This is a genomic window from Acinetobacter sp. UBA1496 (genome assembly GCF_002324975.1).
In the GTDB taxonomy this organism is placed as follows: Bacteria; Pseudomonadota; Gammaproteobacteria; order Pseudomonadales; family Moraxellaceae; genus Acinetobacter; species Acinetobacter variabilis.
This window is the reverse complement of sequence record NZ_DCRI01000014.1, coordinates 1-54,055: the sequence shown is the minus strand read 5'-3', so window position 1 is coordinate 54,055 and position 54,055 is coordinate 1. Positions and strand designations below refer to the sequence as shown.

At 44.0% G+C, this 54,055-nt stretch carries 52 protein-coding genes; 22 read left to right on the top strand and 30 right to left on the bottom strand.

What is annotated here, in order from left to right:
- Positions 1-47: 47 nt before the first annotated feature.
- Positions 48-845, bottom strand: coding sequence for an AraC family transcriptional regulator (locus tag B3143_RS01400; protein WP_286739286.1), 798 nt, complete (start codon positions 843-845; stop codon positions 48-50).
- Between the two features lie 109 nt (positions 846-954).
- On the opposite strand from B3143_RS01400, the gene B3143_RS01395 reads away from it, so the two are divergent.
- On the top strand, positions 955-2,124 hold the full coding sequence (locus B3143_RS01395; protein ID WP_286739284.1) for a CynX/NimT family MFS transporter: 1,170 nt from the start codon (positions 955-957) through the stop codon (positions 2,122-2,124).
- Between the two features lie 373 nt (positions 2,125-2,497).
- On the opposite strand, the gene dsbD is transcribed toward B3143_RS01395, so the two are convergent.
- From dsbD to B3143_RS01375, 4 genes are all read right to left on the bottom strand, one after another.
- Complete coding sequence (gene dsbD / locus B3143_RS01390) at positions 2,498-4,342, bottom strand: protein-disulfide reductase DsbD (RefSeq protein ID WP_286739282.1); 1,845 nt, start codon at positions 4,340-4,342, stop codon at positions 2,498-2,500.
- A 17-nt stretch (positions 4,343-4,359) separates the two neighbouring features.
- Positions 4,360-5,127, bottom strand: coding sequence for a transporter (locus tag B3143_RS01385; protein WP_286739280.1), 768 nt, complete (start codon positions 5,125-5,127; stop codon positions 4,360-4,362).
- Positions 5,128-5,151: 24 nt separating this feature from the next.
- Entirely contained in the window at positions 5,152-5,694 is a 543-nt protein-coding gene (locus B3143_RS01380; RefSeq protein WP_286739278.1) for an ankyrin repeat domain-containing protein, read from the bottom strand.
- A gap of 130 nt (positions 5,695-5,824) precedes the next feature.
- Complete coding sequence (locus tag B3143_RS01375) at positions 5,825-6,193, bottom strand: HPF/RaiA family ribosome-associated protein (RefSeq protein WP_005232722.1); 369 nt, start codon at positions 6,191-6,193, stop codon at positions 5,825-5,827.
- A gap of 576 nt (positions 6,194-6,769) precedes the next feature.
- Between B3143_RS01375 and B3143_RS01370 the strand changes: the two genes are divergently transcribed.
- The 3 genes from B3143_RS01370 to B3143_RS01360 all read left to right on the top strand — a co-directional run bounded on the left by B3143_RS01370 (position 6,770) and on the right by B3143_RS01360 (position 8,954).
- Positions 6,770-7,504, top strand: a complete 735-nt coding sequence (locus B3143_RS01370) for an outer membrane protein OmpK (protein WP_004781448.1) — start codon at positions 6,770-6,772, stop codon at positions 7,502-7,504.
- 97 nt (positions 7,505-7,601) lie between these two features.
- Positions 7,602-8,105 carry a GNAT family N-acetyltransferase gene (locus B3143_RS01365; RefSeq protein ID WP_286739276.1) on the top strand — a complete coding sequence of 168 codons (504 nt, stop codon included), beginning with the start codon at positions 7,602-7,604 and terminating at the stop codon, positions 8,103-8,105.
- A 120-nt stretch (positions 8,106-8,225) separates the two neighbouring features.
- Positions 8,226-8,954, top strand: coding sequence for a hypothetical protein (locus B3143_RS01360; protein ID WP_286739274.1), 729 nt, complete (start codon positions 8,226-8,228; stop codon positions 8,952-8,954).
- A 62-nt stretch (positions 8,955-9,016) separates the two neighbouring features.
- On the opposite strand, the gene parE is transcribed toward B3143_RS01360, so the two are convergent.
- Together parE and B3143_RS01350 are read right to left on the bottom strand one after the other, a co-directional pair.
- On the bottom strand, positions 9,017-10,897 hold the full coding sequence (parE, locus tag B3143_RS01355) for a DNA topoisomerase IV subunit B (protein ID WP_166137506.1): 1,881 nt from the start codon (positions 10,895-10,897) through the stop codon (positions 9,017-9,019).
- Position 10,898: 1 nt separating this feature from the next.
- A complete protein-coding gene (locus B3143_RS01350; RefSeq protein WP_286739272.1) occupies positions 10,899-11,492 on the bottom strand; it encodes a YqiA/YcfP family alpha/beta fold hydrolase in 594 nt (197 codons plus the stop codon).
- Positions 11,493-11,734: 242 nt separating this feature from the next.
- Between B3143_RS01350 and B3143_RS01345 the strand changes: the two genes are divergently transcribed.
- A complete protein-coding gene (locus B3143_RS01345; protein WP_286739271.1) occupies positions 11,735-13,066 on the top strand; it encodes an alpha/beta hydrolase in 1,332 nt (443 codons plus the stop codon).
- Positions 13,067-13,154: 88 nt separating this feature from the next.
- On the opposite strand, the gene B3143_RS01340 is transcribed toward B3143_RS01345, so the two are convergent.
- Together B3143_RS01340 and gshA are read right to left on the bottom strand one after the other, a co-directional pair.
- On the bottom strand, positions 13,155-13,682 hold the full coding sequence (locus B3143_RS01340; protein WP_286739270.1) for a disulfide bond formation protein B: 528 nt from the start codon (positions 13,680-13,682) through the stop codon (positions 13,155-13,157).
- 18 nt (positions 13,683-13,700) lie between these two features.
- Positions 13,701-15,278 carry a glutamate--cysteine ligase gene (gshA, locus tag B3143_RS01335; RefSeq protein ID WP_286739268.1) on the bottom strand — a complete coding sequence of 526 codons (1,578 nt, stop codon included), beginning with the start codon at positions 15,276-15,278 and terminating at the stop codon, positions 13,701-13,703.
- A 211-nt stretch (positions 15,279-15,489) separates the two neighbouring features.
- Here gshA and B3143_RS01330 point away from each other — a divergent pair, with 211 nt between their 5' ends.
- The 3 genes from B3143_RS01330 to B3143_RS01320 are packed head-to-tail and all read left to right on the top strand — an operon-like array spanning position 15,490 to position 17,953.
- Complete coding sequence (locus B3143_RS01330; protein ID WP_286739267.1) at positions 15,490-16,029, top strand: DUF924 family protein; 540 nt, start codon at positions 15,490-15,492, stop codon at positions 16,027-16,029.
- A gap of 41 nt (positions 16,030-16,070) precedes the next feature.
- On the top strand, positions 16,071-16,640 hold the full coding sequence (locus tag B3143_RS01325) for a CC0125/CC1285 family lipoprotein (RefSeq protein WP_286739265.1): 570 nt from the start codon (positions 16,071-16,073) through the stop codon (positions 16,638-16,640).
- A gap of 11 nt (positions 16,641-16,651) precedes the next feature.
- Positions 16,652-17,953, top strand: a complete 1,302-nt coding sequence (locus B3143_RS01320) for a DUF445 domain-containing protein (RefSeq protein ID WP_286739263.1) — start codon at positions 16,652-16,654, stop codon at positions 17,951-17,953.
- 86 nt (positions 17,954-18,039) lie between these two features.
- Here the strand turns inward: B3143_RS01320 and B3143_RS01315 are convergent, their stop codons facing one another.
- Positions 18,040-18,327 (bottom strand): DUF2798 domain-containing protein, encoded by a 288-nt coding sequence (locus tag B3143_RS01315; RefSeq protein WP_286739261.1) that lies wholly within the window; start codon positions 18,325-18,327, stop codon positions 18,040-18,042.
- 253 nt (positions 18,328-18,580) lie between these two features.
- Here B3143_RS01315 and argS point away from each other — a divergent pair, with 253 nt between their 5' ends.
- Together argS and B3143_RS01305 are read left to right on the top strand one after the other, a co-directional pair.
- The gene (gene argS, locus B3143_RS01310; RefSeq protein ID WP_166137525.1) at positions 18,581-20,371 is read left to right on the top strand and encodes an arginine--tRNA ligase; all 1,791 of its coding nucleotides are present in this window, start codon (positions 18,581-18,583) and stop codon (positions 20,369-20,371) included.
- 313 nt (positions 20,372-20,684) lie between these two features.
- Positions 20,685-21,299, top strand: coding sequence for an SPOR domain-containing protein (locus B3143_RS01305; RefSeq protein WP_286739259.1), 615 nt, complete (start codon positions 20,685-20,687; stop codon positions 21,297-21,299).
- A 300-nt stretch (positions 21,300-21,599) separates the two neighbouring features.
- On the opposite strand, the gene asd is transcribed toward B3143_RS01305, so the two are convergent.
- The 5 genes from asd to B3143_RS01280 all read right to left on the bottom strand — a co-directional run bounded on the left by asd (position 21,600) and on the right by B3143_RS01280 (position 27,036).
- The gene (asd, locus tag B3143_RS01300) at positions 21,600-22,451 is read right to left on the bottom strand and encodes an archaetidylserine decarboxylase (protein ID WP_180031968.1); all 852 of its coding nucleotides are present in this window, start codon (positions 22,449-22,451) and stop codon (positions 21,600-21,602) included.
- A complete protein-coding gene (locus B3143_RS01295) occupies positions 22,448-23,296 on the bottom strand; it encodes a sulfurtransferase (protein WP_286739289.1) in 849 nt (282 codons plus the stop codon). Before B3143_RS01295 ends, asd begins: the two co-directional genes overlap by 4 nt.
- Before the next feature lie 178 nt (positions 23,297-23,474).
- Positions 23,475-24,680 (bottom strand): nicotinate phosphoribosyltransferase, encoded by a 1,206-nt coding sequence (pncB, locus tag B3143_RS01290; RefSeq protein ID WP_262735790.1) that lies wholly within the window; start codon positions 24,678-24,680, stop codon positions 23,475-23,477.
- 128 nt (positions 24,681-24,808) lie between these two features.
- On the bottom strand, positions 24,809-25,336 hold the full coding sequence (locus tag B3143_RS01285) for an ankyrin repeat domain-containing protein (protein WP_286739255.1): 528 nt from the start codon (positions 25,334-25,336) through the stop codon (positions 24,809-24,811).
- Between the two features lie 185 nt (positions 25,337-25,521).
- Entirely contained in the window at positions 25,522-27,036 is a 1,515-nt protein-coding gene (locus tag B3143_RS01280) for a catalase (protein ID WP_286739254.1), read from the bottom strand.
- Between the two features lie 227 nt (positions 27,037-27,263).
- On the opposite strand from B3143_RS01280, the gene dtd reads away from it, so the two are divergent.
- On the top strand, positions 27,264-27,704 hold the full coding sequence (gene dtd, locus B3143_RS01275) for a D-aminoacyl-tRNA deacylase (RefSeq protein ID WP_286739252.1): 441 nt from the start codon (positions 27,264-27,266) through the stop codon (positions 27,702-27,704).
- A gap of 58 nt (positions 27,705-27,762) precedes the next feature.
- On the opposite strand, the gene B3143_RS01270 is transcribed toward dtd, so the two are convergent.
- The 4 genes from B3143_RS01270 to serB form a co-directional block, all read right to left on the bottom strand.
- Positions 27,763-28,269, bottom strand: coding sequence for a hypothetical protein (locus B3143_RS01270; protein WP_180178858.1), 507 nt, complete (start codon positions 28,267-28,269; stop codon positions 27,763-27,765).
- A gap of 68 nt (positions 28,270-28,337) precedes the next feature.
- On the bottom strand, positions 28,338-28,817 hold the full coding sequence (locus B3143_RS01265; protein ID WP_004281258.1) for an SCP2 sterol-binding domain-containing protein: 480 nt from the start codon (positions 28,815-28,817) through the stop codon (positions 28,338-28,340).
- Positions 28,818-28,957: 140 nt separating this feature from the next.
- Positions 28,958-29,293, bottom strand: a complete 336-nt coding sequence (aciT, locus tag B3143_RS01260) for a ciprofloxacin tolerance protein AciT (protein WP_034703185.1) — start codon at positions 29,291-29,293, stop codon at positions 28,958-28,960.
- Between the two features lie 417 nt (positions 29,294-29,710).
- The gene (gene serB, locus B3143_RS01255; protein WP_004781413.1) at positions 29,711-30,931 is read right to left on the bottom strand and encodes a phosphoserine phosphatase SerB; all 1,221 of its coding nucleotides are present in this window, start codon (positions 30,929-30,931) and stop codon (positions 29,711-29,713) included.
- A gap of 77 nt (positions 30,932-31,008) precedes the next feature.
- Between serB and B3143_RS01250 the strand changes: the two genes are divergently transcribed.
- On the top strand, positions 31,009-32,262 hold the full coding sequence (locus tag B3143_RS01250; RefSeq protein ID WP_286739249.1) for a hypothetical protein: 1,254 nt from the start codon (positions 31,009-31,011) through the stop codon (positions 32,260-32,262).
- 96 nt (positions 32,263-32,358) lie between these two features.
- On the opposite strand, the gene ppk1 is transcribed toward B3143_RS01250, so the two are convergent.
- The 4 genes from ppk1 to mhpT form a co-directional block, all read right to left on the bottom strand.
- Entirely contained in the window at positions 32,359-34,422 is a 2,064-nt protein-coding gene (gene ppk1 / locus B3143_RS01245; protein WP_286739248.1) for a polyphosphate kinase 1, read from the bottom strand.
- A 177-nt stretch (positions 34,423-34,599) separates the two neighbouring features.
- Positions 34,600-35,547: a bile acid:sodium symporter family protein gene (locus B3143_RS01240; protein WP_286739247.1), complete on the bottom strand. Its 948-nt coding sequence runs from the start codon at positions 35,545-35,547 to the stop codon at positions 34,600-34,602.
- Positions 35,548-35,654: 107 nt separating this feature from the next.
- A complete protein-coding gene (gene pncA, locus B3143_RS01235) occupies positions 35,655-36,284 on the bottom strand; it encodes a bifunctional nicotinamidase/pyrazinamidase (protein ID WP_286739246.1) in 630 nt (209 codons plus the stop codon).
- A gap of 233 nt (positions 36,285-36,517) precedes the next feature.
- Entirely contained in the window at positions 36,518-37,723 is a 1,206-nt protein-coding gene (gene mhpT / locus B3143_RS01230) for a 3-(3-hydroxy-phenyl)propionate transporter MhpT (protein ID WP_286739244.1), read from the bottom strand.
- A gap of 729 nt (positions 37,724-38,452) precedes the next feature.
- On the opposite strand from mhpT, the gene dapA reads away from it, so the two are divergent.
- Genes dapA through purC form a run of 3 tightly spaced genes read left to right on the top strand, consistent with a single transcriptional unit; the run spans position 38,453 to position 40,728 of the window.
- Positions 38,453-39,352 (top strand): 4-hydroxy-tetrahydrodipicolinate synthase, encoded by a 900-nt coding sequence (dapA, locus tag B3143_RS01225; RefSeq protein WP_286739242.1) that lies wholly within the window; start codon positions 38,453-38,455, stop codon positions 39,350-39,352.
- Between the two features lie 12 nt (positions 39,353-39,364).
- Positions 39,365-39,970 carry a hypothetical protein gene (locus B3143_RS01220; RefSeq protein WP_004781397.1) on the top strand — a complete coding sequence of 202 codons (606 nt, stop codon included), beginning with the start codon at positions 39,365-39,367 and terminating at the stop codon, positions 39,968-39,970.
- Positions 39,971-40,008: 38 nt separating this feature from the next.
- Positions 40,009-40,728, top strand: coding sequence for a phosphoribosylaminoimidazolesuccinocarboxamide synthase (gene purC, locus B3143_RS01215; protein WP_004781395.1), 720 nt, complete (start codon positions 40,009-40,011; stop codon positions 40,726-40,728).
- 268 nt (positions 40,729-40,996) lie between these two features.
- On the opposite strand, the gene B3143_RS01210 is transcribed toward purC, so the two are convergent.
- On the bottom strand, positions 40,997-42,271 hold the full coding sequence (locus tag B3143_RS01210; RefSeq protein ID WP_286739240.1) for a replication-associated recombination protein A: 1,275 nt from the start codon (positions 42,269-42,271) through the stop codon (positions 40,997-40,999).
- 267 nt (positions 42,272-42,538) lie between these two features.
- Here B3143_RS01210 and B3143_RS01205 point away from each other — a divergent pair, with 267 nt between their 5' ends.
- Positions 42,539-44,671 carry a putative bifunctional diguanylate cyclase/phosphodiesterase gene (locus tag B3143_RS01205; RefSeq protein ID WP_286739239.1) on the top strand — a complete coding sequence of 711 codons (2,133 nt, stop codon included), beginning with the start codon at positions 42,539-42,541 and terminating at the stop codon, positions 44,669-44,671.
- 43 nt (positions 44,672-44,714) lie between these two features.
- Here the strand turns inward: B3143_RS01205 and B3143_RS01200 are convergent, their stop codons facing one another.
- Positions 44,715-45,167 carry a YcgN family cysteine cluster protein gene (locus tag B3143_RS01200; protein WP_004781392.1) on the bottom strand — a complete coding sequence of 151 codons (453 nt, stop codon included), beginning with the start codon at positions 45,165-45,167 and terminating at the stop codon, positions 44,715-44,717.
- 192 nt (positions 45,168-45,359) lie between these two features.
- Here B3143_RS01200 and B3143_RS01195 point away from each other — a divergent pair, with 192 nt between their 5' ends.
- Positions 45,360-45,518 carry a DUF1328 domain-containing protein gene (locus B3143_RS01195; protein ID WP_004647174.1) on the top strand — a complete coding sequence of 53 codons (159 nt, stop codon included), beginning with the start codon at positions 45,360-45,362 and terminating at the stop codon, positions 45,516-45,518.
- 84 nt (positions 45,519-45,602) lie between these two features.
- Here the strand turns inward: B3143_RS01195 and murJ are convergent, their stop codons facing one another.
- Positions 45,603-47,153 (bottom strand): murein biosynthesis integral membrane protein MurJ, encoded by a 1,551-nt coding sequence (gene murJ, locus B3143_RS01190; RefSeq protein WP_286739237.1) that lies wholly within the window; start codon positions 47,151-47,153, stop codon positions 45,603-45,605.
- Positions 47,154-47,230: 77 nt separating this feature from the next.
- Positions 47,231-47,803: a 1,6-anhydro-N-acetylmuramyl-L-alanine amidase AmpD gene (ampD, locus tag B3143_RS01185; RefSeq protein ID WP_286739235.1), complete on the bottom strand. Its 573-nt coding sequence runs from the start codon at positions 47,801-47,803 to the stop codon at positions 47,231-47,233.
- 181 nt (positions 47,804-47,984) lie between these two features.
- Here ampD and nadC point away from each other — a divergent pair, with 181 nt between their 5' ends.
- Complete coding sequence (nadC, locus tag B3143_RS01180; protein WP_286739234.1) at positions 47,985-48,830, top strand: carboxylating nicotinate-nucleotide diphosphorylase; 846 nt, start codon at positions 47,985-47,987, stop codon at positions 48,828-48,830.
- Between the two features lie 87 nt (positions 48,831-48,917).
- Here nadC and B3143_RS01175 read toward each other — a convergent pair whose 3' ends face one another.
- Positions 48,918-49,040, bottom strand: a complete 123-nt coding sequence (locus B3143_RS01175) for a hypothetical protein (protein WP_005232802.1) — start codon at positions 49,038-49,040, stop codon at positions 48,918-48,920.
- A 151-nt stretch (positions 49,041-49,191) separates the two neighbouring features.
- Complete coding sequence (gene rph / locus B3143_RS01170) at positions 49,192-49,908, bottom strand: ribonuclease PH (RefSeq protein WP_004781384.1); 717 nt, start codon at positions 49,906-49,908, stop codon at positions 49,192-49,194.
- 194 nt (positions 49,909-50,102) lie between these two features.
- On the opposite strand from rph, the gene B3143_RS01165 reads away from it, so the two are divergent.
- Positions 50,103-50,732 carry a TetR family transcriptional regulator gene (locus tag B3143_RS01165; protein ID WP_286739232.1) on the top strand — a complete coding sequence of 210 codons (630 nt, stop codon included), beginning with the start codon at positions 50,103-50,105 and terminating at the stop codon, positions 50,730-50,732.
- A gap of 98 nt (positions 50,733-50,830) precedes the next feature.
- On the opposite strand, the gene B3143_RS01160 is transcribed toward B3143_RS01165, so the two are convergent.
- Positions 50,831-51,448, bottom strand: a complete 618-nt coding sequence (locus tag B3143_RS01160; protein ID WP_004781380.1) for a thiol:disulfide interchange protein DsbA/DsbL — start codon at positions 51,446-51,448, stop codon at positions 50,831-50,833.
- Positions 51,449-51,674: 226 nt separating this feature from the next.
- Between B3143_RS01160 and ubiG the strand changes: the two genes are divergently transcribed.
- The 3 genes from ubiG to B3143_RS01145 are packed head-to-tail and all read left to right on the top strand — an operon-like array spanning position 51,675 to position 53,885.
- The gene (gene ubiG / locus B3143_RS01155; protein WP_286739228.1) at positions 51,675-52,403 is read left to right on the top strand and encodes a bifunctional 2-polyprenyl-6-hydroxyphenol methylase/3-demethylubiquinol 3-O-methyltransferase UbiG; all 729 of its coding nucleotides are present in this window, start codon (positions 51,675-51,677) and stop codon (positions 52,401-52,403) included.
- Positions 52,400-53,089: an HAD family hydrolase gene (locus B3143_RS01150; RefSeq protein WP_286739226.1), complete on the top strand. Its 690-nt coding sequence runs from the start codon at positions 52,400-52,402 to the stop codon at positions 53,087-53,089. Before ubiG ends, B3143_RS01150 begins: the two co-directional genes overlap by 4 nt.
- Positions 53,090-53,138: 49 nt before the next feature.
- Positions 53,139-53,885 (top strand): YciK family oxidoreductase, encoded by a 747-nt coding sequence (locus B3143_RS01145; protein ID WP_004781375.1) that lies wholly within the window; start codon positions 53,139-53,141, stop codon positions 53,883-53,885.
- Positions 53,886-54,055: the final 170 nt, after the last annotated feature.

Sequence of the window (54,055 nt, the reverse complement as noted above, 5' to 3'; positions counted from 1 at the left end):
ATTTCGTATAAGGTGTATTATGTTAATTTGAGTTTTTATACATAATTTTATTCAGTTTTTATAAATTGATTAGGTGTGGTATTAAATAAAGATTTGAAGGCATGAATAAAAGCTGAAGGCGAGGAATATCCTAAGTCAAATGCGATCTCAGTTACCGACTTGCCCAATACTAATAATTCTAGAGAATATAATAAGCGTGCTTTTAGACACCATTTAGTATATGGAATTCCTGTATATTTTAGAAATAAACGTGAAAACGTTCGTTCTGAAAGTAGCAAATAATCAGCTGCTTGCTTTAGGGGGATCATTACACAGGGATTTTTTTGGATTTGTAGACATAATTTAAAAAATGCAGGGTTATGAGGAAAGGGAAGATTAAATTGAGCATCTGGCAGAGTGATTAAATCTTCAATTAATACCTTTATCTTACGCCCATCAGTTCCATTCTCATCATAATCAACAGGAATAGTAGTACAGGCATGATGGATAAATTCACGAACAAAATTATTAACAATAACAACTTTAGTTGTATTTTCTAAATTATTGATATAACTACTATCTATATACAAACTTTCAAGATTTATTTTTTCTTTAGCCCATACTTTATGTGGACACTTTGGTGGTATCCACACACCATATTGAGAAGGTAGGCTTATGTAAGTATCGTTAACTTGAATATGTATCAAACCCTGACGTGAAAATAAAAATTGCCACCAAACATGCTGATGTTCCTCAATATAAGTACTTTCCTCAATACTATAGGCACGAAAATATACGGGTCTCGGTAAGCACTCAATTGTACTGGTGTAAGCCGTTTTCCATTCCTGAACAATATTATGCATCATGATTAAAATTCTTTAAATTTGGCAATTTATCGACATATATTGGCATAATATCGAAAGAATACATAAAAAATAAGCCATAAAATTTACAATTTAGAAGAGCAGTTTTTCAATGAGCTTTCAAAAATGTTTACCTTGGATCATGCTTTTTAGCATAGGCCTATGTCTACGCACAGGTATTTCCTCAATATCCCCAATATTAGATCAAATTCAGCAGGATCTATCAGTCAGTAATCAATCCTTGGGGGTACTTACCGCCATTCCTGTAATTTTTATGGGAATATTGTCCCCTTTAGGCTATAGATTAGAAAATATATTAGGCCTAAAAAGATCCATTTTATTAGCTTTGACTATTCTTTTTATAGGTATATTTTTGCGGTTAGAGTCATCTTTGGGATACGCTTTGCTTTTATTTACTGCCGCTCTGGTGGGCATTGGAGATGCGATCATCAGGCCTTTAGTTTCAGGATTTGTAAAAGAAGTATTTAATGATAAAACTTATGCAGCTATGGGGTTATATGCCGCAAGTATAGGTATTGGAGCTGCTTTAGCTGCTTATCTAACACCTATCATTTCTATAAATACGGAAAGGTGGGAATATGGACTTGCATTTTGGTCAATTCCTATTTTAATGACAGCTCTTTTTTGGGGAGTATGGAAAAGCACTTTCATAAAAAGACCAAATAGTATGATATTCCTTAAGTACAAATTAAAGCGTATAGAAGTTTTAAACTTAACATTGTTTTTTGGGTTACAAGCAGGCATAAATTATACGATGGTGGCTTGGATTCCTAAGTTTTATCTTGATGCTGGATATAGCCAATATGAGGCCAGTTACGCTATTGGAATATTCTTAATATTACAGACATTTACTAGCCTCTTTTTCCCTTTAAGTCTACGAGTACTTAAAATCAAGATTCGAGGTGCATTATTCTTTTTTACCGGTTTGACAATTATCAGTGCTTTATTCTTATTATTCATATCACAGATTCAATGGTGGGCTGTAATTAGCTTAGGCATTGCTACAGGAGGATTATTTCCTATAGCCCTTATTTTACCTATTGAGTTCGCATCTAGTACTCAATTAGCAACACGGCTAAGTGGAATAACCCAGTCCTTTGGATACTTATTGGCTGGGATCATGCCATGGGTTGGTGGAATTATAATAGATAAATTTGGTTCTATGGTGGGTCTAACTTCTCTAACCATGCTCATGGCTTTAGGTTTAGGAATTACTTCATATCATATGAAATATATGTTCAGTCAATATTCTAATGTATGAATAAAAAACATCTTATATCCGACTTTAAAACTACTGAAACTAATTCCATTTAACATAATGGCGGTTATACGAAATTAGTAGTGTAACTCCAAAATAGAAATGTCCGGTTTCTCCAAAGTAAAAATGACACAGGTTGAGTCGTCTTATACTCATGATGACATCGTTTGAGTCGCAGCATGATGTCATTATGGTTAGTTAGAAGAATTAAGATACTGATTTGATTATCATGCTAATGACAAACCTTGTGTCGCATGACGAGCCAATGGACGGAATCAGGTGAAATCTTATCTGGAACCTCTAAAAGTTCAACCGGCCTGATATTTTCGGCTTTATTCACTTTAAAGCATGTACCAGAAAAGTTTTAAAGTGAATGTTAGAGCTGTTCTAAACGCTGTAGCTGTGCCAATAACTCTGCTCCACTAAATGCACCTGTCAAACGTAAGCTGCGAATCTCCTGCTGCTTAGTATCGAGAAATAAATAGGTCGGTGGTCCCAGAATCTCCCATCGGTTAAGTAAAGTCTGATGCGTAGCATCATACTGACTAAGATCGAGCTTGATCAGAAAATAAGGGGCTAAGGCCTGCTGGACAGCAGCTGCCTTTAATACTTTATGTTCAATCGGCTGACAGGCCACACACCAATCAGCATAGACATCAATAATGACCTTCTGCCCTTTCGGTACTGTAGCCAGTAATTGTTCAAATTCAGTGGCTGTTTTTGCTATATGCCAACTCGCCTGTTGTTGGGCAGTTTCAACAAAAAAGCGCTGACTATGCTGATACTGACTATATGTAATATAAGGTACGGCGATAGCCAAACAGATGAAATAGAGCCAGCGCAGTCCGGTATTTTTCCAGAATAATCGTGCCAGAACATAGGCAACAAAGCTTAAGCCCAACCCTAGCGACAGCCACTGCAATGCAGCTTCTGAAATCAGCGGACGAATAAAATACAAGGCCAAAGCCAGCATGATGAAAGCAAAGAGTACTTTTACCTGATTCATCCAGTGCCCGGCTCGGGGCAGGATGCGTGCCCCCATAATACTGGCCAGCAGCAACGGAGTGCCCATACCGAAACCTAAAGTAAACAGCAGCACTGCGCCTTGCCACTGGTTCTGAGTCTGGGAAATAAATAATAATGCACCGGCTAATGGTGCCGTCATACAAGGCCCGACCAGCAAGGCAGAAACAGATCCCATGACCGCAGCGCTGACCAGAGTTCCCCCTTGCTGCATCGCCTGAACCCGGTCCAGACGCTGTGTCAGACGCTGTGGCATTTTAATTTCAAACAGGCCAAACAGGTTGAGGGCAAATACCACAAATAGTGCACTAAATGCCATCAAGGTGGCAGGTTGCTGTAACCAGCGCTGAAAGTTGAGTCCGGCTGAAGACGCGATCAAGCCCAGTACCGCATAGACTGTGGCCATACTGCTTACAAAGCTTAGGGCAATCATCCAAGCCTTGATGCCTTTGCTATCACGAACAATCAGTGAAGTCAGAATTGGCAGCATCGGCAAAGAGCATGGCGTAAATGCCAGCAAAATGCCCAAGCCAAAAAACAATAGTAATCCATAAGCTAGCGAACTTTCAGCGAGACGTGCAGACCATTGCTGATCTTGTGCCGAGTCGCTGCTGGATCGTGTAGAAATGACTTCGACGATTTTGCTGTCTGTATTTCCTGATTCTAGATCATCAGCAGAATTTGCCATAATCCGGTTGTGTTGCGAGGAAGAGCTGCTTAGATCCAGTAACTTTTTATTACCCGAGCTAGTAGATTCAGATTGCACCAGACCGGATAAGTCAGTCTTGAATTCAATGGTTTGAGGAGGATAACAAAGCCTGTCTTTGGCACAGCCTTGCCAGCTGACCTGATAAGTTTGACCCGCCTGTGTCGGAATCTGAACTTTTAATTGCTGATAATAAACCTGGGTATGACCATAGTTTTCATCATATAGATCTTCAGCGGGTGGTAATTGCAAGGTCATCGGCTGACTTCCCTGCTTTACCTCTACCTTATGCTGATAAAGATAATAGTTTTTCGGAATTTCCCAGCTAAGTTCAGCCTGTTGCTGAGTGACTGAACTGATACTCAGAGGAAAAGCCTGCTCAGGCGAAAGCAAAGGTGCTTCTGCCTGAGCAATATTGCTAAGCAACACTGTGCCCAATAAGACTGGAGAAAATACTTTTCTCCCGATCTTAAACTGTAGTGCTTTGGTCATATCGAAATAAGAGCAGCTTAGAATAGGAACGATACGCCCAAGCCTGAGAAGTAACCTTTATTCTGACCTTCCAGATTTACTCCGATACTGGCATCAAGTTGTACCTGATCATTCAATGCATACATGACACCAGTGCCTAGCGCATATTCATTATCCTGACTTTCGGCTTTGCGATAAATCAGTTCCGAATAACCTGACCAGCGATCAGCAATCTGATAGCCTAAAGCTGGAATCGCGGTAATCGCCCAGTTGCTATCCTGCCATTCATAACGCATGGTCAGTGCAGTGTTCACCAAATCATTATATTGATAGGCAACTGCTGAGCTCAAACTGTAAATATCTTCTTCATTGCTAAAATTAGCATTACCTGTGGCAATAATGGCTTCAGCCATCAGCGCCATACTGAGTTTTTCATCATCCAGATCAATGGCTTTTTTCAGGCCGATACTAATATCGCCTAGACCATCATCCTCTTCAGTCTGGCCATTGAACTTGGTTTGTGACCAGGCCGGACCGGCCCAGCCTAAACGTAATTCAAGATCATCAGTCAAACCGGTACGCAACAAGACGTCGGCATTTAAAGTAGTTTGTTTCAGCTTGCTTCCATCCACAGTCGCTTCGCTATAAGAGAAACTCGGTAAACCCTGTTCCCAAGCTAACTGACCCACTGGCACGGTACTGGTACCCAGACCTTCACCTGGTCGGTCAAATTCAACTGCAGCATAAAGCTGTGCACTTACACCCGTCAGTGCCATTAAACCCAATATTCTTAAAGTTGTCTTCATCTTGCTGGAGCTCTTTCTTAAAATTTAATGTAATTCCTTGGTCATTTTTGCGCCGTGACTACGCAATAATTCTAGGGTCTGTTTTTCTTCTTCCAGTGCTTCTGCCCAATTAATTTCATCAAAATCACAATCAAAGAATAAATCACTAATCGATGACAGAATGGTTAATCCTTCTTCATCCTTACTGTTCGGATTGACTTTTTCTTCTAATAGGCGCTGCACTGCAGGTACACAGGCTGCACTGGCCGCATCCCAAAGCGGGCCATAAACTTCTTCAGCATCCCAGAGATGCAAATTGGCTTTAGCCTGGATCAGCGCTTCCAGAATCTGTAAATGTACGTCCAGACGTTGCTGTTTTTCTTCGGCAGTTAATGGACTACCCGCTTCATAAGCTTCGCACACTTCTTCCCACCATTTGAACAGGCCATCTGACCAGATGGAAATAACTGGGCCTTTTTCCAGATCAATAAAATTCGGGTTAAGTCCATCTGCCAAGAGCTGTTTGACCTGACCCAGATTAAGTTCTTCGAGTGCTTGCACAAAAAGCTGTTGTTGCGCAGTTAACATGATGGAGCTCACTTCAAATTCGTTTTTTACTATTATGCCGAATAAAACGGGATTTGTTTTGTTCTCATTCGTTTATTTTATCTAAAATTGAAAAAAGCCCCGTAGGGGGCCTTTTTCATCTGCGAATTATTTATTGTTCTAGATCTGTACCTGTATCTTCTTCCGCAAGTTTTAGCGGAGTGCTACGTACGTTATCTTTTTTCTCAATCACATGTTCCAGACTGCGTTTTAAACGGTCAATAGCACCATGAATAGCAGTATCAACATTATGACCATGATGGTTTACGACAATTGGCTTCAAGCCGGCAGGACGTGCTTCGATCATGCAGCGAATATCGTCATCGCCTCCTTTGGCGGCGTTTTCATCGCTAAGATGCACTGAGAAATGGGTAATACGCTCACTGTGGCGCTGGAATTCCTGATTTAATTCGGTACGAACGTAAGTAATTAGACGATCACTATTGCGAATGTTTTTATCGGTACGGAGTTCAATGTTCATAAAATACCATCCTCAAATCATTTTAACTTTTTAGTGCAGAATTTTTATCTTGGCACGTGTATAGCTTGCTGTTTTATATTGCATTTCACATCTTCAAATCGCTTTGGATAAAACCCTCCAGATTGAATGATGAACACATTTTTGAGTCTGCAGAACCGTGTTCCTATACTTCGAATATCGGTCCTCTGTTGAAAATATGCAAGTGATATTTTGATTTTTTTAGCAAAAGGACAACCGATCGTGACAACTGCTTACCGGATCATGATTGACCTTCCAGATTTGGGACAATCGAAATACTATTCACATGACTTTCCCAAAATTAAAGCAGTCTTTGCCCTGTTCATAGAGGATCTATGTCTTTACTTTAACCAGCTTCAAAATTGAGTCTCTATTCTTAAAATTAATTTAAATATAAAGACTTAACTTCATTTAAATATCCTATAAACCTTCTTCTCCCAATATCTCAAATTATCATCAGCTCAAGACGATGAAATATTTCTGTCAGCGATCAATTTTGACTTTATTTTTACTTATTAATCTGTATCCTTAAGCTGCTTTCTCGGGGGAGATATTTAAATGAAATTTACACAAATCGCGGCACTTTGTGCATTGGCTTCAACAGCAGCTTTCACTCAGGCAGCAGTTTGGCAAGATTTTAGTTTGTCAGCTTTATATGGTGAAAACTATAAAGCACCATTTGCAGCGGGTAATGAAAAAATTGATCAATCAACCATTACTGCTGAATATGCAGCTGGTTTAAAATATGGTGATATCTTCGCCTTTGCTGACCGTACCAATAATGACTTCGGTAATGAAACTTACTTCGAAGTTGCACCGCGTTTAAGTTTAGGTGCAGTCACTGGTCAAAAGCTTGAACTTGGCCCAATTAAAGACGTACTTATTGCCACTACTTGGGAGGGCAATAGCGGTGCGAGTGACTTTAATAACTACCTATACGGGATCGGTTTTGCACTTAATATTCCATATACTAGTTATGCAAATATTAATTTCTACAAAGCTGACAATGACTTGCAAAAAGATGATTATCAAATGACAATCACTTATGCAGTTCCATTTAAAATTGGTGGCGAAGAATTCCTGGCAGATGCTTTCCTGGACTGGTCAACCGCTGAAGGTCCTGATCACAAAAGCGAATTGAACTGGACTTCACAATACAAATGGAACGTTGGTAAGCATATCTCTCCTGAGACTAAACTTTACCTCGGTATTGAACATTCTATTTGGAATAACAAATTCGGTACTGACGTTGATCAACACGATGTCAGTGCATTGGTTAAATACCACTTCTAAGTTTTTAGAATGAATAAAGCAGGACTTCGGTTCTGCTTTTTTATTGCCTAAATTCAGGTTATGGTTAGATATTCTCTTTCTTTTTTGGCATCTGCTTATGAGCTTTATTATTCGTCCTGCTCAAATTCAAGATCTGGAACATCTACTCCCGATCTACAATGCTGAAATCTTATACGGAACCTCAACCTGGAATAGCACGCCAAAGACAATTCAGGATTTTCAGAACATGCTAAGTGAATTAAGTGCTCAGCAATTTCCTTTATTGGTGGCTGAACATTCAGCATCCAAGCAAATTGCAGGTTATGCGGATTATTCTACTTTTCGGCCCATTCAGGGCTTTAAACACACTGTTGAACATTCTGTCTTTCTTCATGCAGATTTTATCGGGCAAGGTCTGGGCAAAGCCCTGATGCTCAAGCTGATTGAACATGCGCGGCAAAATGCTATCCATGTTATGGTCGGTGCCATTGACCATGAAAATCAGGCATCGATTGCCTTACATGAGAAATTAGGCTTTAAACAAACCGGTTATATGCCGGAAGTGGGACAGAAATTTGGACAATGGCGCGATCTGGTATTGATGCAACTCAACCTGAATTAAACTAAAATATTTTATTTTTTATGTAAAACTTAATCTAATTAGATCAAGAATCTGTTAGAAAAATTGCGGATAGATAAAATTTTCTATTAAAACCAGAATAACGTCAGTTGAGTAAAAATTATGAATAAATGGCTTATCTTTATCAGTATTCTCCCTCTGAGTAGTTTTAGTTTCGCCAATTCAGACTTTGAAACTGAACTCCGATCCGAATGTGCCAAGGTGAAAAGCTATGCCAACTCGGGAAGAAAATTTTATGATCAGAAACAGTATCAAAATGCGCTAGGACAATTTCAACAGCAAGCTTCCTGGTCTGCCTTTTGTGCAATGCATAGTGAAAATAGCGGTGTATCTTTTTCCGAGAGTGCCATTGCCACTGCTTTTAATAATGTCGGCTTAAGCTATTTTAAATCAGGAAAGCCACAATGGGCACGTGCCTGGTTTTCAGTCTTTCCTCAAGCCAAAAGCAGTCAATTTAATTTAAAACAGCTTCCTCCCCCGCAAAAAACTCAAAACTTGGCAGGTATTTATATACAGCATGCTGGCTTCGGTCACTGGAATACCATTCAAGTCAAACAGATTAAAAATTCTTATCAGATTTATTTTAATGGCCTCTATATGGGACTAAATAGCATGATTTATGGTCCAAATATAGGTGAATTTGAAACCACAATACCCCTTAATAAAACCCAAACGACCTATCGATCAGATGACTGCAAAATTAACCTCAATTTTGCTTTTGATCCTAAACAGGGGCAGCAGGTGATTTTAAAACAGGACAGTGGCAGTTCAGGTTGTGGCTTTGGACATAATGTCTATGCAGATGGGCATTATTTAAAAGTTGAGTCCTAAATTGAGTTGTTAAAAAAGCCCGCGATTGCGGGCTTTTTAATAGATATTAGCAGCAAGTCATTTTAAACAACGATATCTGCCAGATTACCTTTCTGTTCCAGCCAGTCTTTACGGTCACTAGCACGTTTTTTGGCCAACAGTTTATCCAGTAAACCTGAAGTCAGGTGCACATCATCCAGATCCAGTTGCACCAGACGGCGAGTATTTGGATCCAAAGTGGTCTCACGGAGCTGGCTGGCATTCATCTCGCCTAAACCTTTGAATCGGGTGATCTGCGGATTCTTGGTTTTACATTTTTTCAGGATGCCTTCCAGTTCATCTTCATCCAGTGCATAGTGCACATCTTTAGCATCATCAATACGGAATAGTGGTGGCATCGCTACAAACAGATGCCCTTCTTCGACCAGAATCGGGAAGTGTTTTACAAACAGCGCACATAACAAAGTCGCGATATGTAGACCATCCGAGTCGGCATCGGCAAGAATACAGATCTTGCCATAGCGTAGTTCAGACAGGTCATCTGAACCTGGATCGACGCCAATCGCGATTGCAATGTTATGAACTTCCTGAGAGGCCAGCACTTCATCCGAAGAGACTTCCCAGGTATTTAAAATTTTTCCGCGAATTGGCATGATCGCCTGGAAATTCTTATCCCGTGCCTGCTTGGCTGAACCACCCGCAGAGTCCCCTTCCACAATAAACAGTTCAGACTGATCCAGATCATGTCCCACACAATCTGAAAGTTTCCCAGGTAAAGTCGGACCAGCGACAATTTTCTTACGTTCAACTTTCTTGGCCGCTTTTAGACGGCGACCCGCTTTGGAAATGGCCATTTCTGCCAGTTGCATAGCGATGTCTGAATTCTGGTTTAACCATAGCGCAAACGCATCTTTGGCAATATTCTGTACAATACCTGAAGCTTCACGGCTGGATAAACGTTCCTTGGTCTGACCAGAGAATTGTGGCTCCTGGAATTTCAGTGACAGGATGTAGTTCACCCCGTCCCAGACATCTTCTGCAGACAGTTTCATATTACGCGGCAACAGGTTACGCAGTTCACAGAACTCACGCATGGCATCGGTCACGCCTGAACGTAAGCCATTCACGTGAGTACCACCTTGTGCGGTTGGAATCAGGTTGACGTATGATTCCTGAATACTTTCTCCACCTTCCACATTCCAGCAGATAGCAAATTCTGCACTGGCACGCTCAGCATCACCTGTCGCCACAAACGCAGGGGCTGGAATGATTTCACGGTCTTCCAGCTCATCCATCAAATAGTCAACCAGACCATTTTCAAACTGCCAGGTGATCTTTTCATCATTGATCTGGTCGATATAGTTAATTTGCAGACCAGCAGCCAATACCGCTTTGGCTTTTAAGTTATGTTTTAGGGCTTTAAGCGCAAATTTTGGAGAATCGAAATATTTGGTTTCTGGCCAGAAATGAACAGTTGTCCCTGTGGCACGTTTCGGTGCCTTACCTTCTAGCACTTCTAACGGTGCAGTCGGTTCACCATTTTCAAAGGCCATTTTATACAGGTTACCATGACGCTGAACTTCAACTTCTACGCGGCTAGAAAGCGCGTTGACGACCGAGATCCCTACGCCATGCAGACCGCCAGAAAATTGATAGTTATCAGTACTGAACTTACCACCGGCATGCAGTTTGGTCAGGATAATTTCAATCCCGCTCTGACCATATTCCGGATGAATATCAACCGGCATACCACGGCCATTATCTTCAACTGATAATGAACCATCCTTATACACCGTGACCGTGACTTTATTGGCATGTCCCGCCAGTGCCTCATCGACCGCATTATCAATCACTTCCTGCGCCAAGTGGTTTGGACGAGAGGTATCGGTATACATGCCCGGACGACGACGCACCGGATCTAGACCAGATAAAACTTCAAGAGATTGAGCCGTATATTGAGACACGTTATTCGGTTTCCTTTTTTATGCAGTCGGATAAAAACTGTAAGAGCAGCGGAATTTTCTCCGCAAAATCATCCATGCCATGGCTGCCATTGGCCTCGGTCATCAGCAGTGCAGGTGGACGAACTGAACTATAATAGCGATGTGCTTCACGATAATCCAAAACTTCATCGCCTTGTTGTAACAGCACTAATATTTTGTCTGCATCTTGTGCAGTTGGTAGGGCCATGGCTTCGAGCTGGTCAAGATCTGCTTCATTCAGGCACCAGTTCGGATGAACCTGCAGGGGCAATTCATCATCAAACAGTTCACGAAATAGCTGCCATGGTCGCATTGCCGGATTGATCAGTACAGCCGGCACATGCGCTTGAGCGACCAAATATGTCGCATAGAATCCCCCAAGGCTACTGCCAACCAATGCCACCTGATCCAGCGACTGTATCAATTTAGCAATCTTCTGAATTGCAGCCATCGGCGGCATATTTAAATCGGGTAAATGCACCTGAATATCCGGGTACTTGGCACAGTATTGTTCCAATAACTGGCCTTTAATCGAGTTGCTACTACTCTTGAACCCATGCAGGTAAATGATATTCATCGGCAATCAATAAAAAACAAACAAAATGTCAAAATTTAATTTAAAAGTGTGAAATACACTTCATTTTATAACCACTTAATTGCTTAAATTGTCTGACAAAAAAGCCTTTAATGTTATGCAATTCTCGCTATTTTAAGAGTATTCCGAATAAATTGAGAATCAAGAATACTGAAAAAAGAATTTATACCGCGAAGTGCTCAAAAAAGAAAGATGTCTACGGCTCATATAAAGGATAGGATCAAATGCCAAGTTTAACGCCATTGCATGAAACCTATTGTCGATGGGACCGAACTCCGCTTAGCCAGGCAGATGTCCTGGAAGGCCTGGCACAATTGGTCACCATGCGCTTTAGTGATGTAGTACAGGAGCTGATTAAATCGATTCAGCGCGAAATTTTAATGAGCGTATTCGGGCTGAGTGAAAAAAATTCCAAAACTTTCCAGAATATTCCTTATATCGTACGTCTGTATCAAATGTCTTATGACATGATCTTTCATTATGGCAATACCCTGATCGCGCCTGGACTGCGCCGCATTATTGAAAGATTTCCCAAATTACATAATAAACCCCTGACCCCGACCATGCATTTTATGGTCAGTGCCCTGAACGGGATTATTGGCGATTATCTGCTGAAATATCAGAATCCTCTCGCCTTGCCGATGCTTATTTACGATCATTATGGTTCTCTGCAACAAGGTGAGCTAACCGGACGCATTACCCTATTTGTGCATGGTCTGTGCATGAACCATCTGGACTGGTCAACTCGTAAATACCCGGGTATTGGGGAAAAATTGCTGGCTCAGCGCGACCATAACACCATGCTGTACCTGAACTATAATACCGGACGCCGCATTTCAGCCAATGGCCGCAGTCTGGCCAATACCTTGCAAGATCTGGTCAAACGTAATCCGGGAATTACCAGTATTGATCTGATCGGACACAGTATGGGCGGTCTGGTGTCACGCAGTGCCCTATTCTATGGCAAACAGAATGTCTATGACTGGATTCCGATGGTGGAAAATCTGGTCTGTCTAGGTTCACCGCATCATGGTGCGGTATTGGAACGTTTTGGTTTTAGCTTGCAGGAAAAAATTGGACATTTTCCTTTAGTGAAAATTGTGGGAAATGTGGTGAATATTCGCAGTAACGGGATTCTGGACTTACGTCATGGCAGTGTCCGGGATGATGACTGGGAATATAATCCGGTACGGATTGGCTTTATGGACGATAACCGTAAACCTGCACCGATTCCTGCGCATATCGATGCCTATCTGGTGGCAGGTACGATCGAGTTTGAACACCATACCAACAAAACGCTTAATGTGATCGGCGATTATCTGGTCAGTGTCAAAAGTGCCTTGGGCGAACATCCCCATCCGCGTTTTGACCTGAAAGTACCTGATGCGCATAAGGCGATTTTCTATGGCCTAAATCATTTTGAAATTCAGTATCATCCACTGGTAGCTGAACAGATTGTGCGCTGGTTCTATCCAAGTGTGGAAGATGAAGCCTATACGCAAATTCATGAATATGTGACCGATCTGGACAGTATTGAAGGCATTGCCCTGACCTGATCGAAGGTAAAAAATTTGGTTCGCCTCTAAGAGAGTAATAAAAAAAGCCAGTCTGTAGACTGGCTTTTTTTGATTCAGATTTTGAAAATCAGTATTTATCTCTTAGACGTTTGACGGGCGCAGTCTGATATTTGCGAAATAACTGCCACAGGCTGATCAGCGATAAGATACTGAAGAACACCAATGACCAGACCGGTAAAGATTGCCCCAGGAACGTCCAATCAATGGCGGCACATTCACCTGAACCGTTTAATACCTGCTGTAATACCGATTTCATCGGCAAAGTTTCCAGCCAGTAATCCAGACCTGGGCCACAGCTCGGCACTCGATCTGGGGGCAGATTCTGTAACCAGACATGCCGTGCAGCGACACCGACTGACCATAAGATACTGAGCGAGCCTAAGAAAGCATAACCACGCTTCATGGCATTGGATTTCGGATTATGCAGCAAAGCAATCAGGGAAATAATCCCCAATCCGATTAATCCGATTCGTTGAAACACACACAATGGGCAAGGGTTCAGGCCCTGTCCATGCTCAAGATATAAAGCAAATGCCATCCCGGCAACAGATGCCAAAAACAATACACCACTCACGAAGCGATAACCCCATTGCATGGTTAATCCTCTTATTTATTATCGATATTGGGCTAAATATTCAGTAAAACTGATCGTGTTATCTTGCTCGAGCTGCTGTTGTTGCTGCAATGACTTTTGTGACAATTCATTGAAATATTTAAGTGTTTCTTTGCTTAATCGATGTGATTCATAGAGATTGCTATGCTGATGGGCCAAATGCTGGCCAAACTGCCACATGCTGCTGTGGCTACGAATATCTCCGACAATCAGGGCTGACAAGGTCGCATCAACTTCATCGACACGGATCTGCATGGCTTGCATAGCATTGCTATATAGATCAGTTTCATAAGCCTGATCGAGCAATTGAGCCAGTGGCTGCATACGTTGCAAATGTAAATTACACCAGTCTTCAATCATATAGCGCTGGTCATTTTCCATAATCGCAGCGTTATAGGCACGGCCACGATTGACCACTTCTGCCTGATTCTGGTCAATGATTTCCTGTTCCGCATCCAGTAGCGCCGGGCTGTCTTGCAATAAGCAGTACAGCGCCACTACTTCCAGGAAGCCGGCAGTATCTTCATTGATCCCGATCGCGCTATACGGATTGACATCGACAGCACGCAGCTCGACATAGCCAATCCCGCGATTTTGCAAGGCTTGCGATGGAGTTTCACCCTCTTGAGGTACCTGCTTTGGACGCACCAGACTGTAGTATTCATTTTCAATCTGTAGCACATGGTCATTGATCTGAATTGGCTGACCATTGGCATCATCCAGACCCAGACGGGTAAACTGTTTATATGGTGTTTTAACCGCTTTTTGCAAACCTTCCAGATAATCCTGCAGATTATTGTAGTGAATACCCAGCTGTTTCTGCGCTGAATTCTGGTAGCCAAAGCGTCCCATCCGTAATGCAGTCGAATAAGGCGTATATAAAGTACCGCGTACCAGCGGGAATAAGTGGTGATCGCGTCCGGTCATAAAACACTGGCAAACGGCTGGACTGGCACCAACCAAAAAAATTACCAGTGGCGTCAAACGAATAAAGTTACGGATCAGCCCCATATAACGATGGCTGCGATAATCCTGCAGACTTAAAGCGCGCAGCTCTTCATCAGTTTCCTGTTCCTGGAGTGCTATAAAGAAATGATCCGGGAAAGACAGATTATAGTGAACCCCGGAAATGGTCTGCATACGACGGCCATAACGCACGCCTAAACCATGACGATACAGCGTTTTAAATAAACCAATATTGGAGCTGCCATATTGCGCTAGCGGGATATTTTCATCCTTGCTGTCGAGCATACATGGCATGGACATCGGCCAGAGCTTTTCATCATTTTTCAGATGACGATGTACAAAGGCATGAATGTCGGTCAAATAGTTTAATGCCTCAGTAATACTCTCTTTCGGTGGAGTAATAAACTCCATCAAGGCTTCAGAATAATCGGTCGTAATATGCGGATGTGTCAGAGCTGAACCTAAGGCATGAGGATGCGGTTCCTGCGACAGGAAACCATTGCTTTGCATACGCAAGCTCTCACGCTCGATACCGCGCAGCATTCCTTGGATGAGCGACGAATCTACCCATTCCGGTAATACATCATGGGCAGTCGATTCAGGTTGACTCATTACAATCTCGCTTAATGGGGGTAACTATTAAAATAGAATCATCGGTTTAGCTTAGTATACCGCGATTTCCAGACAGCACATGCTGCCCTGCCTAGTTTTCAAGCAAACCATTGATTTTTAGTTGGGCAAATTTTTAACACAAAGTTTCTCTATAAGACATGTGAAATTTGTGATTTTATTGAAAAATAAATGCTAATAAATTGTAAACAATATGAATTATCAAGATATTTTAGACTTTTGGTTTAGTCCTGAGACTCAACCCAACTGGTTTGCCAAAAGTGACCGGTTCGACCAAAGTTTGAAGGAAAAATTTGGCGGTATTCTGGAACAGGCGAGTAAAGCTGAACTGTGGTCATGGCGCAAGAATGCTGACGGCCGTCTGGCAGAAATCCTTGTTCTGGACCAGTTTTCACGCAATATTTTTCGGGATACGCCGCGTGCTTTTACCCAGGACAGTCTGGCTTTGGCACTGGCTCAGGAAGCCATCAGCCAGGGTCTGGACAAGCAGCTGAGCCCGGAGCAACGTTCCTTCCTTTATATGCCTTTCATGCATAGCGAATCTAAATTAATCCATGAATTTGCGCTAAAATTATTTCAGCGCCTCGGCAATCCAGAAAATCTCGAATATGAAATCAAGCATAAAATCATTATTGATCGTTTCGGACGCTACCCACATCGCAACCAGATTCTGGGCCGTGAATCCACCGAGGAAGAATTGAGTTTCCTGACCCAGCCAGATAGCAGCTTCTAGAGGTCTGTAACTTGCTGGATCATCCTATCAGGAGAACGAAGATGAAAAAAACCGTCATTGCCCTGACCCTTGCGACGACTGCCCTGCTTTCTGGCTGTGCAACGACACCGTCCAAGCCGCTGACCTTTGACCAGCTCGGCCAGTACAGCACCACTCCGCTGAACGCCAACACCTACCGCATCAGTTTTCAGGCGCGACCTAATATGAGTTTCGGTACGGCCGAAGAAATCACCCTGCTGAAAGCTGCTCAAACTACGGTACAAAATGGCTTCCAGTTTTTCCGGGTACTGAACGATCCTAGTAACCGTACCCAGCAACCACCGCGTCAGGCAATTGTTTATCCGGCGCCTAGCGTCTATCCATACGGCTATTATCGTCCTTATGGTTATTACCGCCGTTATCCGGGATTCTGGCCCGATCCATTCTATGATCAGCCCTATACTGTCACTTTAGATCCTGCTCAAGTGGCTTATACCATTGAGTGCTTTAAAGCCGGTCAGGAACCGAAAGATGCCTTTGATGCCCGCTTGATTTTACAATCACTTGGCGCTAAATATGGAGTAAGTCCATCCGGCCAAGTACTCCAACCACAGCCAGCCACGCCTCAATAACAGGATGATTTATGCAGAAAGAGCAGCCGTCACCGAGCTTACAACGCAGTAAACGTTTTGCGACCATTGCACTGGTCGTCGCAGTACTGGCTTGGCTGGCGCTGATGATTACTGCCAAACTGCTGCCTGAATATGTCTGGCTGATTCATATCCTGATGCTCTCCGCCGAAGCGGGTGTAGTCGGTGGTCTGGCAGACTGGTATGCGATTACCGTGCTGTTCCGTAATCCTTTTGGCCGGTTGCCGATTCCAAAATTTTTACGTGATCATACTGAAATTATTCCCCGCAACAAGGCTCGGATTGCCGAATCCATGGGCCGTTTTGTGCAGGAAAATTTCCTTTCTCCGCAAATTGTGCAGCGCAGTCTGGCTAGTACGGACTTAAGTCTGGCTGCCGGCCGCTGGCTGGCCAATCCGCAGAATAATGCTCAAGTCACACAAGTGATTCAGCAGACCGTACCTAAAGTATTTGAATTTGTCGGGCAGGAACAGATCGCCGGATTTATTCAGAGCAACAGTGTGCAATGGGTCAAAAATACCCAAATCAATACCTTGGCCAGCGAAATGTTACGCGCTGTTTTAGAAAATGATTTTCATCAGGATGTGCTGCAACGTGGCCTGGATGTGGTGCATGCCTGGATGACTTCACATCCGGAACAGACCCGTGAGCTGACCCGCACTTTATTCAAGGAAATGGGCGTCTGGCGTCTGGCCAAAGGCGCGAGCTGGATCGGCATTGATGTGCAGCAACGCAGTATCGATTTAGTAATTCAGCGGGTGGAAGCCATGCTGGCAGATCCCGACCATCCTTGGCGGCTTAAAATTGAAGAAACTGCTCAAGAACTGATGCAGCAATTGGCAGACTCTGAAAGTATGGCCAGCCAGCGACTGAATGAAACTAAAGATGCCCTGCTCGACAGTCCGCAAGTGTTAAATTTTATCAGTGGTGCAGTGGTCATTTTATGCGATGCCATCAAAGCGGATTTGCAAAAGTCGGATTCAGGGATTGCAGAGAATCTGCGAGTTGCCATTCAGCAAGTCGGTGAGAATATTATTTCAAATACCTCAGTGCGTGAGTTACTGAATAAACGTCTCAGTGGTATCGCTGTAGACTTAAGTGACCAGTACAGTGAGAAAGTGATTCGTTTTATCAGTGAACGTATTCATGAATGGGATTCGACCGAGATGATCGACAAGATTGAAAATGAAGTCGGTGGTGACCTGCATATGATCCGGGTTAATGGTGTCGTGGTCGGGGCCTGCATTGGTCTGATCCTTGGAATCATCCGTGCTGCAGTCGAACATCTGATTTAATTGGGTTTTAGCTAGAGAGCTTATCTGTTAGCGAATGCTTTTTACCTTCTAAAACTTCTTTCTTAATTCTCATTGATAGAAAACAATTATTTGGGTGGCTGATTTCCTGACATATCGACCAGCAATCCGGCAAATTTGCGTACAAAAGGCAAAAGCGTTACCACAATTGGAAAAGCAATTGTCCAGGAAATCATCCAGTTATGAAACCAGAGTGCCATAAAGCCCTCAATCCAGCCCAGATTACGCAGCATGTTAATCATGGAAATAATTCCACTCATCAGGCAGGACAGGATAAAAGGCACAATGACCAAGGCCCATTTGGCTGGAAGTTTGGGAATATTGCCGATAATGGTCGGGCGCTGTTTTGAATCCATGCTGACTCTTTTTATAGTTTCAATCAGGCTAATATAGGCCATTTTGATTGCTGGATGATTCATTTTTTATAGCAAAATTTGCAACTTATTTATTCTCCTCTTTCTCATGTGATCCTTCATTGATGACCGACCGAGGGATAAAAACCATAGGCTGCTAATCGTATATTTTTCATTCCCCATAAATGGTTTTACCTAAAGAGTCGGAAATTTGCTATATTTGCTGTTTTTCTGCGATATCTATTTTCGACTGATTATGAATACGGCAATCCAAGCAGCTCTCGATCATGCAGTGCAAACTTTACAGGCACAAAACGTACTCCCATCTGACTGGAACAATACAAGTAATTTGACGCGTACCAAAGACCGCAGCCACGGTGACTTTGCATCAAATATTGCCATGATCGCGTCTAAAGCTGCGGGTATGAAACCGCGTGATTTAGCAGAAAAAATCCTTGCTGCCCTGCCTGAAGTGGCGGATATCAGCAAGGCAGAAATTGCAGGCCCAGGCTTTATTAACTTCTTTTTAAATGCAGACCAGCGTTTTGCTGTACTGGATCAGATTCAGGCTCAACAGGCAACATATGGCCGCACCCAGGCTAATGCGGAAAAACGCGTTCAGGTTGAATTTGTGTCTGCGAACCCGACTTCTAGCCTGCACGTAGGTCATGGTCGTGGCGCTGCTTATGGTATGACTGTTGCAAATCTGCTTGAAGCGACAGGTGCCAAAGTTGACCGTGAATATTATGTTAACGATGCTGGCCGTCAGATGGATATTCTGGCGACTTCAACTTATCTGCGTTATTTAGAATTGACGGGTCAGGAACTGGTGTTCCCGAAAAATGCCTATCAAGGTGATTACGTTAAAGAAATCGCACAAAGCATTATTGATCAAGACGGCGATATCTATGTTCGCCCTGTTGCAGACGTTTATAAAGATGTCCCTGAGGATGTACAGTACGCTGCCGAACCGGATGCTGAAGGCAATAAAGTGGTTGTTTCAGGCGATAAAGAAAAACACATTGATGGCCTGATCTTCAACTCACAAACCTTATTAAATGAAGGTTACCGCGTCTTCCATCAGGCTGCATTAAAAGCCATTCTTGATGATATTAAAGATGACCTCGGTGAATTCGGAGTGACTTTCAATCAATGGTTTAGCGAAGCAACTTTGACTGAAAAAATTGGTGAAGCGCTACAAACTCTAGATCAGCGTGGCTTCCTGTATGAAAAAGATGGCAACATCTGGTTCAAGTCGACTGAATTTGGCGATGAAAAAGACCGCGTAGTGAAACGCCGTAATGGTCAAACCACTTATTTCGCGTCTGATATTGCGTATCACCTGAACAAATTACAACGTGGCTATACTGATATCATTGATATCTGGGGTTCAGACCACCACGGTTATATCGCACGTGTAAAAGCAGCGATTGATGCTCTGGGCTATGACTCGAAAAAACTGACTGTACTTCTGGTTCAGTTTGTCAGCCTGTGGCGTGGTGGCGAGATGGTACAGATGTCCTCTCGTTCAGGCCAGTTCGTGACTTTACGTGACCTGCGTAAAGAAGTCGGTAATGATGCAGCGCGTTTCTACTATGTCATGCGTAAATCTGAACAGCACATTGACTTCGACCTTGACCTTGCCGTATCTCAAAGCAAGGACAATGCCGTGTATTACATCCAGTATGCGCATGCGCGGATCTGCCGTATGTTAGAAAAGGCAGCCTCTACAGGCGTGAACTTTGATGCAGCCACTGCACGTGGTCTGGCAGCCAAACTTGAGCTGGAAGCGGAAACCGAAATTCTGGCAAAGCTGGCAGCTTATCCAGAGATTGTCGTTCGTGCTGCAAACAGCTATGAACCGCATCAGATTGGTAACTACCTGAAAGAGCTGGCTGCGCTGTTCCATGGCTGGTACAACGACAACAAGGTTCTGGGCGATGATGCAGAATTAACTCAGGCACGTTTATTGTTATCTGTAAATGTTCGCCAGGTGCTGCGTAACGGTCTGGAACTGCTTGGTGTATCTGCGCCTGAGTCAATGTAAAGCACTGCTTTTACATTGATGCAAGACGGAGAGCTCTGCTCGAAGTGAGCATGTAAGCAAAACACTGTTTTGCATGCTCGCAAGGCGAGAGCTGTGCTTGAAGTAAGCATGCTAGTCATTGCCGTTTATCTGCTGAATAAACATTTTATAACGTTAGCTATGTGCTTGAAGATGTAGATAAATTAAAATTCTGTGTGATTTGTGATCTAGATAATGACTTTTCTATCATGATCACATAGGATGAAGTTATAGTAGGGGCATAACTGCTGTTATGCCTTTTCTATTTGCCCCGATAAATAAGAGGAAATCCCAAGTGTTTGGAAAAACGCAGCGCGGTGTATCTGAAAGACCGAATAAGCCCCAAAAGCCACTTATTCCTACCTGGCTCGGCACACTCGTGATCATTTTAATCGTGTTAAGTTTTTTAATGGCACTCATGCTGTGGAAGCCATGGGAACCTGTTAAACCTAAAAACCAGGCTACGGCTGAGCATTCTCAAGAAGAAGATACCAATAAAGACTACCGTTTTTATGATCTGTTGCCACAGCAGCAAGTGACACCGATTCCTAAAGAGGCGGTTCCTGAAGCAAAAAATCAGGAAGCAGTGGTGATTGTAGAGGCACCAAGACCTGAAGTTGATGAATCAGAAACAGCAACTGAGCCAGGTCTGGATGCAACCGAAGCCCCAACTCCTGCTTCTGCAAGCTATATTTTACAAGTTCGTAGTTTTGATGACCCGGATCAGGCAGATGCCCGCCGTGCAGAAATTATTCTCAACGGTTTATCTGCAGATGTAGTCCGCAGCGTGGAAAATGGCAAGGTTTGGTATCGTGTCGTGTCTGGACCTTATGATTCAGCAGAATCTGCCATTATTGCACAGCAAACCTTACAGCACAGCGGTATCGATTCGATCGTGGTCAAACGATAAAGTTTAGAAAATAAAAAAGCGCCAGATGGCGCTTTTTTTTGGATCTTTTATCTCCTCCCTTTTTTAAAGGGAGGTTGGGAGGGATTTTAATTTTTTAACTCCCTCTTGCGAAGCAAGGTTTCTCACCTTTTTCAAAGGGAAAGAATCTAAGGGATATTTGTTATCATGAGATTCCCTCCTGAGCAAGCTTTGAAGCACTGCTTTGAATTGAAGCGCAAGAGGAGGAAATTAGAATATTTAATCCCCCTCAATCCCCCTTTTTCAAAGGGGGAAACAACACAACAGGAGATTAAAAGCTTTTTATAGGGTATGCCCCAACGCCTCACCCATCAATACGGTTGAATTAGCTTTAAACTTCTCATCCCATTGCATCTTGTTTTCTTCAAACAGAATAACAGCGGTTGAACCTAGGTAAAAACGGCCTAGCTCGGCACCTTTTTCTAAGAAAAGATTATGCTGGTTTAGCTCAATACGGCCAGAGGGTTTTACTTTGCCAGTCGCTACAGTTTCAATGCCAGCCACAATCATCGCGCCAACTAGAACCACTGCCATACGACCAAGTTCGGTATCAAACAGACATACCATACGTTCATTACGGGCAAACAGACCTGGAATATTTTCGGCTGTGGTCTGGTTGACCGAGAACAGTTCACCCGGTACATATAAAGTTTCAGTCAGAGTCCCGGCAAATGGCATATGAACACGGTGATAGTCACGTGGTGACAGATACACTGTCGCAAACTCACCATTCTTGAATGGTTCTGCCAGTTGCGGATCAGCAATCAGATTTTCAACAGTAAACTTCTGGCCTTTGGCCTGAAACACATCGCCATTTTCAATTTTACCCAGTTGGGAAATCGCGCCATCTGCCGGAGATACGATCGCAGTTGAATCAGCATCGACCGCACGCACCCCAGTTCTTAACCCACGAGTAAAGAAATCATTGAATGACTTGAACTTCAAGGCATTGGTCTGCTCAGCAATCGACATATCAATCCCGTATTTGGTCTTGAACGCTGCGATCACGGCTGTTTTTACCAGTGGATTTTCACTGGCTGCAATTTTTCCCACCACACGGGACAGGCGATGCTGTGGCACCACTTTTTGGGCCTGGATAAACAGTTGTTGTTTTAGACGCGATGTGATGCTCAAGATGGCACCTCTCCTGTAGCGATTGGACTATCGAGGCGGTTGCCCCATTCACTCCACGCACCATCATAGGCTCGAATATTCCAGCCGAATAAGCGCCCCAGAATATAAGCCAGACCTGAACGGTGATGGGACTGACAATACACCACAACCGGCTGATCCAGATCAAATCCCAGTTGTTCCAGACGCTGCTGAGTACGTGGTAAAGGATGTAATTTTAAATGATTTTGCCGGTTAAGGGCAGTACTCCACTCAAAATGACGTGCGCCCGGGATGTGACCGCCGCGTCGCGCAGCTAGACGCAAGCCAGTATATTCATCTTCTGTACGACAATCCCATACCTGAATTTTTTCATTTTCAATGAGCTGTTTTAATTCATCATAATCAATCTGAAACTCAGCCTTTCTTTCAAGATTGACTGGAACCAGATGATCGACAGGTGTAAATGTTTCCTGATCCGATGAAGTCGGTAGTCCCGCACCCAGCCAGGCATGGATGCCGCCATTGAGTAAACTGGTATTTTCAAAGCCCAAACAATGCAGGTTCCAGAGCAGACGCCCTGCCCACGCACCGCCTTCATCATCATAAGCCACGACATGATGGTCAGGAGAAATGTTCAGGTAACGAATTAAAGCTTCCAGCCCTTCTGCATCCGGTAACAGGCCCATGGCTGTTTCTTCCTGACGAACCAGCAGCTTGGGTTGCAGATGTAAGGCATGTGGAATATGCAATTGTTCATAAACCGACGCCCGGCTTAAATCAACAATTCGAAGTTTTTCATTTCCCAAATGTGGAACCAAATCTTCTGCTTCAATCAGCAGACCAAAGTCAAAGGCGGAAGCTGTCATCTTAGTAGTTGTCATTGCGGTCAAATCCTTTTGATCTTAGCACAGCTCATTTTTTCAATTATGTTGTTTTTATCTAGATCCTTAGCATAATTTTAGCTAAAGCTGATTTAAGAAAGACCATCATCCAAGAAAAAACCGCCTCATGATTGAAGCGGTTTTTTGAATAAAGCAGATATTTTTAGGCAGGTTCTGAGATATTGAACACCTGACGCAAATATGCCAGGAAAGTATCATTATCCGTCATGGTTTTTCCTGGGCTATCGGAAATTTTCGCGACTGACTGACGGTTACATTCCACCAGTTTCAGCACAATATTGAGTGGGGTTTGTCCCATGTCATTGGTCAAATTCGTTCCGATCCCAAAACTGACCTGGAAGCGATCTTTAAAGTATTGATGCAATTTCCAGGCTTTTTCCAGATTCAGGCCATCACTAAAAGTTAGCATTTTGGTTTTGCTGTCAATTTTCAGCTTTTTATAATGCGCATAAGCTTTGTCACCCCATTCATAGGGATCACCACTGTCATGACGCAAGCCATCAAACAGTTTCGCAAAGTACAGGTCAAAGTCACGCAGGAAAGCATCCATACCGACTACATCGGTTAAGGCAATTCCAAGGTCACCACGGTATTCTTGCACCCAGGTTTCCAGGGCGGCTTTCTGGAAATTACGCAGACGCACATCTAACGCCTGAAAGGCTTGCAGAAATTCATGCGCCATGGTGCCAATCGGGGTAATACCCAACTCTTTGGCTAAATACACATTACTGGTCCCACGGAACACGTGTGGTGCAGCTTTATTGAATTCTTCGACGACATGCTTTTGCCAATCAAAACTATAACGACGGCGGGTACCAAAGTCCGAGACCAGGAATGGCGGATCATTCGGATCCTGTGATGCATCGTATTGTTTCAGCAATTCGATTTTGGCCTTAAGACGGCGCTCACCTTCAGCCCGCACTTCGGGTGTACGGATGCGGCTGAAATACAGTTCATTCACAATGGCCAGTACAAAGATTTCAAACATCATTGCCTGAACCATGGGGCCTTCAATAGTAATATCCAGGCGGCCTTCATTGTCGATGGTGGCCTTAATAAAACGGCGTTTAAGCTGGAATAGTTCCAGATAATCCACAAAATCGCTTTTGATAAAACGCAGGCTGCGTAAATATTGTAATTCGTCTTCTTTAAATTTGAGCTGACACAGCAAATCCAGTTGGTGATTCAAATCATCCAGAATATCTGTCAGCGGATATTCTGTATCTTCCAGGTTGCGACAACGGAAATGATAGACACTATGCGTTTGCGGAAACTTATGTAATACCACTTGTAGCATGGTGAATTTATACAAGTCAGTATCTAACAAAGAGTGGATAATTGGAGCCATAACTAAGGAAAATATCGCTGTGCTTATCCCGCATTAAAGCATAAAAGTTTAAGCAATATTGCAGGATTTACGTACAGCTAGCTGAATTATCGACAAAAGTTCAAGAAAATAAACCGCTTCCCACACAGTTATTTGACTGCTTTCAGTCCGTTTTCCTGTTCCTTGATAATTTTCTGTAGCTGCTTTTCCTGACCGATCACCTTGGCAAATTCAGCTGTGGTTTTTTGCCCGGTTTTCTTGGCTTGGGCATCACAGTCAACCTGACGCAGCTGTTTGGCAATGGTAAATTCCATTTTAAATAAGGCACCCATCAAGGCCGTATTGCCACGGTTGTCCCGGGCGCAGCGGTCTGCCCCTTTGGCCAGTAAGGTGGTCACAATATCCTGATGGCCATAATAGGTCGCCATCATCAACGGGGTATAACCATCTTTATTGCGTACATCGACTGGAAAGCCGTGTTTTAAAAATTCATTGATCACTTCGCTATTGCCGATTTTAGCGGCAGCAAAAAACAGATCGATCAATTCCTGTTGTGAGGTCATCTGAACGCTTGCCACAGTTTTTGCAGGGGAGACATTCTTCACTTCAGCAGCAGTTGCGAATGCGGAGCTAAAGGCAAGAATACTGGCTAAAAATGCGTGTGGTAAAACTTTCATGATGAACTCCAACAGAAATCGAAAAGAAATTTAAGTCTTGAAAGACTTAATTAACCTGAGATGGAATGAAAAACGGAGTGCCTGTAAAACTCCCCCTAGGGTGCAGGAAAGGTTTGGAGTATTACAGGACTTTTTGGAGGTGATGCGCTATGCCCTAGTCACCAGTTCCTCAAGACCAATCGGGATTAGTCTTTTAATTTTGTAGCTTTGGCTTTAACGATAGCGATGTCACCATTGACAGCTTTAGTCATGCGCATACCGTAGTCCGCATCTGCCTTATAGAAGTAAGACAACATGATGTGCTTGGTTTCTGAATCTTTGACATTGCCCAGATCAGCCGCTAGGTTCATGATCAGGTCATCTTTCTCTTTGGCAGTATATGAACGGTACAAATCACCGGCTTGCTTGAAGTTTTGCTCTTTAGTACCGATCTGTTGCACATGACCAGTCAATGGCGTTTCAACTGCACGCGCTTTTTCAGTTGCCGGTTTTGGCTCTTTACGGCTTGGCTCGTAGTTCACATCAGAATCACGTTCAGACACATTCATGTGACCTTCCTGGTTATTGTTGTTCACATTCACCACAGGACGATTTACCGGAATTTGCTGATGGTTCGCACCTAGACGGTACATTTGTGTATCTGAATAAGAGAAGATACGGCCCTGTAACAGACGGTCTTCAGATGGTTCGATACCAGGAACCAAGTTACCTGGTGCAAATGCAGCCTGTTCAGTTTCATTGAAGAAATTCTTCGGCATACGGTTCAGCGTCAATGTACCGACTTTTACTTCTGGAACCAGGTTGGTTGGCCAGATTTTGGTTGGATCTAGCGGATCGAAATCAAAGCTGTTCAGATCTTTAGGATCAAGTACCTGAATATACAAATCCCATTTCGGGAAATTACCTGCATAGATGTTGTTATAAAGATCATTGGTCAAGTGATTGAAATCTTTACCTTGTTGTACAGCCGCTTCTTTGACGTTCAAGCCCTTCACACCCTGTTTAGAGCGGAAGTTGAATTTCACGTACTTGTATTCGCCTTTGTCGTTATACAGTTTGTAGGCATGTACACCGAAACCGTCCTGTTCGCGGTAGCTGGTTGGGACACCTTGCTTGCCATAAACATAAGTCAGCATGTTGGTTGCCCAAGGCTGGCTAGACAGGAAGTCAAATACACGGTTGGCATCTTGTACGTTGGTGACCGGGCTTGGTTTCATCGCATGGATGAAATCCGGGAATTTGATCGCATCACGGATAAAGAAAACTGGCGTCTGGTTACCGACTAAGTCCCAGTTACCTTCCTGAGTATAGAATTTGATGGCGAAACCATGAGGGTCACGTAGGGTTTCTGGTGAACCTTTACCATGAATAACGGTAGACATACGCACAAAAACTGGAGTTTTGGTACCGGCCTTGAATAAAGAAGCAATTGTTAAATCAGACAGATCTTTAGTCGTAACGAATTCACCATAAGCCCCTGTACCACGTGCGTGTACTACACGTTCAGGAATGCGCTCACGGCCAAAACGTTGCAGTTTTTGAACCAGTTGCACATCTTGCAGCAAAGTTGGACCTTGTAGACCCGCAGTGATCGAGTTCTGGTTATCACCGACTGGTGCCCCGTTATCTTTGGTTAATGGCGCAGCTTGGGCAGCTGTCACCGTTGCAAGCATTGCAACAAGTAATGAACGCTTAAACATTTCTAAATCTCTCAATTTAATACCTTTCCTGCATGCAGCTAAGATACTTGAGAGCAAAAAATAGATAAAACAGATAATTTTTATGATTACGATCGTGTTTTTAGATAGTTTAAAATATTATCAATGATAATCAATAAATTAAGCTCGTTTTTTAGATATTAACTTAATAATAGATGAGTCTGATCTTGCTACAATGGCGGCAATTTTGAATCTGACTGAAATTGATTATGCGTGCATTATTACAACGGGTACTGGAAGCCAAAGTCGTGGTCGATGGTGAAACCACCGGAGAAATTGGCAAAGGTATTTTGGTTTTTCTGGGTCTGGGTAAAGAAGACAATCTGGAAAAAGGCAAAAAACTGATTGATAAGATATTGAAATATCGCTTCTTTGATGATGAACAAGGCAAGATGGGCTGGAATGTCAGTCAGGCCAGTGGCGGTTTACTGCTGGTGTCTCAATTTACCTTGATGGCGCAAACTCAAAAAGGCTTACGTCCGGATTTTGGTCCCGCCATGCCGCCAAGCGATGCCAAGGCCCTGTATGAACAGCTGGTTGAATATGCGCAGAGCCAGTTCGAAAATGTACAAACCGGTATTTTTGCGGCCGATATGAAAGTGCATCTGGTCAATGATGGGCCTGTGACTTTTAATCTGGAAGTTGAATAAACTGTCATTGTTCCAGAATGAAAAAAGCCCTCTAAATGAGGGCTTTTTTCCTACACTCTTAGAGAGTGGTAATATATTTTGCTCGGATCATTATATCTGCTGGAATATCTTGAACTAACATAACCGTAAGGGATTGTTGCCCTTTTTGTGAGGCAGTCTGATTCTCTTCAAGAACCGCATTGATGTCACTTGGATTTAAGGTATACATTGCGCCTGTCGCAGGATCAACAATCAATAATCCAATCAAGCCACCAAAAATAATATTTGCGATATACCAGCCATTCACTGTGCCAGTAACTTGAACTGTTTTAGTCTGGAATCCTTCTTTTTTAAAAGTTACATCGTAAGCTGCTGGTTTAAAAAATCCATTCCCACGCTTAAGTGTCACTGTTGCAGGCGTAACGCCAGTATGTACTTTTTCACCAGATTTATTTGCAATAGAAATTGATGCTTGTTCAGGAACGGACTTAAATGTCAGGGTCTGAGTTGATCCTGAAATAATACTCGCACAACCTGTCATGGTTAACGATGTAGCAATTAAACTTGCTGTAATTAATTTTTTCATAAAAATACCCCCTAAAAATAAAGGGGGTACTTTACAGTAGAAAAATGATTATTCAATAAGCCTTTAGACTACTTACCAGTTTTCTCTTTAATAAACTGGCGTGCCATTTTCACTTTTTCTTTGACCGGTTTTGGCAGTTTAGGTGGAATCATTTTCGCAACTTGGTTAAACCAGACCAGCAGACCAAAATCGCCTTCCATTTTAATCGTGCCACTTTGCATACCGGTCATGAATGCAGTCGGATCACCTTTAAGCAACGTTTTTACACCCTGTTCGCTATCAGCAAATTGCAGCACAAAATCAGCTTTTTCTGCATCACCTGAAACGGTATCAATATGACCATTATTCACAACGATCTGACGTGCCATTCCCTCATCTGTTCCGATCTGGATACGGAACTGGCGTTCATGTACCAGTTCAATAAATTTCGGACTGGTACGCGCTAACTGCTTCATACGTAATGCAAGACCTGCGACCAGCAAATCAAGTGGATCAGTACTGAGGTCAACCAGAGGAAGTTTGAGCACAGGAATGGAGGACAGTTTCATGGAATTATGCCTATTCTAATTGTACGAAAATTGACAAATATCCTAGCATAGATCAAAGCCAGGCAGATGCAGGACTTTGTATCATATTTCTAAACGAAAAATGCACCCGCAGGTGCATTATTTCGCTGATATTAGAGAACTTAACGGCTAGACAGCTGCTGCTGGTCATCTTCATACACTGGTGTATGTTCGATATAACGGCGTTTAGCCAAAGCACGCTCTGCACGTCGATCTTCACGCAATAACAGTAAGGTCACTACGACCATCACGGCCGTTAAAGCTGTCAGATAGCTATATGTCATCGGGAGCTCAAACAAGGCTTGAGTACCTACTCGAATCACTTCGATCAGGCCCCAGGCTAGCATTCCCGCAGCCATAAAACTTAACCAGCGACGATAAGGCGAGAAGAAAACAGCAAGCACAGCCGCGGCGACTAAACTAAAGCCTACGAGAGTTGCTAGATTCGCTGTTACCATATAAACCCCTCCATCCAAAAGGATAGTGTGTATGCTTGATATTGCAACCGTCCTACCTATTGAATTTCGTTAAATCAATAAAATGGAATGTGTTGATTTGTATCTCTATGCATGCATTATGCTGAGTTTTTTGCATAAAAAAAGTCCTGTTTTCTCCCCTTACGACATACTTTGTCGCGATATTATTTTGTCATTACATTTTTTATTTTCACAGTATTTGTGGATCAATTGCTGCGTCGATGTTGGCGTGTCATTACAAAATCATATGCCCTTTCATCAACTTAAAAAAAATATTTTCCGTTTAAGATGATCGGGGTATTTATAGACAAGCTGCGCCGTCCTTCGATAAAAGTTAAGCTAAAAATATAAAAAAACGCGACCCTAAGGCCGCGTTGGATTTCACCGAAAAGCTATGTGTTACGCGCGGCTCAGATCTTTATCATGTACACCGAGCAGGTAGAGCACACCATCCAGACCCACGCTGGAAATGGCCTGATTGGCATTCTGACGAACTAAAGGTTTGGCACGGAAAGCCACCCCCAGACCTGCAATTGAAAGCATTGGCAGGTCATTGGCACCATCACCCACAGCAATGGTCTGTTCCAAAGAAATTCCCATATTGTCGGCAATTTCGCGGAGTAATAAAGCCTTACGTGCGCCATCTACGATATGACCTTTGACTTCGCCTGTCACCACGCCATTCTGCACATCCAGAATGTTGGCATGAACTTCATCAATTCCTAGTTTGGCTTGCAGATATTCTGCAAAATACTGGAATCCGCCAGACAGAATCGCAGTACGGTAGCCCAGTGCTTTCAGGGTTGAAATCAGACGTTCTGCACCTTCAGTCACGGTCAGACGTTCTGCAATTTTTGGCAATACCGATGCATCCATGCCTTTTAATAAAGCAACACGAGCACGGAAACTTTGCTGGAAGTCCAGCTCGCCCTGCATCGCACGTTCAGTAATTTCAGAGACTTGAATACCGACACCTGCTTCGATCGCCAGCTCATCAATCACTTCCTGCTCGATCAGGGTCGAGTCCATGTCAAAGCAGACCAGACGGCGATTACGGCGGTAAGCATTATCTTCTTGTACTGCCACATCGACATTCAGGTTATTCGACAGGCTTAAGCAGGCTGCACGCATGGCTGCTGCATCCAGCATCTGGCCTTTCAGACCAAACTGTACACAGGCACGTTTAGGGCCAGTATTGGAACCATCCAGCTCAGGACGGCCAGAAAGACGGGTCACGGTTTCAATATTGAAGCCCTGACTCGACACAATCTGGGTTACGGCTTGCAGATGAGAGGCATTTAATTCCGGGGCCAATGCCGTTACGATATAACGTGTGCGGCCACCCTCTCTTACCCACTGTTCATATTCAGCAGCAGAGATTGGTTTAAAGCGCACTGTTAACCCGATATCATGTGCTAGAATCAGGATTTCCTTCATGGCTAATGCTGTTGCAGTTTGGTCATCAGACGATACAACAATACCTAAGGTCAGTTGATTATGAATGACCGCTTGCCCCACATCTAGAATCTGTAAGGAATGAGCGGACAAAACCTGCATTAATCGTGTAAATTGATTAGGCTGGTCGGGTCCTAAGAATGATATAAGAATGATTTCTCGCATGAATTGACTCGGGTCTGAGCTACAACTATTGTTAGAATCATAATCGAAATTGAACAGAATTGCCTTGGAAGTTTACGTTGAATGCGCCTAGACAAGGGCTATTTGCTAGCCTACTGATTGTAAGTTTTGCTCTGCATACCTTTTTACTGGTATTGGCAACGACTCACCAACTGAATGATAACCGTGCCAACCAGGGACAGCTCATGACGAGCCAACTGGTCACAGACAGCCTGGCGGAGCTTGAACCGGCGAACCGCGTTTCTCTGGCACTTCTGGCCAACCGTTATGCGACTAACCCAAGCGTTGCTTCAATTCGCATCCTGGATGCGAATGGTCAGGTTTTAGCCACTGGTGGACTGACCAAGACCCGTGATGGGGAAGTTTTTGTCCGTGATGCCCTACAAAACGAGAAAAAAGTCGGTGTGATTGAAATCACCCTGATTGAGCCAAGTATTGGTGAAATTCTGCGGACTCAATGGCTTGCCATTCTGTTCTCTTTTATTATTCATGGTCTGCTTTGGGTCGGTTATCGTGCAGTAGCGCGTCCGAGCCGTACCGAGTATCTGGCACGTATCAATAATGAATCGCGACTGAAATTCGAGATTCAGACTTTGACTCAGGCATTGGAACAGGAAAAGCATAATGCCGCCCTCGCCATTGCCCAGGCACAGCAAGCCCTGAAAAACAAACCGAAAGAAAAAGACAGCAAACCTGTGGTCCTGGATACCGATAGTCTGAGCTTGAATATTCAGTTCTATGATCCAAAACAGTTGCTGGATAGTGTGAATAAAACGGTATCGGTTCCTTATTTCAACCTGTGCCAGATTTTCCTGAACAAAGCCACTGAACTGTGCATCCAGCATTACAAACTGAACAGCACAGATATTTGTACCGTGCACAAGTTTGATGAAAAAGGTGCCAGTATCAGTATTGCGGCAGAGAAGCCAGATGCCCTCGCCTGTCTGACCATGATCAGTTCAGTATTCCAGTTGCTTTCAGAAGTCCTGTATAAGCGTTATCGCGAAGAAAAACGTTTTGTCCTGCAGACACGTAGCGCGATTTCTTCAGCCGTTGAAGAAATGCAGCTTAATTCCGTTCAGGCTGCAGAACGTTTGGTGCAACAACTGGTGGCTAAAGAAAGTGCGCTGCATGTTCCTAATGCCCTGTTAAAACAGATCGGGGACCACTTTGAGCTGGTCAGCATGCCAAATCCGACCAATGTTCTGACCCGTCATGCCTTTGTGGTTAATGGGATGGATGCAGAAAGTGCTGAACTGGCGCAAAGCTTCAGAACCGAGATTCTCAAATCGAAACAGTCTAAAGCGTCATAAATATCCCTGAATGTTGCAATTAAAAAAAAGCCGGATCCAATATCCGGCTTTTTGATGGGTACAAGACAAATACGCCAGCGTGTCTTGGACTACCCTTTAAATTTTTAACTGTTTTTGTTCCAGCAGATATTGCTGGGCATTATAAGGCTGGGCCGGATCCTGACAGGGGACTTTATGCCATTGACCATCGGCATCTAATTCCCATGCATTTTGACAATCTTTTAAATAGCTGATCAGGCCATCTTTATAAATCCGTTTTTTCAGCTCTGGATCCAGCACCGGGAAACAGGTTTCGACCCTGGAAAACAGGTTGCGCCCCATCCAGTCGGCACTGGCACAATACAGTTTCTTGGCGCCGCCATGCTCAAAATAATAGACTCGGGTATGTTCCAGGAAACGTCCGACGATTGAACGGACCTGGATATTTTCTGACATGCCGGTGACTTGTGGAATCAGGCAACAGATTGAACGCACAATGAGGTCAATTTTCACCCCGGCCTGTGACGCCTGATAGAGGGCAGCAATCAATTGCGGTTCAGTCAACGCATTCACTTTGATGATGATATGCGCGGCTTTTCCAGCTAGGGCAAATGCCTTTTCCTGCTCAATCAGTTTCAGCAGTTCGCTATGCAGGGTAAACGGTGCATGCAGCAAGGCTTTCAGTTTGGCCATTTTGCCCATGCCGGTCAGTTCCTGGAACATGCGATGCACATCTTCACAGATATCCGGCTGTGTGGTCATCAGGCCGTAATCAGTATACATACGGGCATTCCCGGCATGATAGTTTCCGGTACCTAGATGCGCATAACGCAGTAGTTCCTGATTTTCACGCCGGACGATCAGAATCATTTTGGCATGGGTCTTATAACCGACGATGCCATAGACCACCACTGCCCCGGCTTCTTGCAGGATATTGGCCACCATAATATTGGATTCTTCATCGAAACGCGCCCGCAATTCAATCACGGCCGTGACTTCCTTGCCATTCCGTGCGGCTTCTGCCAGCACCTGAACAATTTCCGAATCCGGACCACTGCGGTATAGCGTCTGCTTGATCGCCAGCACCGCCGGGTCCTTGGCCGCTTCGCGCAGTAAAGTAATCACCGGCTGGAATGAATCAAAAGGATGATGCAGCAGCACATCCTGTGCCTTTAAAATTTCAAAAATACTTTTCTGTTTACGGAAAATTTTCGGAATGACCGGACTAAAATGCGGATACTTTAATTCCGGACACTCAAAGCTGGTACTCAGGCGGGACAAATTGATCGGTCCATCAATCCGGTACAGCTCCTGTTCCGTCAGATCAAATTCATCTAGCAAATAGTCGATGATGTTCTGTGGAGAGTCATTTTCAATTTCCAGGCGTACTGCACGACCAAAGCGGCGCGAACACAGTTCGTCTTTTAAAGCCACCGCCAGATCATCGACATCTTCCGACAATACCAGATCGGCATTGCGGGTAACCCGAAAGGCATAACATCCGGTCGCTTTCATGCCGGGAAACAAATCACTGATATGCTGCTGGATGATCGCAGTCAGAAAGATCTGGGTGGTATTGTTTCCGGTGACATCTTCCGGAATTTTAATCAGGCAGGGTAAGGAACGTGGTGCCGGCACAATCGCCATCTCGATTTCACGGCCAAAGGCATCTTTACCTTCCAGGCTGATAATAAAGTTCAGACTTTTATTTACCAAACGTGGAAAAGGATGTGAAGGATCCAGACTGATCGGGGTCAGTACCGGTTGCACTTCTTTGGCAAAAAAGGCTGCAATCCAGGCCTTATGTTTTTCCAGAAGATCCTGGTATTGAAGAAACTGAATCCCCTGCGCCTGGAGTTCAGGCAAAATTGCATGATTCAGAACCTCATACTGTTTGTTCACTGTGGCATGAATGGACTGGGACAGTTCTTGTAGAATCAGCTCGGTGGGTACAGCATCAGGCGTCCGGGTAGTCGCATTCAGATCTTGCTGTTTCATCAGCCCGGCAATCCTGATTTCAAAAAACTCATCCAGGTTACGGGAAAAAATAATCAGGAAGTTTAAGCGCTCTAAAATCGGTAAATTCGGATCGAGTGCTTGTGCCAAGACACGACGCTGAAATTCAAATAAGGAAAGTTCCCGATTAAAATAGGTCGCTGACGAATGCTGAAATTGTTCCATGCCCTCTCAATGCTGCTGATTACAGTCTGTTGTTTCACATCATTGAGTGGCGATCTTAGGCAGACTTCATGACACTTATGTTACAAAGCTCGATAAATCCATATAAATTAATATTTTAATTTTTCACCGTATAAAAAATCATGCTATGGCTCGTTAGGCGCCGTCATCAAACTGCAATTAAGTGTCCGTTTTTTCAGTTTGTCTGGCAGCCCAATAAGTGGCTAAAGCAGGTCCTGAAATATTATGCCATAGGCTGAAAATGGCGCTTGGCAAAGCCGTCATTGGAGATGCAGCAAAATGGGTCGCCGCCAAGGCCACACCCAGACCAGAATTCTGCATCCCCACTTCAATGGATACTGCACGACAGTCAATTTCTGCCAAGTGAAATATGCGACTGGCCCAATAACCCAGTAAATAGCCCATTCCATTGTGTAAAGCCACAAGACCCAAAATCATTAAACCAGATTCCAGAATCTGGGTTTTACTGCCGGCAATAATTGCTGCCACAATTGCGACAATGGCAATCACTGAAATTACTGGCATTACTTGGATATAGCCTTCTACCTTGGTTTTTAGAAGGGCGCGGATAATCAAACCTAAAATGATTGGAAACAGCACCACTTGCAGAATCGAAATCAGCATGGACAAGGCATTAATTTCAATCCATTGGCTGGCCAGCAGATAAAAAATTGCCGGAGTCAAAAGCGGTGCCAATAAAGTTGATACCGAAGTACACGCTACAGACAAGGCCGTATTACCTTTGGCCATATAGGTAATCACATTGGATGCGGTGCCGCCTGGACAGCAGCCCACCAGAATTACACCAATCGCAATTTCAGCCGGAAGCTGGAATAGCTGACAGAGTAAAAAGGCTAACCCTGGCATCACCATAAACTGAGCCACGACCCCAATCGCAACGGCCTTGGGACTTTGCAAGATACTTTTAAAATCGCCTGGTGTCATGGTCATACCCATGCCAAACATGATCAGACCCAGCATCCAGGGAATATAGGCGCGTAACCAGACAAAAAGATCCGGCAGCATCAAGGCAATGGCTGAAAACAGAATGACCCATAGAGCAAAGGTCTTTTGGACAAACTGACTAAATTGAAGAAGTGCTGACATGGGAAAATCCAAGTGTCATGAAAAAGAAATCAAGGCATCTGTGGATGCCTCAAAGTAAATAAACCATTGCATAATGGCAAATGGCCCTAATCGCCTTAAGTCAGCGCTTAGGCAGCATTAATAATATCTTTCAGATAAATCCGTTTTACGCCCTGTGCCAGCATGTCCTGCCAGGCATGTTGTAGCGAACCATTCAGGTCTATGCCTTTGGTGGCATCCGCAATGACATAGGCCTTAAAACCAAGTTTGCAGGCATCCATCGCAGTCCAGGCCACACAGAAATCAGTCGCGATACCCACGATAAATACGGTATCAATACCGCGCTCACGTAAATAGCCGGCCAGACCGGTACTGGTTTTTCGATCAGCTTCCATAAAGGCGGAGTAACTGTCGATATTTTGATGAAAGCCTTTACGTATAATCAGTTGGGCTTGCGGAAGGTTTAGCTCCGGATGGAATTCAGCATCCTCAGTTCCTTGTACACAATGACTCGGCCAGAGAACCTGAGAACCATAATCCAGCTGAATCGTGTCATAGGCTGCTTGATTAGGATGATTGTCTGCAAAGGAGATATGCTCTGCCGGATGCCAATCCTGAGTCAGCACAATATTCTGAAAGTACTGCCCCAATCGGTTGATATTCGGAATAATCTGATCGGCATTAGTAACAGCCAGATTTCCACCTGGGGTAAATCCTTTTTGTACATCCACCACAATCAGCGCCGCATTCTGCATCATTTTCATCCCTTGAAATCTGAGTTTGCATCCAAGCATAGCCTAAAACTAAAGAAAATTTTTAGCCCTTTAGGTAAAAATAGAATGACTCTGCATTCTGATAAAACGTATGATGAGTTAACTGTAAAAGCTATTGCTCTGCAAAATATAGAAAGAATTTGTCTTTAGCTGAACTGATACCAGGAAATAAAAAGCCTGCATCACTGCAGGCTTTTTGGATATTCATCTTTTTATTTTTAAACTTTGGTACGGCTGACCAGGAATAGCATACATACCGCAGAGATTACGATACATGGAATCGCTGCCGAGATCACCCCTGCTGCACCGAAGCCTGCTGTCAGTAGCTGACCCGCAATTGCAGGGCCAAGCATGGCGCCGATACGACCAACTGCAGAAGCAACACCTACCCCTGTACCACGTACTTCAGTCGGGTAAACGATACTACCGAAGGCATAGAGTACGCCCTGACAACCAATCACAAAGGCACCTGCCAATGCTGCGGCCATGTACATCTGTTCAAGTGAGCTTGCACCGTTGAGTGCCAATAGACCCGCCAGGATACCGCCATACATCAACAGAATGACATAGGCTTTTTTCAGGCGATCCGTCAGCATACCCAAAATCACAGTACCAATCGTTGCAGTCACCATGAAGTAGAACTGTGCAGTTGAACCACCTTTACGGGTGAAGCCCAGTTCCATGAACAATGATGGCAACCAGCTCAACATAATGTACACCACCATCAGGGTGAAGAAGTAGCTGACCCAGATGCAAAGCGTACGAAGCAGGTTGTCAGAGTTAAACAGATCCTTGAATGAACCCTGAGGAGATGCTGCACGTTCTGCGGCTGTTTTGTTTTGTGCTTTTAAGTATTCTTTAGATTCAGGCAGACACAACATCATCAGTGGAATCACGATGATGGGCAATAAACCACCTAAGTAAAAAACATTTTTCCAGTTTGCACCGAATTCAGTTGCTGCGATTAAAGACAAGATCGCAGCGCCCACTGGCATACCGCAGTACATCAGGCCCACGGCACGTCCACGGTTTTGTGGAGCCACGGCTTCAGAAGCCAGCGTGATTAAGATTGGCATTGCACCGCCAAGACCCGCACCCGCCAGAAAACGAACTGCCAGCAAGCTGTGGAAACTATTCACCCACACGGTACATAAGGTAAATAGTGCAAAAATTGCGGTTGACCAGATTAAAACTTTCTTACGGCCAATACGGTCCGCAAATCGACCACCGACCAGTGCACCAGGCAATAGACCCAGAATCCCTGCACTAAAAAACACACCCAATTGTGAGCTATCAAGACCAAAGTGCTCACGAATACCAGCAGCGGCAATCCCGCCAGCCTGAATATCCAGGCCTTCAATCACAGCGATCAGAAAGCAGATCCCTACCGTGATGATCGCGTGCTTATTGTCTGATTTTTCCATTGGAATATCCTTGTTCAATCAGCGTTCAAAAGAGAGGCCATCATTTATGAGCGCTCAAATAGAATTAACTACCAATAAGTTGAACAATTTGCTCGGATATACTGAAAAATCCAGAAAATTGATGACTTTAAGATGCTGTTCGATAAAGTCAAAAAAGCAATTAATGAGAAGTATTAAAATCCCAGTATTTTTGGATTTAGACTTATACATCAAACCCGGAAATTCAACAGTGAGAAAAATTCGGGGCTGATCACTAATATGAAAAAAAGATTAGTTCAGGCATTTTTGCTTTTTATTCCTCATAAATGAGGTTTATTATTCGATATATTTTAGCTCTTAATTCATCGAATATAAATATTAATGCTCCTCCTAAAACGCCATAAAAGAATGTTCTCTGAATCTATTTTCTTTAGTTAAGTGACTTATTCTGTGTACTTTTCCTTGAAAGAATGAATTTATTAGCTTTCATACTGCTGGAGGATAAAGGATGATTTGGACAGCAAAAAATCATAACGATTAAAACTTGATTGTTGCCTGGAGGCTTTGTATAAAGAATTCAGTGGCTTTTACTAAAGCATATTGTTCTTATGCGTTTGATCAGTCATAATTTGCATAAGCAATATTCAATTCAGTGCAAATCTATTGAATTTGCTACAAATCAAAATACAAACCCATCCCAAATATGTTTTCTCATTCTCTTCGGATGGACAAATAGGATAGTTTTTTAAAATGACTCAGCAAGCACAGACCATTCAGGGTTCCATTGTCGCAATCGTCACCCCCATGTTTGAAGATGGCAGCGTAGATTGGAAGGGTCTCGAAAAGCTGGTTGAGTGGCATATTGCAGAAGGCACCAACAGCATTGTGGCTGTAGGTACTACTGGTGAAGCATCAACGCTCAGCATGAGCGAGCACACCCAAGTGATCAAAGAAATCATTCGTGTCGCAAATAAACGTATCCCTATCATTGCCGGTACAGGCGCAAACTCGACTCGTGAAGCAATCGAGCTGACTCAGGAAGCCAAAGAACTTGGCGCTGATGCTGCCCTGCTGGTTACTCCTTATTACAACAAACCGACTCAGGAAGGCCTATACCAGCATTATAAAGCCATTGCTGAAGCGGTTGACCTACCTCAAATTCTTTATAACGTTCCAGGCCGTACTGGCGTGGACATGGCCAACGAAACCGTGATCCGTCTGGCAGATATTCCACAAATCGTAGGCATTAAAGATGCAACAGGTGATGTAGCCCGTGGTGCTGCCCTGATTGAAGGTCTGGCAGGTAAAAATATGACTGTTTACTCAGGTGATGATGCAACTGCCTATGAGTTAATGGGTCATGGTGCCAAAGGCAATATCTCTGTGACTGCCAACGTTGCACCAAAAGTCATGAGTGAAGTATGTGCTGCAGCCATTGCAGGCGATGCGACACGTGCTGAAGAGCTCAATGCTCAGGTTGCAAATTTACACAATATTCTATTTTGCGAATCAAACCCAATTCCTGTGAAATGGGCTCTCCATGATATGGGCTTAATTGGTACAGGTATTCGCCTTCCATTAACACCACTTGCAGAACAATATCGCGCTCCGCTTCATGAGGCACTTGTAGAAGCGAGCGTCATTAAATAAAGAGCAACGATTATGCAATTACGTTTAGGACTTACCCTGGCACTTTCAGTATTCAGTTTAGCAGGTTGTAGTTCAATGGCCTTTAAAAACGGTACCTTGGACTATAAAGAAACAACCACGCTGCAACCATTGCAATATCCTGAAGGGTCAATGGTTCGTCCTGCAACGCCTTTGTACCCTGCTCCAACAGTGGATCCGCTTGCCCTGGAAAATGCACCAAAGCTTGAAAATCAGCGTGGTAACCGCTTTGCGATGCCACGCCCTACTGCACAGCCAGTAAATTCAACTCAAGCAGATGAAACTCAAGAAAATTTTTCAGGAAAGCCTCAATTAGTCACTGACGGAAATCAAAATCCACTGCTCAAAATTGATGGAAATGCTGCTACAATATGGCAATACACTCTTGCCACGCTTAGCAGCCTTAACCATTCTATCGTTGGTCAAAATAAAGATCGTTATGAAGTAGCGATTCAGGTCGATCAGCAAACCTATGTTTTAAGACTCTCTCCCGCAGGTTCGAGTAACACCCTGGCTGTGTTTAATCCCGATAACAGTTTTGCCGACCGCGAAAAAGCAGCAGAACTGTTAAACCAGATTTACCAAAATTGGCCAGCCTAGACATTTTCTAGGCATTTTTTTTTGTAGAAGGTTCCCTCATGTTAAAACAAACCTTGCTCTATACTGGTAAAGCGAAATCTGTCTATACCACGGACAGTGAAGACCACCTGATTTTAGTTTTTCGTGACGATGCGTCCGCATTCAATGGCGAAAAAATCGAACAACTGGATCGTAAAGGTAAGGTGAATAACCGTTTTAACGCCTTCATCATGGAAAAGCTGGCTGCTGCTGGTATTGAAACTCATTTTGAGAAACTGCTGACACCGACTGAAGTGCTGGTGAAAAAACTTAAAATGATTCCAGTAGAATGTGTAGTACGTAACTATGCTGCGGGTTCTTTATGCCGTCGTCTGGGTGTAGAAGAAGGTAAAGAGTTAACGCCTCCAACATTCGAATTGTTCTTCAAGGATGACGCGCTAGGCGATCCAATGGTGAACGAATCTCAAGCGATTGCTTTAGGTTGGGCGACTGCTGAACAACTGGCAAAAATGAAAGAACTGACTTACCAAGTGAACGATGTGCTTAAGGCATTATTCGAAGCGGGTAATATGCTTCTGGTTGACTTTAAACTTGAATTCGGTGTGTTCCACGACCGTATCGTACTGGGTGACGAATTCTCTCCAGACGGTTGCCGTCTATGGGATAAAGACACCAAGAAAAAACTGGATAAAGACCGTTTCCGTCAAGGCCTAGGCGGCGTGGTTGAAGCGTACGAAGAAGTTGCTGCACGTTTAGGTATCAATCTTGAAGATATCTAAGCACGAGTAATGCTTCAAAGAACCGGGCAAATAGCCCGGTTTTTTATTGTCTAATCTTATGATCGAAAAAATGAATTTTATTAATAAAAATGATCGTTTTTACATTATTCAATGCATATCTTAATATTACTGCATTCCGGCAACATCCTCAGCAGATGCAATCCATCTGATGTTGCCGACCAGATTTATACCTTTTACCCTCTAGGATGTATCTCCCCCAAGACATCCTATTTCAGCCCAATTCTCCTTGAATTGGGCTTTTTTTTGTTTACTGCTGCTGTTGTTCCTGCTGCCAGCGACGTTGTTGCAGACGTTCGCCTTCCACTTCACGCTTATTACGTGCCGATTCGTACAGTTTGGTGCCTTTCAGCTCAGGCGGCAGGTAATCTTGCAAAACAAAATGTTCCGGATAGTTGTGTGGATACAGATAATTCACTCCATAACCTTGCTCTTTCATCAACTTGGTCGGTGCATTACGCAAATGTAAAGGCACTGGCAAATTGGCCGTTTTTTCAGCCAGATCCATCGCTTTATTAATGGCGAGATACGTACTATTACTTTTGGCACTGGTCGCCAGGTAAACCGCACATTGTCCCAGAATAATCCGGCATTCCGGCATACCAATCGCTTGAACCGAACGGAAACATTCGCCCGCCAGCAACAAGGCATTCGGATTGGAATTGCCAATATCTTCTGATGCCGCAATCAGCATACGGCGGGCAATAAAGACTGGATCTTCACCACCTTTCAGCATGCGTGCCATCCAGTACAGGGCAGCATCCGGATCACTGCCACGAATCGACTTGATGAAGGCCGAGACCAGATCATAGTGCTGCTCGCCAGACTTGTCATAACGGGCAATATTCTGCTGTGCGACTTTGACCACAATCGCATTGGTAATGATATTTTCCTGGTCAGCCTCAAAGGTACTGGCAATCAGATCCAGCAGATTGAGCGCCTTACGCGCATCCCCAGCGGCAAACTGCAGTAAGGCGTCAAATTCTTCAATCTGGATATAGCGTTCCTGCAGAAATTTGTCAGTCTGAATCGCCTGAGTCAGTAAAGTCTGAATCGCTTCATCACTCAGCGCATTTAAGGTATAGACCTGACAACGTGACAGCAAGGCACTATTGACTTCAAAAGATGGATTTTCCGTTGTCGCACCAATCAAGGTAATTTTGCCTTTTTCGACGGCATTCAGCAGTGCATCCTGCTGGGATTTATTAAAACGGTGAATCTCGTCAATAAACACCACGGGCGTCAGCAGATCACCACTTTCTGCAATGACTTCACGCAACTCCTTCACACCAGTATTGAGTGCAGACAGGCTGATAAATGGCCGGTCTACCGCTTGGGCAAGTAGCAAGGCAATTGTGGTTTTACCTACTCCAGGTGGACCCCAGAAGATAATCGATGGTAAATGCCCTTGGTCAATCATTTGACGCAGAGGTGCATTCTCTCCAAGCAAGTGATCCTGCCCGATAATTTCTGTAAGGTCGCGAGGCCGCAAGCGTTCTGGAAGCGGGATATGACTGTCTGACATCTTATTATTGGCTCAAATTAAATTCTGCTTTCATTCTAACACTGGTAGTTTTGATTCCAATATTTCAAACATTTATGAGAAAAATTTAATTTATGTAAGAAAGCTCTATTTTTTTTACAATGAATGGATTAATCTTATGAAAAGTAGATAAATAGAACATGATTAATTACAGGTTAATAAGCTTGTAAATTTCACATTGTCTCATATTAATTAGAATGGACTTGAGTAACTGATTGGATGCTCTTTGGGTGGTATCGGTGGGGATGCATGAAGCATAATAAATCTAGACGAACAACTGCAGAATGCGCTGAGTCGCTTATTTCAACCTCGATACAATCTTCTAATGAGCAACAGGCAAAATTCAGATTATTACAGGACCTAATCAATGATGTGCCACATCCACTCTGGGTGCTGGGCAAAGATAATATTGAATATTTTAATCAGGCACTTTCGGATTATTTAGGCACCAATTTAAGTGAATATGGTCCTAAAGAATGGCAAAGCCTGATTCATCCAGATGATCAACCAGCGTTTTCTAAGCAATGGCATGCTGCCCTGAATCAGCAACAAGGCTTTAATACCCAGTGCCGGATTAAATCGGCTGATTCCAGCTACCGTATGTGTGCCTTGGCTATTAAGTTTCAGCATACCGCGGAACATCTGCTGCAATGGTCGGTATCACTGACAGACATCCATGAATATTTTGAGATTCAGCAACAACTGTCTCAGGTCATTTCTACCCAGAAAAACATGCTGGATGCCAGTGTCGACTGTATTAAAGTGATGTCTCCACAAGGCGAGATCCGTCATATCAATCAGTCAGCCTGTCATAAGTTAGGGATTGATCCTGAACAGCAGCCTGCCCCGCATTTATGGTTAAACCTGTTACCCGCTGAAGTTAAAAAAACCGGACAACGCGCTTTAAAACAGGCTGCTCAAGGCTTAAATAGCCGTTTTGTAGAAAAAGCCCAGACGGAGAATGAGGACCCAGAATATTGGGATCATTTGCTGACTCCAGTTCTGGACGAAAATAATACTCCCCAAAATATCTTGTGTGTTTCACGCAATATCAGCCAGCAAAAAATAGCCGAAAGCCGTTTAAAAGCCGTGATTCAGCGTGATGAACTGACCGGACTGTATAATCGTAATGCCTTTTATAAGACCTTTAAACAGGTGCTGCTAAAAGCCAAGCAACAGCAAATGATGGTTGGCCTGCTCCTGATCGACTTGGACTATTTCCGGCATATCAATGACACTTTGAGTCATATTGCTGGGGACCATCTGCTGCATGTTTTAGGCAAGCGTTTTCAGGCCTGTTTTGGCTCCAACAATATAGTCGTTGCCCGTCTGGGTGGCGATGAGTTTGCCATTCTGGTTAAAAATCTGGAAAACGAAGCCCAGCTGATTAATACTGCACAACTGGCTTATGCCCAGCTGGAACAACCAGTAAGTTATGTCGGCCATCGCATGAGTATCGGTATGAGTATTGGTTGTACTGTTTATCCGCGTGATGCCCAGAATAGTTCCAACCTGCTGAAATGCGCTGATATTGCCCTGAATGATCTGAAAAATAGTGGTCGTGGTGGGATTCGCATGTTTAATCAGGAGATGTTCCGATCACTGGAAAACATGACCAAACAACTGACGCTGGCACGCAAGATTATTCATGCGGATCAGATTATTCCTTATTATCAGCCTAAGGTTCGCCTCTCCGATGGTGAGGTGATTGGTTTTGAAGCCTTGCTGCGTTGGCAGGATCAGCAGCATCAGATCCAGTTACCCTCTCATATTTTTTCAGCTTTCCAGGACTATGACCTGGCTTCGCGCATCAGTGAAACCATGCAGCTGAAAGTCTTTGAGGATATGAGCCGCTGGCAGGCAGAAGGTCTGGATATCTTACCAATTTCAATTAATGCAGCTCCAGTTGAATTCCTGCGTGATGATTATGCTGAGAAATTTCTGGCTCGTTTGTCCCGATTCGATATTCCTGCGCATAAGGTTGAGCTGGAAATTACCGAGCAGAGCTTATCCGAAGGCGGAGCCAATTATGTGATCCGGGCACTAAACCTGCTGAAAAAACATGGAATTCATATTTCTCTGGATGACTTCGGTACCGGTCATTCTTCCCTGACCCGTTTGCAGGAATATCCGGTCGACTGCATCAAGATTGATCGCAATTTTGTAGAACGCATGAACAATGATCCGTCTGCGCTGGCCATTGTCAAAGCCATTACCCAGATTGGTTCCAGTATTTCTCTGGATGTATTGGTCGAGGGTATTGAGAATACCGAACAGCTGGACACGCTGATTAATTGTGATTGCCAGATCGGACAAGGTTTTTATTTTTACCGACCTATGTCGGGGTCTTCAGCACAGCAACTGCTGCAACAGGCAGCTTAATTTTTTTATTTAATCATTTGATTGGGCTGGATTGCGCTAACAGTTAGCGCACCCAGCGCACGATATATTCATCAATTTCATCTTCATCAATATCGACTTCACTTAAGCAGCGACCAGCAGCAGATTTTTTGGCCTGAATTACGCTTTGTCGTGAACCTGTCTTCAGATAATGCCAGGATGGCAGGCTTTTCCCTTCAGCAACTCGGCGATAAGCACAGCTTGATGGTAACCAGTGAATAGTGTCCAGTTTCTCAGGGGTTAGCTGGATACAATCCGGCACATATTGCAGCCGGTTCGGATAATCCGAACAGCGGGCAGTTTTGCAGTCCAGTAATTTGCAAGCCACTTTGGTATAGGCAACTTCGTGGGTGTCTTCATCTTCCAGCTTGATCAAGCAGCAAAGCCCACAACCGTCACAAAGCGCTTCCCATTCTTCTGGCGTCAGCTCAGTGAGACTATATTTTTTCCAGAAGTATGGACGTAAGGCATCAGACATAATCAAAACGGCTATGGTAAAAATCAGCTTATTATACCAAGTCTCAACAAAGGAAATGTAGGGACGTGAATCTTATTAATATCACGTAAACTATTGTTAAATCAGAGACAGTACATCAACAAAACACTAACAGTGCCCAAAATCGAATATTCCTATACTGGATTTGAGAATAAAAACACATGGAGAATTGATATGTTTCGCTGGGCTATTATTTTTGCTGTGATTGCCTTAATTGCCAGTCTACTTGGTTTCGGTGGAGTAGCAGGCTTATCTAAGGATTTCGCGATTATCTTATTGGTGATTGCCGTTATTCTTGCCATTGTTGGTTTCCTTTCTCGCGGCAAGGTCTAGCGACTGAGTTCTGCTTAAGGAAAAGTTTCCTACAGAAAAAACAAGAGCCATTTGGCTCTTGTTTTTTTATGCGCCCAAAATGGATTACGGTTTGATATGGCGTGGTCTGAAACCAGCAGCGACCAGCGCGGCCAAATACGCCACTACCCCGACCACACATAAAATCAGCACTTCCAGTACACGCATCCACTGTGATACATCACCATTGTACCAGCTCAGTGCATAGGCCAAGGCCGCAATCATCACCACATTGGCAAACATGAATTGCATAAAGATTTTTTTCCAGTGCGCACCAAAACGGAAAATATTGCGTTGATGCAGATAGAAATATAGCAGACCCGCATTGACCATGGCTGAACCGGTCGAAGCCAGTGCCAGCGCCATATGTTCCGCTTCCCAGTTAATTAGTTTAAAGAAACCAATAAAGATCACGTTCAGAATCGCATTGGCTGCTACAGCCATTAAACCAATGCGTACCGGTGTACGGGTATCTTGCTGGGCATAAAAGCCGGGAGCAAAGACTTTAATCAACATAAAAGCAATTACACCGCCACTCATACATTGCAATGCCAGCGCCGTCATCTGGGTATCTTCAAAAGTAAACTGTCCGCGTTCAAATAATGCCTGAATAATCGGTGTTGACAGCATGAACAAGGCAATACTGGCTGGCAAACCCACCAGTACGATAACTTTCGCTGCCCAGTCCATCATGCCGCGGAATTTTTCCGGGTTCTTTTCCGTATGCTGTGTGGATAAAGACGGCAGAATTACGGTACCGATTGCCACACCAATCAGACCCAATGGCAACTCGGTCATCCGTTCAGCACTATATAGCCAGGACACTGAACCGTCCTGCATGAAAGAAGCCCAAACCGTATTCAGTAACAGGTTGATCTGGGTGACAGATACACCAAACAAAGCGGGTAGCATCAGCTTCATGATGCGATCCACCCCTTCATGCTTGAAGTCTACTTTCGGTGGAATCAGCAGGTTTTTACGCCATAACTCTGGAATCTGGATTGCCAGTTGTAAAATCCCGGCAATGACGACAGCCCAGCCTAGCGCCATAATCGGCTCTGCCATAAAAGGCGTGAGCCAGAGCGCACCAGCAATCATGGCAATATTCAATAAGACCGGAGCAAAGGCTGGCGTACTGAAAGAGCCATAACTGTTCAGAATACTGCTGGCAAAAGCCGTCAATGACATAAACAGCAGATAAGGAATAGTCAGACGGAACATGTCTGTGGCCAGCGCAAACTTTGCTTCATCACCATGGAAGCCTGGTGCATAGATATACATAATTACCGGTGCGGCAATGATGGCAATCATGGTCAGGGTGGTCATGAAAGTGGCCAAACAGCCAAAGACCCGGCTGATCAAGATCTGCACTTCCGCATGAGTACGACTGGTTTTATATTCAGTCAGTACCGGAATAAAGGCTTGGGAGAATGCCCCTTCTGCAAACAGCCGTCTGAAAAAGTTTGGAATACGAAATGCCACCACGAAGGTATCGAAATCTTTACCGGCACCGAATACATTCAGTAAAACCACATCCCGGACCAATCCCAGAACCCGCGACAACATGGTCATCGCACTGACAATTACGGTCGAACGCCAAAGCGCCATCCTATTCACCTAATAGTTAATTTGGGCCTATTGTAATGAAACTTGCAAAAGAAGTTCATTGCTTAATCACATGACTTCCTGAAGGGTCATGGGTTCTTATAATGTTGTAACTGGGCACGAAAAGCACACCAGTCAAAATATGGTCCCGGATCGGTTTTACGTCCCGGTGCAATGTCCGAATGTCCGGCAATATGCTGCTGCATTTTTGGATAATAGTCTTGCAAACAGGCGGTAACTTTGACCAAGGCATCATATTGTACCTGTTCAAACGGCAGGTCATCACTGCCTTCCAGTTCAATCCCGATGGAATAATCATTACATTCTTTTTTGGCCAGATAGCTGGAACGACCGGCATGCCAGGCCCGGTCATTAAAATTCACAAACTGCAGCACTCCACCAGAACGCAAAATCAGCAGATGCGCCGATACCTGCATGCCTTCAATAGTCTGAAAATACGGATGCACTGACCAGTCCAGCTGATTCTGAAAAAACTGTTCAATATAGCCACCACCAAACTGTGACGGCGGCAGACTGATGTTATGGATCACCAGTAACTGGATGTCGGTATGTTCAGGCCGCTGATTAAAATTTGGAGAAGGGATCTGGCGCGCCCCGAGCAATTGCCCGTCCCGGATTTGAAACTCAGCTGCCTGTTGCATAAAACTGTCCTGTACAAAAATAAAATCTGCAATATCAGGATTGCAGCCGGCTTAATGCTAAAACTTTCATAGGCAAATCTCAATTCATCCCGGCAGGCTGTATGAAAAATCGCTCATTTTAATGTAACGGTGTTAAGATAACGCACAATTTTTCACGGCTAAAAAAGATACGGAAATACTCATGAGCATATCTCAGGCTTTGTTAGAACAGTCGATTCAGATCAATATTCAACAGGCACTCTCCGAAGATATTGGTGATGGTGACATTACTGCCTTGCTGACTCCTGAAGATGAACAGGCGACTGCCACGATTATTAGCCGTGAAGCAATGGTTCTTGCTGGTCAGCCTTGGGTCAATGCCCTGATTCAGGCCTATGATCCGAGTGTAGAAGTGATCTGGCTAAAAAATGACGGCGATCATGTCGCTGCCAATGAAGCTTTTCTAAAACTGGCTGGTTCTGCACGTAGCCTGCTGACTGTAGAACGCCCTGCCCTGAACTTTATACAGACGCTGTCTGCAGTTGCGACCAAGACGGCAAATTATGTCAAAGAGTTGGACGGTTTGAATACCAAGCTCCTAGATACCCGTAAAACTTTGCCAGGCTTACGTATTGCCCAAAAATATGCAGTCGCTATCGGTGGCGGTCAGAATCATCGTCTGGGCCTATTCGATGCTTTCTTGATTAAGGAAAATCATATTATGGCGGCTGGTGGCATTTGCCAGGCGATTGCCAAGGCACATCAGATTGCACCGGGTAAACCGGTGGAAGTGGAAGTTGAAACCTGGGATGAACTGAATCAGGCCCTAGAAGCCGAAGCTGATATCGTGATGCTGGATAATTTTAGTCAGCAGCAAATGATTGAGGCCGTTAAACATGTGGCTGGTCGCTGTAAACTGGAAGCTTCAGGCAATATCACTATTGATAACTTACGTGAAGTGGCGAGTACAGGCGTAGACTATATTTCGATGGGCGTATTGACCAAAGATGTCAAAGCCATTGATCTATCGATGCGTTTTAATGGTTAAAGTTTTATCCATAAAAAAGGGTGCCATAGCACCCTTTTTCTTATTCTCAAGGATATAAATCATAGAGGTTGAATGGTCTCTACTCTGTTAATTGGTATCACTTCCTCGTTCCATATTTGCACCATCACGGTTTTCATCACGAGAATTCGAGTCACAGGCAGTTAAACCCAGTACAGCAAATACTGAAAATGCCATCAACCATATTTTCATGTTATAACCCTCTGAATGAGATTTGGTTGAAGGATCATCGCTTAAAACAGGGGTTACACAGTAGACAGATCCTGTTCATTTTTTGTCAGGCAATGTGTAACTATAATAAAAAAACGCATCCGAAGATGCGTTTTTTTACAGCTTGAAAGACTTACCAGCCCAAAGCTTCTTGCTGTTTCTTGATCAGTTCCTGAATCCCTTTTTCAGCCATGGCCAGCATGTCATTGCACTGCTCACGGGTAAATGGCTTATCTTCAGCAGTACCTTGGATTTCAATAAATTCACCTGCTTGGGTCATCACGACATTCAAGTCAGTTTGACAGTTTGAATCTTCTTCATAGCAAAGATCCAGCAGGACTTCATCTTTGAAAATACCTACAGAAATGGCTGCTACCAGGCCTTTAAGTGGGTCCTGTTTGATTTTCTTTTTCTCAAGCAATACGTTCATGGCATCAATCAATGCTACTGCAGCACCCGTAATTGATGCAGTACGGGTACCCCCATCTGCCTGGATCACGTCACAGTCAATAGTAATGGTATTTTCACCGAGTTTTTTCAGGTCGACCATTGAACGTAGGCTACGACCGATCAGACGCTGGATTTCCTGAGTACGGCCACTTTGTTTACCGCGAGCAGCTTCACGATCACTACGGGTATGTGTTGAACGTGGCAGCATGCCATATTCTGCTGTTACCCAGCCTTGACCCTGGCCTTTCAGGAAACGCGGTACAGAGCTGTCCACACTGGCAGTACACAGCACTTTGGTATGACCAAATTCAACCAATACGGAACCTTCCGCATAACGTGTATAGTTACGGGTAATTTTCACTTCACGTAATTGATCTAATGCTCGTTGGTCGATACGCATAATAGGTCCTGCTGTTGACTAAAAATAATTGCGGCTCAGTATAACAGAAGCCTCCGCCAAGATTGGAACAGAGGACAGATCATTTACAAAATCACTGGACACGCTTTGCTTGTATAGATTTTTCAGTCCATCTGCGCTACTGCGATGGACAGATGTTTTTTGCTAAACTGCAAATCTGCCGAAGGAAAATCCCTATGTCTTTACGTGAAGAACGCAAGCAACAAAGCCGTCAGGCCCTCCTCGATGCTACCTTGGCATTGAGCAGCCGTGGCCATGCATTTAGCAGCATCAGCCTGCGCGAAATCACTCATGAAGTCGGACTGGTGCCTGCCGCATTTTATCGACACTTTCAGAATATGGAACAGTTGGGACTGGAACTTCTGGATCAGGTGTCGATTCATCTCAAAGGTGTGCTGAATCAGTTGGGATCTGCAGATTTTTCTCTGGATGAGCTTTCATCTAAGATCGAACTGTTTTTTCAGGCAGTTGATGCTCATCCCGAAGCCTGGACATTTGTCAGTGCCGAACGTTGGGGCGGTTCCAATATTCTCAGACAAGGGATTGAGCGGGAAATTCATTATCTGACCCAAGACTTGCGGCATACCTTGGAACAGATTCCAGCCACCCAGCAATCTCCTTCTCCAGCCGAGTTAATTGCACTGGCACAGATTCTGGTTCCTCTCGCATTAAACTGGGCTATGGGCTGGATTCAGCTTCAGGCACAGCCTGATCTTGAACTGCGACAAACTCGGATAAATGACTTCAAAGCCCAAAGCCTAAAGCAGTTAGAACTGTTATTTCGTGGAAGTTTATCTCAAACCTGAGTCTCATCTGAGTGAAATCTATTTCACAATTCAATTTTATCCTGACATAAAAAAACCCGCATATAGCTGCGGGTTTTTAGATTCATGCAGATCTGGTGTTATTTAGCTTTACGCTCTTTTTCAACCAGATAATTCACCACTTGAACCACTTTGGCATCATCGCCCTGAACTACATACTTACCATTTACGGTTACCGCTGGTACACCGCTTAACTGATAAGTCGCAGCCAGATTTTTGGCCTGTGCGATTTTTGAAGAAATCGGGAATGATTTATAAGTGGTATTAAATTTCGCTTCAGAAATACCATAACGGGTATAGAACTTGGCCAATTGAGCCTGTTCCAGAATTGGCTGTTTCTTGGCATGAATATCATGGAATAGCTGCAAATGTGCTTTTTGACGAACACCTAGAGCTTCAGACACATAATACGCACGAGCTGCCTGTTCCCATAGCGGATTCATTGCGGCTGGGGTACGTACAAAGCGTACATCTTTAGGCAATTTTTTTAACCAGCTTTGCATGTGTGGTTCAAGAGAATAACAGTGACCACAGCCATACCAGAAGAATTCACGGACTTCAATTTTCCCCGGCTTTTCAACTTTTACTGGATTCGCCAGGACTTGATAGTCTTGACCTGCTACAAAGTTGGCGGCCATTGCACTGCCAGAAAATGCCAAAACAGATGCGGCTACAGTGCCTAAAATAAATTTTTTCATTGGGATTATCGTCCTCTAAATCATTATGTCTAATTTATGGCTTCACTATAAAGTAATTATGCCGATTTCGTTTTTATTCTGTGAACTTTTTTACAGCTTTTATCGCTTTTTTTTCCAGAATCGCTACACTAAACAAGTGTACTGATTTACAAGAAGTTAAATCTGTTTATACCGCCTGCGGGTGAACTTAAATTTTAAATAATCACGACTGATTGAGGTGACACCGATGTCGCAATTGAATGTTGATCCACAAGAAATTGCCAAGTTTGAAGCATTTGCAGCTATATGGTGGGATCAGCATTCCGAGTTCCGCCCATTGCATATGATCAATCCGCTGCGTCTGAACTGGATTGATGAACATGCTGGTGGCTTGAGCGGCAAGAAAGTGCTGGATGTAGGCTGTGGCGGGGGCATCCTGTCAGAAAGCATGGCGCGCCGTGGTGCTCAGGTGCTGGGCATTGATATGGGCGAAGCGCCACTGAATGTGGCACGCATCCATGCCGAGCAGGAAGGTGTCAGCAATATTGAATACCGTCAGATTCCGGTAGAGCAACTCGCAGAAGAGCAAGCCGGTCAATACGATGTCGTGACCTGTATGGAAATGCTGGAACATGTACCTGATCCAGCCTCTATTATTCAAGCCTGTTACAAACTGGCCAAACCGAGTGGCCATGTATTCTTCTCGACCATTAACCGTAATCCAAAATCTTATCTGTTCGCGATCATTGGCGCAGAATACATCCTGCGTATGCTGGCCAAAGGTACACATGATTACAGCAAATTCATCAAGCCGTCTGAGCTGGCACACGACATCCGTAATGCGGGTTTAAAATTAAAAGACATGACTGGCCTGCACTATAATCCGCTGACCAAACGTTACTGGCTGGCACCGAACGTCGATGTAAACTATATGGTGTATACCGTTAAAGAAAGCACGCAAGAGGCCGACCAATGAAGGCGGTTCTATTCGACCTGGATGGTACTTTAATTGATACCGCAGCTGACTTTATCCGGATTATCCAGCATATGTGCCGTGAAGCCGGCCGTGACGTGGTGGAAGCTGATCTGATCCGTACCCAGGTTTCAGAAGGTGCACGTGCTATGGTCAAATTGGTCTATCCGGAACTACAACTGGAAGATCCGGTTTTCTTGGAGCATCGCCAGCGTTTTCTGGATATGTATGGTGCAGATATTGCAGTAGATACCAACCTGTTCAGCGGAATGTATCCTCTACTTGAAGAATTAGAGGAAAATGATATCCCTTGGGGAATCGTAACCAATAAACCGCGCTGGTTGAGCGAAGCTTTACTCAAAGCTTTAAACCTGACCGAGCGCTGTGCTGTACTGGTCTGTCCGGAAGATGTGACCCGAACCAAGCCAGATCCGGAGCCAATGTATCTGGCTGCCCAGCAGTTACAGCTGGCTGCAGAGGACTGTATCTATATCGGTGACCATCCACGGGATATTGATGCAGGCCGCAATGCCAAGATGTATACCATACTGGCAGCATACGGTTATTTACCACTGCAATACAAAGATGACTTAACAGCCTGGCAAGCCGACTATATAGTGAATACAGTGAATGAGTTACATCAGCACATTCAAAAACTGGTCTTGAGCGAGCCAAGTGTCCTGTCTTGATTCCTGAAACTACTGAAGACACTTAACAATAATAATGAGGAGGTAGATAATGAAGTATTCAGAATATCAACCTCGCCCCGATCTGTTAAAAGATCGTATCATCCTGATCACGGGTGCGGGCGATGGCATTGGTCGTGCAGCAGCAATCAGCTATGCCCTGCATGGAGCAACTGTAGTTCTGCACGGGCGTACCTTAAACAAGCTTGAAGTCATCTATGACGAGATTGAAAGTTTGGGTGCGCCGCAACCTGCCATTCTCCCATTGCAGTTATCTAGCGCCTCTGAACGTGATTATGAATTATTGCTCGACACGCTCGATCGCCAGTTTGGCCGTCTGGACGGGATTTTGCATAATGCCGGTATTTTAGGCGAGCGAGTGCCACTAGCAGATTATCCGGTTAATGTCTGGGATGATGTCATGGCGGTTAATCTTCGTGCGCCTTTTGTGATTACCCAAGCCCTGTTACCTCTGCTGGAAAAATCCAAACACGCTTCTGTGGTCTTTGCCAGTTCCGGTGTAGGGCGTGAAGCCCGGGAATGCTGGGGCGCTTATTCAGTTTCAAAAATTGCGATTGAAGCAGTAAGCCAATTATTCGCCAAAGAGCGGGTCAATTCGAATATCCGTTTTAACTGTATCAATCCAGGCGCTACACGTACGGCAATGCGTGCCAAGGCTTATCCGAATGAAGATCCGAAAACCTTACCGACACCGGATTCTATCATGCCAGCTTATCTGTACCTCATGGGTGAAGATAGCTTGCATATGAACGGTCAAAGTATTGATGCTCAAGATTAAGCTCTAATTGACACCTATTTAAAAGCCAATGTCCGCATTGGCTTTTTTGTTTTTTAAACTCTATAAAGATAAGGCTCATTTGAAAGCTGCTTATTCTCCTGCCCAATTCATCCAGATTTCAGGCTGAATCAGCCAGATCTCTCTTATCTCTAACCTGAGTTCGACATAAA

What these genes read in the sequence shown, in the direction of transcription:
- B3143_RS01400 (WP_286739286.1), bottom strand. Translation starts at nt 845, where the DNA reads ATGATGCATAATATTGTTCAGGAATGGAAAACGGCTTACACCAGTACA.
- B3143_RS01395 (WP_286739284.1), top strand. Translation starts at nt 955, where the DNA reads ATGAGCTTTCAAAAATGTTTACCTTGGATCATGCTTTTTAGCATAGGC.
- dsbD (WP_286739282.1), bottom strand. Translation starts at nt 4,342, where the DNA reads ATGACCAAAGCACTACAGTTTAAGATCGGGAGAAAAGTATTTTCTCCA.
- B3143_RS01385 (WP_286739280.1), bottom strand. Translation starts at nt 5,127, where the DNA reads ATGAAGACAACTTTAAGAATATTGGGTTTAATGGCACTGACGGGTGTA.
- B3143_RS01380 (WP_286739278.1), bottom strand. Translation starts at nt 5,694, where the DNA reads ATGTTAACTGCGCAACAACAGCTTTTTGTGCAAGCACTCGAAGAACTT.
- B3143_RS01375 (WP_005232722.1), bottom strand. Translation starts at nt 6,193, where the DNA reads ATGAACATTGAACTCCGTACCGATAAAAACATTCGCAATAGTGATCGT.
- B3143_RS01370 (WP_004781448.1), top strand. Translation starts at nt 6,770, where the DNA reads ATGAAATTTACACAAATCGCGGCACTTTGTGCATTGGCTTCAACAGCA.
- B3143_RS01365 (WP_286739276.1), top strand. Translation starts at nt 7,602, where the DNA reads ATGAGCTTTATTATTCGTCCTGCTCAAATTCAAGATCTGGAACATCTA.
- B3143_RS01360 (WP_286739274.1), top strand. Translation starts at nt 8,226, where the DNA reads ATGAATAAATGGCTTATCTTTATCAGTATTCTCCCTCTGAGTAGTTTT.
- B3143_RS01350 (WP_286739272.1), bottom strand. Translation starts at nt 11,492, where the DNA reads ATGAATATCATTTACCTGCATGGGTTCAAGAGTAGTAGCAACTCGATT.
- B3143_RS01345 (WP_286739271.1), top strand. Translation starts at nt 11,735, where the DNA reads ATGCCAAGTTTAACGCCATTGCATGAAACCTATTGTCGATGGGACCGA.
- B3143_RS01340 (WP_286739270.1), bottom strand. Translation starts at nt 13,682, where the DNA reads ATGCAATGGGGTTATCGCTTCGTGAGTGGTGTATTGTTTTTGGCATCT.
- gshA (WP_286739268.1), bottom strand. Translation starts at nt 15,278, where the DNA reads ATGAGTCAACCTGAATCGACTGCCCATGATGTATTACCGGAATGGGTA.
- B3143_RS01330 (WP_286739267.1), top strand. Translation starts at nt 15,490, where the DNA reads ATGAATTATCAAGATATTTTAGACTTTTGGTTTAGTCCTGAGACTCAA.
- B3143_RS01325 (WP_286739265.1), top strand. Translation starts at nt 16,071, where the DNA reads ATGAAAAAAACCGTCATTGCCCTGACCCTTGCGACGACTGCCCTGCTT.
- B3143_RS01320 (WP_286739263.1), top strand. Translation starts at nt 16,652, where the DNA reads ATGCAGAAAGAGCAGCCGTCACCGAGCTTACAACGCAGTAAACGTTTT.
- B3143_RS01315 (WP_286739261.1), bottom strand. Translation starts at nt 18,327, where the DNA reads ATGGATTCAAAACAGCGCCCGACCATTATCGGCAATATTCCCAAACTT.
- argS (WP_166137525.1), top strand. Translation starts at nt 18,581, where the DNA reads ATGAATACGGCAATCCAAGCAGCTCTCGATCATGCAGTGCAAACTTTA.
- B3143_RS01295 (WP_286739289.1), bottom strand. Translation starts at nt 23,296, where the DNA reads ATGACAGCTTCCGCCTTTGACTTTGGTCTGCTGATTGAAGCAGAAGAT.
- pncB (WP_262735790.1), bottom strand. Translation starts at nt 24,680, where the DNA reads ATGGCTCCAATTATCCACTCTTTGTTAGATACTGACTTGTATAAATTC.
- B3143_RS01285 (WP_286739255.1), bottom strand. Translation starts at nt 25,336, where the DNA reads ATGAAAGTTTTACCACACGCATTTTTAGCCAGTATTCTTGCCTTTAGC.
- B3143_RS01280 (WP_286739254.1), bottom strand. Translation starts at nt 27,036, where the DNA reads ATGTTTAAGCGTTCATTACTTGTTGCAATGCTTGCAACGGTGACAGCT.
- dtd (WP_286739252.1), top strand. Translation starts at nt 27,264, where the DNA reads ATGCGTGCATTATTACAACGGGTACTGGAAGCCAAAGTCGTGGTCGAT.
- B3143_RS01270 (WP_180178858.1), bottom strand. Translation starts at nt 28,269, where the DNA reads ATGAAAAAATTAATTACAGCAAGTTTAATTGCTACATCGTTAACCATG.
- B3143_RS01265 (WP_004281258.1), bottom strand. Translation starts at nt 28,817, where the DNA reads ATGAAACTGTCCTCCATTCCTGTGCTCAAACTTCCTCTGGTTGACCTC.
- aciT (WP_034703185.1), bottom strand. Translation starts at nt 29,293, where the DNA reads ATGGTAACAGCGAATCTAGCAACTCTCGTAGGCTTTAGTTTAGTCGCC.
- serB (WP_004781413.1), bottom strand. Translation starts at nt 30,931, where the DNA reads ATGCGAGAAATCATTCTTATATCATTCTTAGGACCCGACCAGCCTAAT.
- ppk1 (WP_286739248.1), bottom strand. Translation starts at nt 34,422, where the DNA reads ATGGAACAATTTCAGCATTCGTCAGCGACCTATTTTAATCGGGAACTT.
- B3143_RS01240 (WP_286739247.1), bottom strand. Translation starts at nt 35,547, where the DNA reads ATGTCAGCACTTCTTCAATTTAGTCAGTTTGTCCAAAAGACCTTTGCT.
- pncA (WP_286739246.1), bottom strand. Translation starts at nt 36,284, where the DNA reads ATGATGCAGAATGCGGCGCTGATTGTGGTGGATGTACAAAAAGGATTT.
- mhpT (WP_286739244.1), bottom strand. Translation starts at nt 37,723, where the DNA reads ATGGAAAAATCAGACAATAAGCACGCGATCATCACGGTAGGGATCTGC.
- dapA (WP_286739242.1), top strand. Translation starts at nt 38,453, where the DNA reads ATGACTCAGCAAGCACAGACCATTCAGGGTTCCATTGTCGCAATCGTC.
- B3143_RS01220 (WP_004781397.1), top strand. Translation starts at nt 39,365, where the DNA reads ATGCAATTACGTTTAGGACTTACCCTGGCACTTTCAGTATTCAGTTTA.
- purC (WP_004781395.1), top strand. Translation starts at nt 40,009, where the DNA reads ATGTTAAAACAAACCTTGCTCTATACTGGTAAAGCGAAATCTGTCTAT.
- B3143_RS01210 (WP_286739240.1), bottom strand. Translation starts at nt 42,271, where the DNA reads ATGTCAGACAGTCATATCCCGCTTCCAGAACGCTTGCGGCCTCGCGAC.
- B3143_RS01205 (WP_286739239.1), top strand. Translation starts at nt 42,539, where the DNA reads ATGAAGCATAATAAATCTAGACGAACAACTGCAGAATGCGCTGAGTCG.
- B3143_RS01200 (WP_004781392.1), bottom strand. Translation starts at nt 45,167, where the DNA reads ATGTCTGATGCCTTACGTCCATACTTCTGGAAAAAATATAGTCTCACT.
- B3143_RS01195 (WP_004647174.1), top strand. Translation starts at nt 45,360, where the DNA reads ATGTTTCGCTGGGCTATTATTTTTGCTGTGATTGCCTTAATTGCCAGT.
- ampD (WP_286739235.1), bottom strand. Translation starts at nt 47,803, where the DNA reads ATGCAACAGGCAGCTGAGTTTCAAATCCGGGACGGGCAATTGCTCGGG.
- nadC (WP_286739234.1), top strand. Translation starts at nt 47,985, where the DNA reads ATGAGCATATCTCAGGCTTTGTTAGAACAGTCGATTCAGATCAATATT.
- B3143_RS01175 (WP_005232802.1), bottom strand. Translation starts at nt 49,040, where the DNA reads ATGAAAATATGGTTGATGGCATTTTCAGTATTTGCTGTACTGGGTTTA.
- rph (WP_004781384.1), bottom strand. Translation starts at nt 49,908, where the DNA reads ATGCGTATCGACCAACGAGCATTAGATCAATTACGTGAAGTGAAAATT.
- B3143_RS01165 (WP_286739232.1), top strand. Translation starts at nt 50,103, where the DNA reads ATGTCTTTACGTGAAGAACGCAAGCAACAAAGCCGTCAGGCCCTCCTC.
- B3143_RS01160 (WP_004781380.1), bottom strand. Translation starts at nt 51,448, where the DNA reads ATGAAAAAATTTATTTTAGGCACTGTAGCCGCATCTGTTTTGGCATTT.
- ubiG (WP_286739228.1), top strand. Translation starts at nt 51,675, where the DNA reads ATGTCGCAATTGAATGTTGATCCACAAGAAATTGCCAAGTTTGAAGCA.
- B3143_RS01150 (WP_286739226.1), top strand. Translation starts at nt 52,400, where the DNA reads ATGAAGGCGGTTCTATTCGACCTGGATGGTACTTTAATTGATACCGCA.
- B3143_RS01145 (WP_004781375.1), top strand. Translation starts at nt 53,139, where the DNA reads ATGAAGTATTCAGAATATCAACCTCGCCCCGATCTGTTAAAAGATCGT.